Here is a 45,165-nt window from a genome sequence, read left to right as displayed (position 1 = left end):
CATTTCCAAATTATCAAATTATTACACCTGCAACTTAAACCGATTTCGACTCCGCTCAATCTCCCACAACTCAATGGCTGATTTCCCTACCGATAGGCATGAGCTGTGGAAGCTATATTTCGATTAACCCAATTAACACATTTCCAAATCTCCAAATTATCTCTTTAGCTCATTTCCAAATCACCTCCCCAGTCCTTCTTTTAACCTTGGAATTTTAAACCTCTCCAATTCTGGAGCAGTATGTTCTTCCTCTAAAATCTGGGCAGCTCTTTTTAGGATTTCCGGATGTTGATCTGCCACATTAATAGTTTCCCCGCTATCTGTTTTGAGGTTATACAGTTCTAGTGTGGGTTCTTTTTTAGGAGTTTTCAAACTGGTACGCACCAGTTTAAAATCGCCCATCCTTATAGCCAGTTGTCCGCCATACTCAGGAAATTCCCAATACAAAAATTCGTGTTGCTCCTGATTAGTGTCGGACAACAAGCTGGGTAGAAAACTAATACCGTCTGTATTTTCGGGTTTATCATAGCCTGCGATATCGGCCAGGGTAGCCATCACGTCATATTGTACTGAAATATGATCTGTGGTGCTGCCAGGCTTTATATGCTTTGGCCATGTAGCAATCATAGGCACACGTATCCCACCCTCGTAAACGTATCCTTTCCCCCTACCACGTTCGCTTTTAAAGGGCTTCGCACTTTGAAACCATGGGGAATCTGCCCCTCCATTAAAAGTAGGACCATTATCTGAAGTAAAAACAATTAAGGTATTGTCATAAATTCCCTCTTCCTTCAGCTGTGCAACCAACTTCCCGATATTTTCATCCAAATAGGAAACCATTGCTGCATACCCGGCACGGGGATTGCGATGGGGGAAATAGTCCTTCTCCCCTAGGTAGGGTTCCTCGTCGCCAAATTTGTCTGCATAGTAGGACACCCACTTCTCTGGAGCTTGGATTGGAGCATGCGGAATAGGTGTTGCCCAATACACAAAAAAGGGATTTTCTTTATGCTCGGCCACAAAATTGCTCAGCTCCCCAAAAATCAGGTCGGGCGCATAATCGTTCAGGCTGTAGTTCTTATAACTAGTAGGATCATTACTATCTGCCCCTTTGGGCAATTTAGTATGGGGTGCAATAGTATCGTTATTTAAATGCACCCTATTTTCGTTCTTGTATAAATGTAAGGGATAATAGGTGTGGGCCTGTCTTTGACAATTATACCCATAAAAATAATCGAATCCCATTTTGGTGGGAATGGAATTGGTATGCGGTGCTCCCAGTCCCCATTTTCCAAAAACAGCAGTTTTATAGCCTACTTCTTTTAGTTTATCCGCTATAGTAATGGTGCTATCGGGCAAGGGACGCTGCCCTTCCAAAGTAGAGTCTTTCGCCATGGCCTTGTAATTCCACACCTCTCCCCTAGCACCCCATTCGTCATTCCCCCTTATATAGGCATTTCCAGAATGGGTACCAGTGAGCAGCATATATCTTGCTGGCGCACAAACTGGGGCGCTGGTATAGTGCTGGGTAAACAACATCCCCTCTTCTGCCAGGGCATCTATATGGGGGGTTTCTATTTTTTCCTGTCCATAGGCACCAATTTCCGAATACCCAAGATCGTCCGCCAAAATATAAATGATGTTCGGCTTGGAGGTGGTGGCGGCCAACTCCTTTTTGGTACTCTCCTTACAGGAAAATAGAAAAAGAGAAATTAAAAGTAATAAAAATGGCTTGCGCATTGTTTTTAGGTTTTCATTATGATGGAAGGTTACTTATCAGTAGGCAGTAGCAGTAGGCTCAAAAATTAATTAGTATTAAGTACAAAGTAATGAGTAGTTAGATTTTGTGATTGGCAACTTTATACTGGAGTCCTGTTATTGGAGCTGTATAAATTATTTAAAAATACTTTGATCTTTCATCAGGTGAATGATTAATAAGAAATTGGTATAGCCAAAGCATGAATCTTCCCTAGTTGACGCATTTCCAAATTATCAAATTATTACACCTGCAACTTAAACCGATTTCGACTCCGCTCAATCTCCCACAACTCAATGGCTGATTTCCCTACCGATAGGCATGAGCTGTGGAAGCTATATTTCGATTAACCCAATTAACTCATTTCCAAATTAACTCATTGGCACATTGGTACATTTACAAATTGACTCCATTTCCAAATTATCAAATTATTACACCTGCAACTTAAACCGATTTCGACTCCGCTCAATCTCCCACAACTCAATGGCTGATTTCCCTACCGATAGGTATGAGCTGTGGAAGCTATATTTCGATTAACCCAATTGACACATTTCCAAATCTCCAAATTAACTCATTGGTACATTGGTACATTTACAAATTGACTCCATTTCCACATTGCTCACCCTCCCTATCACGGTTTCTCTAAGGAAGAGAAGTCTATATTTGGAGGAGTTCCATTGGGAGTTCTCTCATGGAAGGTATCTACCGTGGTCATTTCATCAAAGAAGCCACAGTTTTTCATATAGAATGTGTTTCCCACGGCACCTCCAGCATAATCATCACGAGATCCTTTTCTCGCAGTTGCATCGGCGGTAAATTTGGCTTCGGTAAGTTCGTGCCACTCCCCATTGGTATCCAGTATCCATTGATTACCGTAATGTGCCATTCTGGAGACGGCTCCCATTTCTGTCCTGAAATTCTCCAAAAAGGAATGTGGTCTTTTTAGATAAGTATTGGTATGGGGCCTTCTAAAACTGGCTATTAAACTCCAATTTGCCGATTCAGTATCATAAAAGTAAGCCGTATAATCGGTAGAGTTGTTGTTAGTGGGTTCTCCCTTCAATAAAAATCGGTAGGTATTACCAGCTTTCCAGTTGAACACCTTATAACTTTGTCCGCCCGAACCTTCATTCCCAAATTCACCTGTAGTGACCCCATCGCCTTTTCCTAAAAGGATTATTTTATACTCGTCTGGAATTTCATTTGGGTCTTGGGTCTCGTAGGGACTCCAAACGGAAAATAGCACCCTTCGCTCTGTTGGAGAATTAACCTGCATCCCAAAATATCCTTCCCCAAAGCCATTGGCCATATAAAAAGTGCCGATGACATCTTCCCCCTCTGGTACGGTAATCTCATTATAAAACCAATTTATATCCCTCCCTTCAGGAGCGGTATAGGACAAGTGCACCGATGGCCCCCTACGTCCCCAGTAAAAATCTTCCTTCACATAGGTGAACGCTCCCTCTGTGGCCGATCCTCCAACCAGCACTTCCTCGATTTCCGCAAAGACCTCCCCTGTTTTTTCAATCCCTTGAATCTCTACAAAATGATACCCAGACTTTTTTATATTGAAGTTACCTACCGCCACAGTTTCCCATTCGCCATTAGATACTTCAATGGTTTTAGTTTCATCCCCCACGCTTACACGCAGTGTAGATTTTCCGTCTAGTACCCTTAATTTTAAACCAAGTTTCAGCTCTCCGGCAACCCCAGTTTTAAAATAAGTCCTTATAATGTCGTCCGGCTTGGTCCAATTCTCTATTCCGGCATTGGAAATAAGCTCGTGACTCTGCTGTAGGTTGTTTACAACCCAGCTATTACCACCTGGTTCAATAGCAATTGGCAATTCTAAAGAGCCTGTTTCTTCTTGATTCCTCTCCTTTTTGGGCAAGGAGTTACAGGAAGCACCTAACACCAACAGGGCGCCAAGGGCGATTAATGAGCCAAGCTTGTTAGTTTTCACCCATGAATTGGCTGCCCACCTTTCTAAGCAGAAGGATAATTTCTTATTCATAAATACTATTGATTTTTTTATTGAAGATTGGTAATTTGAAATTACTGTATGCTGGCAATAATGCCAAGTACAGCCTCAAAACTAGCTAAATCAGCACCAAAATCATAAAGAAATCTATATAAAAAATCCTTCCTCTTAATGTAAGCCTACTTGATTGTTAGTTGCATAGGGTCCATCTGATCCGTCTTACCCCTATACTTGGCCGGGCTAACCCCATACTCCTTTTTAAAGATTTTAGAGAAGTATTTGGGGTCGTTAAACCCAACTAGAAATGCGGTTTCCGAAACCGGGTAATTACAGTCTGCCAAGAGCACAGCTGCCTTTTTCAGTCGCATGGTCCGTACAAAATCCACTATCTTTTTTCCGGTTAAACTTTGAAATTTTCGGTAGATGGAAGAGTAGCTCATATTCAGTTTGTCTGAAAGCTCTTCTAACTTAAACTCTGGGTTACTTATTTCTTCTTCTATAAGCGAAACCAGTTTTTCCAAAAAGATTTCATCCTGGGATTTATGAGAACCTACCGTAGGGGTACTTATGAGGTCGTTCTTATACTTTAATACCAAATGATCATTCTTGGTAATTATGTTATTCACTTTTAATATCAATTCATTAATCTTAAAAGGTTTCCCAATAAACTCTATGGCACCCGCTCGCAAGCCCAACAATTTATTCTGATGGGTCTTTTTGGCCGTTAACATAATAATCGGGATATGGGCGGTTGCCTCATTTTGCTGTAAATGGGTGCTCATTTCTATTCCGTCCATTTTTGGCATCATTACATCCGTAATAATAAGATCGGGCTGATGGTCTAAAGCCATTGTATAGCCTTCCTCCCCATTGTCTGCCAAAAGCACCTTATAATACTTCATAAACATATCGCGCAAGGAAATTTGAAGTTCAAAATTATCCTCCACAATCAATAAAGTTTTATTTAAGGATTGGGACGGCGCCTCTGGCTTGGTAAGCTCAAAATCTAGATTTTCCGTAGCATAGGAATGTGCTAATACACCTTCCCTATCGTTAGTGGATGCTGCAAGCACCTCCCCCTTTAAAACAGGTATGGAGACACTAAAACAGGCTCCTTTACCAACCTCCGAGCTTACGTCTATGGTTCCATTATGCACATGAACAAGTTCTTTGGTCAATGCCAAACCAATTCCGGTACCCATGCTCTGTTTCCCCGCATCTGCTTGATAGAAAAGTTTAAATATATTTTCCAGTTCGTTCCTTGGAATTCCCGGTCCAGAATCCGAAACACGTATGGTAATGTTTTCCTCATTCTCATCTAGTATTACCTCCATTGTCACCGTACCTTCCTTCGGGGTAAATTTAAAGGCATTAGACATAAGGTTAAAAATTACATGCTCCAATTTATCTCTGTCATACCACATAACCAGCTCCTCCTTAGGGTAACTACAGCTAAAGTTAATTCCCTTATATTTAGCTTGCTCGTTAAAGGCACTGGCTATTTCCTTTAAGTTGCCAATGATATTGAGCTGGGAGGGTCGCAAAACCAATTTCTCCAATTCCTTATCCCGTAATGAGGTTAGCTCAAAAACAATCCTGGACAATCTTTTTGCATTGTTGGATATGATTTGTAAACGCTGCTGCAGTAATTCATTACCGCTTTTTACCGCACGTGCCATCATATCTTCTAACGGAATTAATATCAAAGTTAAAGGCGTCTGGATCTCATGGGACATTTTAGCGAAAAAATTCATTTTTAAAGCGTACAATTCCTTTTCATGGTCACGTTGTAACGCTTCCGCTTGCAATCTATTTCGAAGTTTTATCCATAAATAAATCCCATATAGTAATCCTATAAAGAGCAAAGCATAAAATAAATGTGCCCATCCACTGTTCCAAAAGGGTTCTGAAATACGTATGTTAACCGACTTTTGATCTACGTCCCAGTTTCCTGTCTTGGTACCTGCCCGCACCTCAAAAACGTAATTCCCCGGCGGAATGTTGGTATAGGTTGCCAAGCGTTCTTTTCCAGCAATTATCCAAGAATCATTAAAGCCCTTTAATCGATACGCATAATTGTAATTAGGGTAAAGTATATTATCCATGGCTAAGAACCGAAACGAAAATGATGACTGATTATAGTTGAGCGTCAATTCTTCTATATTCTCCAGTCCCTCTTTTAGCTGTTCCGGAACTACAGAAATAGCGGGTTGGTTTAATATCTCTAACCCTTCTATCACCAAATTGGCTGAGAATGACTCTTTCTGTAACATTCCTGGTTTAAAATAGTTGACCCCATTCAGGCCTCCAAAATAGAAATTTCCGTCTCTGCCTTTATGGGCACTGCGTTGCATAAAGAAATTATCTTGTAGGCCATCCCGTTCCTGATATACCGTGGTTGTGGAATCTTTACTGTTATAGTGCCAAATGCCGGTAGTAGACCCCAACCATATATTATCTTCATCTTCCTGCAGTACCGATCTAAAAACAGGGTCATTGGGTGCATTATTCATCATTTCATCAGAATCTCCCTTCAATTCTACTCTTTTGAATTCTTTTTCCTCAATGCTAAATTTAAACAACCGGCCATCAAAGGACACTACCCAAATGGTATTCTCGCCCACACAGGACATTGCCAGAATATCATTCTTTTTATTGGTCAGTTCCTTATCGTCCAGATTAGTGAACCTACTAAAGTTAGATCTAGAAAAATCCATCTGGTTCTCGTTAAATCTAAACAATCCACCGCCATTTAGGGCTACCCAAATAGTTCCACTGCTATCCTCTACTATACTTTGGGATATACTACCTAATAATCCATGAGAGTAATTCTGAAATTTGGCCAGGAGGGTTTTATCATCCAGAAATACAAACAAGCCCTGATCCGTGGTCACCCACATTCTTTTTTGGGAATCGCGAAATATAAATCTAACATCCTGCACACTATGGCCATTAGTGTCTACCAAGTCCTTTTTATGGAACCTTTTTTGCCTTTTATCGTAGATATGAAGTCCGTTTTGATAGGTTCCCACCCAAATATTGGCATCCTTATCTTCATTGATAGAATGGATATAAAAACCTTTCTCGTCTAGGGCGTTCTTAAAAAATTGTTTCTTAATACCTTCGGAATCTATTTTGGACAGGCCTTCACCGTCTGTCCCTACCCAGAGCGATCCGTTACTAGCTCTAAAGGAAGATAATATTCGCGTAGGTTTTAATATTTCCGTTCCAGGATGGTAATATAGCTGGCTCCCAGATTTTCTAAGAATATTGATATTTCCATAATTGGTGAGCACCCACAAATTATTTCTAAGGTCTTCATTTATATGTATTACGGTATTGGTACTCAGGGAAAACTTGTTGCGATCGTTGTGTTTGTAGGTATTCACCTCACCCGATAGCGGATCTACCCTATATAAACCATTGCCGTCCGTGCCCAGCCATACATAGCCATCCACATCACAATAAAGGGCAGAGAACAATTCCGTGATTGTACCATTGGGTCGGTTCCTAAATAGCGAATTCTGAACGTAGGCCTTCTTATCAAAATCGTACACCAAGATACCCAAACTAATATAGGAAGACCCTATCCACAACCTATTTTGCTTATCTAACAGTAGTAAGGTATTGTCTGACAAAGAGGTATTATAAGGAAACTCCAATGTTTCCCGTGTTTTAGTTTCCATGTCATATACATAAATGGGCCCCCTATAGGTACTTAATATTAACTGCCGGGATTTTCTCACTGCCATAGAGCTTATACCATAACGGCCGTGTCCTGTAGTTGGAACACTCGTTATACTGTCCATGGTCCCTTGTCTATGATCATAGGCATATATGGTACCAGTCTTAGTGGCCATCCACATCCGTTCCTGGTCCGGATACACCACTTCAATGGAATACTTCTTTCCAAAACCCTGGTAATATTGATCTAAGGATAAAAAAGTACCGTTCTTTTGCAGAAAGGAGAGTTCCCCTTTTAGGGATAAGGCCCAAACAGTCCCCTGTTGGTCCTTAAACACCTCCTTTACCTCATCGGAGGATGCAGCACTTTTAAAAATGAGTTCCTTAGGGATAAATTCAAAATTATAGCCATCGTATTTGGAAACCCCCGAGGCATGGGCCAACCAAACATAGCCACGCTCGTCCTGAACAGAATGGGTGACCTTAACACTTTGGTTGTCTATATTAAAAGGAAGGCTAACAAAATTGGATGGGCTTTGTGCGAAAACAAAGGCAGAATACCAATATAGTATCACAGCACTAACACACCATTTCAGTTTTACGACTTCCAATTTCCTATGATTCATAAACATTTCTTAAATACAGGGATAGCTACCTCGCATAATATTCCTAAATAATTAGTTCATAGTAGGAGATAAATTCATCAAAAAGGGGGAATTATTCATCAAAACCTCAATCTTTCCTAAAATTTACCCTCAGAACGCTAAAATAAGACACTTTACTATTTAACACAATCTTAATATTTGTAGAACACAAAATAAATGACCCAATCAAACCATAATATAAACCTTAAAAGAGATTTCATAAATAAAACGACTCGCACCTATACTGGAACCGCCACCCTACCCACTAATTGGATAATCACAGTGGGAAGGTAAATCCAATAAGCGTAAGATAGGAATTATAAAAGTGGACTTTAGAAATACCCCATAATTCCTCATCTCATTAAAAATAGTTTAGAGTTAAGTTTTGTTAGTTTTTGAATGCCCATTTCATGAGAGTGGAATGGGCTTATTACCAAAACGGATTGCTCTAAAAAAAATACTAAACCTACAACACCAAACCCAATTAACCATGACATGAAGAACACACCTAAAACAAGTATGAACCAAATCAAAATTGACCAATTATTAAATTAAACCAATTTTCATGAAAAAAAGAGCATTAATCTATGAAGAGAGCCCATTGCTGGTTCCTACCAAAAGAAGGCGGAGGAACAATCTGGTACTTTTCTCCTTACTCTCGGCCTTTTTATTATTACCCTGCACTTATGCACACAGTACGGTTACCGCTAACGCAACCGACCCCACCATAAGCCAACAGACAAGAACCATTAAAGGAACCATTAGGGATGAGAACGGGGAAATTTTATTCGGAGTAAACGTGGTGGTCCTTGGGACAACCCGTGGAGTACAATCCAATTTTGATGGAGAGTATTCTATCCGAGCCAATGAAGGGGATATTTTGGAGTTCTCATATTTGGGGATGCAAACCAAAAGAGTTACCGTAGGCGACAAGGATACCATTGATGTGGTTCTGGCAGAGGATGCGGAATCGCTGGATGAAGTGGTGCTTGTAAGCTTTGGTAAACAAAAGAAAGCCAGTGTAATTTCGTCCGTCTCTACCGTGAAGCCTGCAGATTTAAAAATCCCTTCTAGTAACTTAACCACCGCTTTAGCAGGTAATGTTGCGGGAATGATTGCGTATCAAAGAACTGGTGAGCCTGGTGCAGACAATGCCCAATTCTTTATTAGGGGGGTAACTTCCTTCGGATACGGAAACAGTCCGTTAATTCTAATTGACGGGGTAGAATTAACTACCCAGGATTTAGCGCGACTTCAGCCAGATGATATTGCGTCTTTCTCCATTATGAAGGATGCCACTGCCACTTCCTTATACGGTGCACGTGGGGCAAACGGAGTTATCTATGTTACCACCAAAGAAGGTGTGGAAGGGCCTGCAAGGATTAGTGCAAGAATAGAGACTTCTATGTCCCAAGCCACTCAGAATATAGACTTCGCAGATCCCATTACCTATATGAGAATGCACAACGAAGCTATTAAAACTAGAGACCCCTTAGGAATCTCCAGATATACCCAAGAAAAAATAGACAAGACCATTGCAGGTGTTGATCCTATTTTATATCCAACAACGGATTGGCAAAAAGAATTGTTTAAGGATTATACCATCAACAAGCGTTTTAATTTTAGTATTAACGGGGGTGGTAAAGTAGCTCAATACTATGTTTCCTTGGCAGCCAGCCAAGACAATGGTATTTTAAATGTTCCTAAGGTGAGCAACTTTAACAGTAATATAGATTACAAGCAATTTCAATTGCGCTCCAATACCAATATTGCGCTGTCCGAAACTACTAAATTAAAGATGAGCTTTATTGGAAACTATGATGACTACGTGGGACCATTAGAGTCGGGTCAGGCAATTTACAGAAAAGTTATGCAGAGTAATCCTGTACTCTTTAGACCTTATTACGAGAAGGATGAAACCAATTCCTATATTAATCACATCCTCTTTGGGAATTATGACAATGGAAACTACCTAAACCCTTATGCCGATATGGTTAAAGGATATAGAGAGTCTGGTTCTTCCAAGATTATCTCCCAAATAGAATTGGAGCAAGATCTGGCTGCCATTACAGATGGACTTATGGCCAAGGTAGTGGTAAATGCCAACAGGGAGTCTGGTAATGGAATTAACAGGTCTTACAACCCTTTCTTCTATGAGCCAAGAATAAACCCCATTACCAATAATATGATTTTAACTCCGCTAAACGAGGAAACAGGTACTGAGTATTTAAGTTATCAGGAAACCGGTAAATTTGTGACCTCATCCTCTTATTTGGAGTCTTCCCTAACCTACAATAAAAACATTAACGATTTATACGATGTCTCCGGGATGTTGGTATTTACTATGAACAATAGAAGAATATCCAATGCCGGAAATTTACAAGAATCCCTACCCTACAGAAATATGGGGCTGGCGGGACGTTTTACACTTTCTAGCCGCGACAAATATTTTGGGGAGTTTACCTTCGGATATAATGGATCGGAACGTTTCCATAAAAAGGAACGTTGGGGTTACTTCCCATCCTTGGCAGCGGGTTGGATTGTATCTAACGAGGAGTTTTTTGAGAATTATAAGGACGCCATTTCCCTATTAAAGTTTAAAGTTACCTATGGTCTGGTAGGAAACGACCAAATTGGAAGTGCTGCGGATCGATTCTTTTACTTATCTCAAGTAAATTTAAATGACAACCGTTATGGATTTACAACTGGAACTGATTTTGACAATTTCACCCCAGGGGTTTCCATACAGCGATATGCCAATGATAATATCACTTGGGAAACAGCAGCTAAGCTTAACCTAGGATTGGAGTTAGGGCTATTTGACAAATTAACCCTAGAAGCCGATTATTTTTCTGAGCATAGAACCAATATTCTGGCAAACCGTATAGTTACGGCCAGTATGGGATTAGAAAGCAGTGTAAGAGCTAATATTGGTGAAGCTAAGAGTCGTGGTATTGATGGATCCTTGGTGTATAACAACAGTTTCTCTAACGGACTATGGATACAGGGAAGGGCGAACTTCACCTATTCTACCAACGAAATCACCAAGATAGAGGAGCCAGATTATTCGGATACGCCATGGCTATCCCGTGTAGGCAAACCTATTAACCAACAATGGGGTTATGTAGCAGAGCGATTGTTTGTAGATCAGGAGGAAGTAAACAACTCTCCAGTACAGACCTTTGGTGAGTATGCCGGTGGAGACATCAAGTATAAGGACATCAACGGGGATGGTAGAATTTCCGGATTAGACCGTGTGCCGATCGGAAATCCCACAACTCCAGAAATTGTTTACGGTTTTGGAGTATCTGCAGGATATAAGGGCTTTGACATTTCTGCCTTCTTCCAAGGTTTGGCCAATGAGTCTTTTTGGATTAATCCATGGAACACCGCACCTTTTGTGGACGTTTGGCCAGGTGGAGACGCAAACAACCAGTTGTTGCAGGTATGGGCAGACAGCTATTGGTCTGAGAACAACAGGGACATCTATGCCAAATGGCCTAGATTATCTACTTCCAACATAGGGAATAATACCCAAACGAGTACTTGGTTTATGCAAGACGGTTCTTTCCTAAGATTAAAATCACTGGAAATAGGCTACACCCTTCCGGATAAATTGCTAAACAAAATGAAAATGAATCAAGTTAGAATTTATATGACTGGGAACAACTTACTATCCATAAGTCAATTTAAACTTTGGGATCCGGAAATGGGTGGCAATGGCTTAGGATATCCCGTTCAAAGAGTTATTAATGCAGGTATTCAGATATCTTTATAAAACAACAATCATGAAAAATAATAAGTATTTATTAATTTTCTTTTTCATAACACTCTTAACATCGTGTGAAAAGGAATATTTGAACATCGTCCCAGACAACTTGGCCACCATAGACCTTGCTTTTTCCAATCGGTACAATGCGGAAAAGTATTTGGCCACCTGCTATAGTTATTTACCTAGTGCACCAGGGATAAATCAAAATCCCGCATTAAACGCAGGAGACGAAATATGGTATCCAGATACACAAAGAAATTCTAATGGCCCTGCTATAGCCCAAGGCTTCCAAAACATTAGCAACCCACGTTTTGATTATTGGGTAGGCCGTAATGGTGGAAAATCCTTGTATATCGGGATTAGGAACTGTAATATATTTTTGGAAAATGTAGCGAGTGTACCTGGTGTAGATCAGTACATTAAAGATAGGTGGGCCGCAGAGGTAACGTTTTTAAAGGCCTATTACCATTTCTATTTACTACGTATGTACGGACCCATTGTAATAAATGATGAGGCTATATCCGTCTCTGCCTCTACCGAGGATACTAGGGTTACCCGTAACACCTTGGAGGAATCTTTTGAATACGTAATTTCCACCATGGACAAAGCTATTGCTGGCCTTCCTGAGACCCTTCAATTTGAGGATGAGGAAATAGGCCGAATCACCAAGCCTATTGCTGCCGCCATAAAGACGAGGGTTTTAATGGAGTATGCTAGCCCCCTATTCAACGGTAATCCTGTGTATAGCAGTTTTAAGAATGCAGAAGGCAAACCAATGTTCCCTACAAGCTACGACGCTTCTAAATGGCAAAGAGCGGCAGATGCTGCCAAAGAAGCCATAGATTTGGCCGAAAGTGTTGGAATTTCACTATTTACAAAAGAGGACTATAATGATCCCTTAGAGCAAAATGATACTACTTTACTAAAGGCAGCTTTAAGAAGCAGGGTTACGGAAAGATGGAACAAGGAATTAATTTGGGGGTCTACCGAAAGTACTTGGGGACTTCAGTTCCAATCTATGCCTAGATTATATCCGTATACGACCAACCCGGTAGCCTCTAACCATGCCCCTACCCTACGAATCGCGGAAATGTATTATACCGAAAATGGGGTGCCTATAGATGAGGATATCAACTATGACTATACCAATAGATATAGAACTAAACAAGCCACTAACAAGGATCGTTATTATATAGAGCCCGGTCAAAAAACGGCTATCTTAAACTTTAATAGAGAAACGCGTTTCTATTCGGACCTTTCTTTTGATAGAGGAGTTTGGTTTGGCAACGGAAGGGAATCGGATACCGATCCTTGGTATATCCACGCAAGAAGAGGGGAGTTTGCCTCTATCTTCGAGATTAACAACCATTCTGTTACCGGATATTGGCCCAAAAAATTGGTCAATTTGAAAACAACCGTAAGGAACGGTACCAGCTTCAGTGAGTACCGATATGCTTTTCCAATAATTAGATTAGCTGACCTTTACTTGTATTATGCGGAAGCCTTGAATGAGGTGAAATCTGCCCCGGACAATGAAGTGTACCGCTATATAGACCTAGTAAGGGAAAGAGCTGGCTTGGACGGTGTGGTAAGCAGTTGGGCACAACATTCCAAAGACCCTGGAAAACCTTTAACCAAGGAAGGAATGAGGGATATTATCCGTCAGGAAAGATTAATTGAGTTGTCCTTTGAAGGAAATAGGTATTGGGACCTGAGAAGATGGAAATTGCTGGAAGACTATATGAATAAGCCTATTAAAGGGTGGAGTGTATTGGTAAACCCTCTTGATGACTATTATACCGTACGGGTGCTACACAACCCAACTTTTAATCAAAAAGATTATTTGTGGCCCATTAGGGAGGAAGAATTGATCAACAACCCCAACCTACAACAAAATCCAGGTTGGTAATCCTTAAATTATGGAATTCAATCAAATTCACCTAGAAACTGAACCAGTAGTTAGCTATAAAGTCCCGATACAAATCGGGACTGCTAACCACCAAAAACTTTAAAATATAAACAAATGAAAAAAATAGTTAGCCTCCTATTTATCGGCCTTTTAATAATGGCTGGTTGTGAAGAAGATTACGAGCACTTGCCAACTACCAAAGACACAGTTGCGCCTAATAAAATAGAAAATTTACAATACGAACCCATTAATGGCGGATTCAACATCACTTACGATCTACCTGCGGACAAAGATGTACTGTATGTTAAAGCCACCTATACAAATTCTAAGGGGGAAACCTCAGAAGTTAGGGCATCTGCCTATAAAAATAAACTTAAAATTGAAGGGTTTGGGGACACCTCGGAAAGAACCGTTAAACTATATGTGGTAGACCGTTCGGAAAACATATCGGAGCCTGTAGTCTTTACTGCATCACCGTTAGAATCACCTGTGAATGTTATTAAAGAGTCTATGAGCATTACGGCCGATTTTGGAGGTGCTAGATTTGAGTGGGTCAATGAACTGCAAACACCTATTTCTATATTGTTGTTTGCCGAAAGCAAAGAGGGAGAATGGAAAGAAGTACAAACTGTTTATACCACTCAATCGGAATCTAGTGCAGCAATAAGGGGATTCGAATCTGTCCCTACTAAGTTTGCTGCTCTTATCAGGGACCGTTACGAAAATACCACGGACACCATTTACCCAGCTAGTCCGGATAAAACCATCATCCCCCTATTTGAGGAGCGTTTGGACAAAACCAAATTTAAGAAGGTAGTGCTTTCCGATGATACTAATTGGGATGCTTGGGAAGGTGATTACTACAACTTCTTTGATGATAAACTGGAAACTATTGTGCATACCCAGGGAGATCATCCAAATCCACAAATCTATACGGTAGATTTAGGGGTTACAGTAAAATTAAGCAGGTTTATACTTCACCAAAGATTTACTCCACAGCTCCACTTTGGCTTTACCCATGGAAACCCGAAGAAATATACGCTTTATGGTGCAAAAGAATTACCTGAAGACAAAGGAAGCTTCGAGGGGTGGATAAAATTAAGGGAATGCGAATCTATTAAACCCTCTGGCTTGCCTATAGGGCAGAATACGGATGAGGATATAGCCCACTTGGATAAAGGGGACGAATATACTTTTGAACTAGATGTACCAGAGATTAGATATTTCAGACTAGCGGTAGATGAAACATGGGATGGCGCAGGATACATCAACGCATCACAGATAACCTTCTGGGGTAATGTCGTTAACGATTAACCAATAGATGGTGAAAGGAGCCAAAAGCAACTATCATTTCGCACTGAAACCATTTGGTGTGAAATGATAGGCCTGGCGACATCCACCCGCCTGAAGGACGTAGTCTGGCAGGTGTAAACAAAAAAATCAACAAAAAATAAAAACCGATGAAAACAATACATCATACATTTAAATTGTTTCTCCTTTTGGTTACTGGGGTTTTCATGTCTTGTCAAGATATGAACGAGGTACATGAAGAATACATCAAGGATGGGGAAATTATCTATACTAACAAAGTAGACTCCTTGTCTACCTATTCAGGGAAAAACCGAGTAAAGATCAAGGGGTATATTACAGGAGCCTTCAACGTTAATGAGATTGTAGTTTCTTGGAATGAGGGAGAAAATCAACAAGTGTTCCCCTATGAAAAATCGGCCCAAGATACCGACTCAATATCCCTTATAGTTACCGAGTTGGAAGAGAATAGCTATGAGTTTAAAGTGACTAGTAAAGATTCTGACGGTAACACCTCCGTTCCCTCTATTGCTTTTGGGACCGCTTATGGAGAAAGGTACCGATCCAATTTAGAACCAAGGTCCATAAATCATGTTGAGGTGGATCAAACCGATATGAAGGTGGTGTTAGCTATCGGAGCCGAGCTTCAAAGGGATACAGAAATTAAGTTTACAACAACCTCTAACGAAGAAGTGGTTGTATCGGTCCCAAAAGAAGAAACCGAAGTGGTTTTAGAGAATATCTCCTTGGACCATTCCGTTCACTACCGTACCTATTACGTTCCTAGTGCAACCAGGAATGGGGAGGAAACCTCAATTGACCAATTTGAATCGGATTGGGAAGAATTAACTATTCCTGCTATTGGTGAAATACTTAACAACCTTCAATTTACCCCTGTTTTGGGAGGCGTTGCAATGAACTGGAGCAACCCTGAAGGTGGCGTCTTGGTATTCACGGTAGAGTATACTGTAGATGGAGTGGTGAAAACTCAAACGGTTACATCCTCCGAGGTAGATGGGGAAGCCATTATTTCTGGAATGGATGAAGGCGAACAGACCATACATATTACTTTGGCCGACGCCTATGGTAACTCCTTTGGCCCTATGGATTACACCGTAACTCCGCAACCAGCACAATTATTAGACAAATCTGCTTGGACGGTGATTGATTTTTCAAGCGAAGAACCAAACGAAGGGGCGCCCAATGGAGTAGCATCCGCTACTATAGATGGTAATGTTAACAGCTTCTGGCATACGCAGTGGGCAGGTGGCAGTCCTGGATATCCACATTACGTTACTATAGATATGGGAGCAGAAAAAACGATCGCGAGTTTTGAGACTTTCCGTAGACAAGGTGATAGCCGGGGACAGACCAAACATCAGTTCCTAGTGAGTTTGGATGGTGAAACTTGGACAGATTTAGGGACTTTTAATATGGACCCAACTACCAATGAGGGACAGGTATATGCCATACCGTCTACCCCAACCGCTAGATATTTTAAATATGTAGCCGTAGAAGGGCCTAATTTCTATGCCTTCTTAGGAGAAATAAACGTATATGGTTTAGAGTAGCCATAACTATCAAATATAATCAGCATAAGAAAAGGGAGGGAATAATTCCCTCCTTTTTTCTTTTAGCAAGGCCTTTAATCACCTATAAAAGAAGCTAACTTCTTACGTATTTTCACCTAATAGGCAACACCTAAACACTTAGTTAACAACCAATTACAAAACTGAAACTGGCTTTCCCTATGGAGTAACATTTAAAAATTAATTTACTATGAAAAACATCTATTTATTATTACTTCTTGTTTGTTTCTCGGCATCCCTAACGGCACAAAGCCATGAAGCTCACGTTCCCATATCCAATACCATCGTGGGAATCTGGGAGCAGACCGGAGCAACCAACCCCAATACAGGGAAACTTACAGAAGTAAAGACCGGAAATTATAAAGTAATTAACGCAAATGGCACCTATTACACCTTTATTATCTGGGGTAATGAAATTTCATCAGCCAATACATCCATTGCACAATATGGCACCTATGAAATCACCTCTAAAAACCTTTTGGAGGAGCAAATAATAGCACATACCATACACCCCAATTTAAATGGTAAAAACAGTACGGTTAAGTTTGAATTAGTTGATAGCAAAACCTTACTGATTTCCTGGACCCCAAATGGAATAGACTGGTTTGATGAAAAATGGACACGCATGCCTTTAGGTAATTAAATAAGGCTTAACAGATAACCCAAATACCAACTACACCCACTGAATCATGAAAAAAGATGTTTTATTTTTTTTAAAAAAGTGTATCCCAATCCTAGCTTTTCTTGCTGGTATCGGGAATAGTAAAGCACAATTGCCCATCACCCCCTATGATGAATTGCCTGGGATTATTATTACCTACAAACCCAACTATCAGGAGTCCTTTCCTGATTGGGCCAAAAAACTCTATCAATATCCGGTAAATTATAAAGAGATAGAAGCCGGATATAAAGCCTATAAAGAGACCGATCCTGGGAAAACACCTATAGAAAGATATTACAAAATATGGAGACGGGTGGTTACCAACTATGTGCTTTCGGACGGAACCATAGCTTTACCAGGAAAAAAAGAAGCCTCTTTAGTAAAAAAAGGCCCTTCCACTAGTCTGAAAGGAAGTGATACTTCCAATTCCAATTGGAGTTTTTTGGGTCCCAGGAACACCTACTGGCTAAACGAGGCCAATAATCCTGAAATCCCTGGTGTAGCTCCATGGCAAGTAAATGTATATTCTGTTGCCGTGGCCAAATCTAACCACAATGTCATCTATACAGGAACCGAAACTGGGTATATTAATAAATCCACTGACAAAGGACAGAACTGGACCCTTATGGCGCCAGATTACTTATTCCTATCAGGAATCACCAGTATCGCAGTACATCCCACCAACCACCATATAGTATATGCCGCTGCCTCTAGGCAGGTTCATAAATCATTGGACGGGGGAGAATCCTGGACTCCTATCCTTAGTTCGGAATTATGGGTAAACCATATTGTTATAGATGAGGAAAATCCGAGCAAAATTTTCATTTCTTCCGATAAAGGAATTCACCTTAGTATGGATGCAGGTCTTACATGGCAACAAAAGGTTTCCAATACCGCCTACGATCTTCAAATAATGCCAGGGAATCCCAATAACATCTTTGCGTTGACTAAAAATAAGTTGGGAAATTTTGAAATGTACGCTTCTAACAATGGAGGAATAAGCTTTAGCAAAATGGAAAGTTTCCCAGCATCGCTTCCGGATCATTCTGGGGGATTGTTGGCCATGTCTGCTGCCAATACCAACATTTTGTATACCACCATGCTTAGCACGGATTCCCCATTACTCTATAAAGGAACTTTAAACGCAGGCACATGGACGTGGACGGAGATCATTGAGTGTGACACCCCCGCTTTTCCCTATAACAATGGTCAGGGATATTACGATCTTGTGCTAGAAATATCACCTAACAACGAAAATGTTTTTATGGTGGGTACCACTACTTTATTTAAAACCAATGACGGTGGAAACTCTTTTGATGCCATTGGCGGCTACTTTGGTCGATTTAGCATCCATCCGGATATCCAGGATATCTATTGGATGCCAGATGATACCGTATATGTTGCCACAGATGGCGGATTGAGCTTTTCCAAGGATGCCTTTGAGACGGATTTCCAACCTTTGATCAATGGCATGGTAGGATCGGACATGTGGGGTTTTGACCAAGGATGGAATGAGGATATTGTGGTAGGAGGACGCTACCACAACGGAAATACGGCAATGGCCGATTTCTACGGGCATAAGGCCCTAAGAATGGGAGGCGCCGAATCTCCCACAGGATGGGTCTTACAAGGAAAAAGCAGGCATGTAGCTTTTAACGACTTAGGCCAAGGATGGATATTGCCAAAAACTGCCGAAGGAGCTCCAGAAGGTAGATTCCACTTTAACAAATATCCCAATATGTTAGAATATGGTGGCAATAGAGGAAGCTTGGTTCATCATCCAAATTACCACGAAATACTCTATATGGGGGAAGGCAATACCCTTTGGATGAGCAATGATATGGGGGTTAACTTCTCTGCCCTAAAGACCTTTACAGATTTAGTGATGGAGGTAGAAGTGAGTTTTATTAACCCAAAGGTGATGTATGTAGATGTTAGAGGTAGTGGGCTATATAAGAGTGAGGACGGCGGACTTACTTGGGTTAGGAAACCAACGCTTACCAGTGCAGAATTTGGAGGAAGCGGGATGAACGGAAGAATTAGCATGGTGGTATCCCCGTATGACGAAAATACCCTCTACGCTACTTATGCCAATGGAACCTGGACCTCCAACAAAGGGAAGGTTTTTAAATCTACCGATGGAGGCGATAACTGGGAGGATATCTCGGGGAGCGTCAATGCCAATACCAAAGTCTTGGTAATACAACCTAGTTCTACCGGAGAAGAACTTGTTTATTTGGTGACCACCAGAGGAGGGGGAGCTCCCTCAAAAATTTACTATAGAACTCCTTCCATGACAGATTGGGCATTATTCTCTAATAATTTTCCGGCCAACTTTAGTGTAAATACAGCCTTGCCTTTTTACAGAGATGCAAAAATTAGAGTGGCTGGCGGAGCTGGTGTATGGGAGAGTTTCCTGCAAGACCAGAATTTTGAACCCGTGCTTAACCCATGGGTAGAAAAGGGACTAAGCAATTGTATGCTAGACACCCTCAATTTTGACGATCATTCCATGCTAAAGCACGAAGGGGCCTCCTGGCAATGGGAAATTACCCCCCAACCTAGTTATATTAGTGACCCCAATATCCGAAATCCTAAAGTAGTATTGGGAGCCCCAGGTACGTACGACGTAACCATGACGGTTACCCAAAATGGCAAGGTATACTCCAAGACCATTAAGGAAATGGTAACTACCACTACTTGCCCGTCCATTACAGACTGTAGTAATCCTGCTTTCCTTCCTAAGGATGAATGGAAACTGTTATTTGTGAACAGCGAGGAAACCAATCAAGGCGGACATGCTACGAACGCTTTTGATGGCGATCCCAATACCATATGGCACTCCCGTTGGAGCACTGGTACAGACCCTTATCCTCATGAATTGCAAATAGATTTAGGCAACTTCTACAGTCTAAGCAAGTTTACCTATCAACCACGTATCCATGGCACTAATGGACGCATCAAGGAATATCAGCTTTATATCAGTTTGGATAACACCAACTGGGGAGAACCTGTTCATACTGGAGAATGGCCCAACACCTCCAGTCCGCAGCACATAAATTTTGATGAGCCTATAAAGGGTCGTTATTTTAGAATAGTAGCCCTCTCCGAGGTTAACAATCAGGTTTTTGCCTCCATAGGGGAATTGGATTTTATAGGCTGCCTAGCAGACAATTGTCCGGGAATAGACAATCCAGATCAGGCAGATTTTGACGGAGATGGAATTGGCGATGCCTGTGATGACGATGATGATAATGATGGCGTACTAGATGTAGACGACCATTGCCCGGAAACCCCTCCTGGTGCGGTGGTTGATGCTAATGGCTGTACTAAATTTTCGCTTCCCGCCAATAATTTTACAGTAGAAGTATTTTCGGAGACCTGTAGAAGTAGCGATAACGGGAAGGTGGTAATAGGTACTAAAACCACCCTGCAATATCGAGCAAGCCTTGTGGGTACTGACTATAACAACACCTATAACTTTTCGGATACCCTTGAAATTACGGACCTAAAATCGGGTACCTACCAACTATGCTTTACGGTAGACGGAGAACCCGATTTTAAACGTTGTTACGATATCGCAATCAGTGAGCCACAGGATATTGCCGTTATGTCGTACTACGATGCAAGTACTAAATCTTTATCGCTTAAAATGTACAATGGATCCAATTACAAGGTTTCGATCAATGACAAAGTATGGGAAACCTCGGAAAGCGAGCTAACACTCCCATTAGAAGACGGGATAAATAAAATTGGCGTCACCACGGAGAAGGATTGCCAGGGGGTATTTGAGAAAGAGATTATACTAGAGAATCAAATTCTAGTATACCCCAACCCTGTGGAGGATTATTTATACCTAAACCTTGGCGAAGACAACTCTAACTTAGTGTTGCTAGAGATATTTGATCAAAGTGGAAAGCTAATTTTATCCAGAAGCCTTGTAGTGAATTACAAAACCGCACAGCTTAACGTAGGGTTCATTTACAGTGGCATCTATGCGGTTCGTTTAACCACCCAAGAGGGAAAGCACAACTTTAAAATAATTAAAAAATGAAACGTTTTATATTAGCTGTATGTATCATGTTTTCCGCCCTTTCCTGTAGTAAGGGCGGAGACACCCCAAAGGAAGAAGAAAATGTAGCCCCTACAGCGGCTAGCCTTGTTTTTCCGTTAAACAATTCCGAATGTATAGAGGGGGTTGTGAAAAGTAAGACTAAAAGCACCGTCAACTTTAAATGGGAAGCTTCCCTACATACGGACACTTATGAGCTGAAATTGAAAAACCTATCTACCGGGAGTAGTATGGGGTACAACACTTCTAAAAATGAACTCCCCATAGAGCTTGAACGAGGGGTAGCGTATTCCTGGTTTATAATCTCTAAAAACAGCGTCTCTGGCGAAATAACTGAAAGCGACACATGGAAATTTTACAATGCCAGTGAGTCAGCATCGTCCTATGCTCCTTTTCCGGCCGAGGTGGTAGCTCCAGAAATTAATGTTGAACTCCCCTATTCCGAAAGCGGGATTACCTTAGAATGGTCTGCCAGCGATGTTGACAATGATATTAGCGCTTTTGATATCTATTTTGGAGTTAGTAAAACACCTGAATTGTACAAGGAAAATATCACTCTTAGTAAACTAGAAAATGTAGCAGTACAAAAGGAAACCACGTATTACTGGAAAGTTACAACCGTAGATTCTCAAGGAAACACCTCTACCTCCAATCTTTTTCAATTTAAGGTGAAATAGCCGTATCCTACGTGAAGGTTTCCAAACTACTCTTTCCGCTTAACCTGCCTGGGAAGTAACTAAGACCTTAGCGTACTATTGAAAAATGTTTTGAAATGGCTTTAGCAATCATACCGAAATTAAAAGGTAGGCTAAAGCCATTTTTATTAGAAGTTGTCTTCACTGGATTAATCAAGTCATTCCATAAAAAACCCTAGCTCTCTTTATGCTTAAGAGTACTAGGGTTTTATAATTAGAAATCGATCAGCGACTAGATCACCACCGTTTTTCCAGGCATAGGAATGTTATACGTCCCATCTGCATTTGGCTGCACCGGCGCTGGGGAATCCCAGGTTAGGTGATCTGGAACCAAAACGATGTTTGACTTCATTGCCTCCTCCAATTTAATGATTTTACCAGAATACGTGGCCATACGTCCTATAATGGCACTCATTGTACTCTTAGCACCATTTTCCGCATCGCTAATTACTCCTTTGTTCCTAATGGATTTAAAAAGCTTCACATGTTCTACTTCGTAAGGGTTAGGGTCGTTTTTACCTCTATGGGTAAAAATTTCGCCACCATTATAGTCTTTAACAAAGGTATTATCACCATAGGTCTCAATAGTCCCTTTGGTACCCTGGAATACCTCGGCTACCCTACTCATTGTTTCCGGATGGTGCCTACACTGACTGGCAATTACAGCTCCACTAGGATAGGTATATTCTACAAAGTGATGGTCATAGATTTCTCCATGGTCTTTTCCAGTACGTACCTGTCTACCTCCCATACCTTGGGCAGAGATAGGGTATTCCCCAATAAACCAGTTGGCTACATCAATATTGTGAATGTGCTGCTCCAAAATATGGTCTCCACACAACCAGTTAAAATAATACCAGTTACGCATTTGGTATTCCAATTCGGATTGTCCGGGCTGTCTTTCCCGTACCCATACACCACCACTGTTCCAATATACTTGTCCGGAAACAATTTTTCCGATCTTATTTTCCTTTATCTGCTGTAGTGCGGCCAAATAGTTGTCCTGGTAATGTCTTTGTAACCCAACAACAACATTTAACTTCTTCTCCTTAGCAACCTTAGCCGCAGCCAACACCTTGCGTACTCCGGGGACATCCGTAGCTACCGGTTTTTCCATAAATACGTGTTTCCCTGCATTTACAGCAAACTCAAAATGCTGAGGCCTAAATCCTGGAGGGGTGGCCAAGATTACCACATCGGCCAAAGCCATCGCTTTTTCCGCTCCATCAAAGCCCACAAACTGATTTCCTTCTGGAACATTGATCCTTTTACTACCGTCAAACGCCCTTTTTATGTTTATTAAACTTCCCTGTAACCTATCCTCAAAGGCATCGGCCATGGCTACCAGTTCCGTATTTGGGTCAGCATTTAACGCCTGAATAGCCGCACCGGTACCACGCCCACCACAACCTACCAAGGCTATCTTCAACATTTTGTCATTGGCAACATTTACCATGGCATTCATTTGCATCGTCGGTAAAACCATCGCTCCGGTAACCAAAGCACTGGTCTTACAAAAATCCCTTCTGCTATTTTTATTGGCAGAAGGCTGTTTGGATGTATCCTCTATTTTCATTTAATATGGTTTATTGGTTTAATTACAAAATACTCCTCCTTTGGCTTCCTATTAGCGCGAAGGCAAACAACAAGGGGTTAAGGTACGCAATTAATGGAAACCGTACAATTTACATTTTAATTTTCATCGAATATAATAGCATATTTCTGCTATGGCATACCCTATTTTAAAACCCCACTCCAATACTTTTTATGTAGCACCAAGGATTTTTAAAAAAACGTCAGCCACCTCGTATAATATCGTTTCTCAATTGTTTAGCAAATGTTATCTTTAACTCCAATTAATAAGAAAGAACAATTCTTTCTTTATGGGAACTACCCACCTAAACTAGAGGACACATACATGGATATAAAAAAAATGACCAAGGAGGAAAAGCGTTTAGAGGAGAACCAGGCTGGTACTAAGGACTGGCACAAATGGGGACCTTATTTAAGTGAGCGCCAATGGGGGACTGTCCGGGAAGACTATAGCCCGGGTGGCGACGCTTGGAATTATTTCTCCCACGATATGTCTCGCAGTAGAACCTATCGCTGGGGCGAGGATGGTATAGCGGGCATCTCGGATCGTTATTGTAATATTTGCTTTGGAATAGCCCTTTGGAATGGAAAGGATACCATTCTTAAGGAACGCCTTTTTGGACTTACCGGCCCACAGGGAAACCATGGGGAGGATGTAAAGGAGTTATACTACTATTTGGAGAATACCCCTTCCCACTCCTATATGAAACACTTGTATAAGTATCCTCAAAACCAGTTCCCCTATAAAGACTTGGTAGATGAAAATGGCAGACGGGGAAAGCAAGATCTGGAATATGAGCTATTGGATACCGGCATCTTTGATAATAATGAATATTTTGATGTATTTACGGAGTATGCCAAGGCAGATGAGCAGGATCTATTAATTAAAATTACCGTATCCAACAGAAGTGAAAAAGCCGCTCCCCTCTATTTACTACCCACTTTGTGGATACGTAATTTTTGGAGTTTTGTTGGCATGCCTCAAAAACCCAGCATTAAAAAGGAAGTGAAAAATGGTGTCCCCTATGTGTCCATTGATCATATTTATGTGGGGCAATACAATATGTATTTTGAAGAACCTTCCCAACTGCTCTTTACCGAAAATGAGACCAATATGGAGAGGGTCTATCTTCAACCCAATGACCACCCCTACAAAAAGGATTTTTTCCACGAGGCGGTAATAAAGGGTGATTTTACGAAAGCAAAGAAAAAACAAGAGGGCACCAAATTTGCGCCGCTCTATAAATTACAGTTAAAGGCGGGTGAAACCAAGACGATAAAATTAAGACTCACCAATGGTAGCTTAGACACTCCATTTGACGATAGTTTTGATACTATTTTTACTGAAAGGACCAAGGAGTCCCAAGCGTTTTTAGAGACCACCTTCCCAGATTCGGATAAAGAATCCTTGGAAATACAGAAGCAGGCCATTGCCGGATTATTATGGACCAAACAGTACTATAATTACGAAGTAGAGAAATGGTTGCAGGGCGATTTCAAGGAATTTCCCCCTTCGCAAAATCGTTGGTTTGGGAGAAATAATCAGTGGCAAACACTGCGTATCCACGATATCCTTTCCATGCCAGATAAATGGGAATACCCTTGGTTTGCAGCTTGGGATACGGCTTTCCATTGTGTCTCCCTTGCACTGGTAGATGCCCATTTTGCCAAGGAACAATTACTTTTATTTACCAAGGAATGGTATATGTCTCCCAGCGGGCAAATTCCGGCATACGAATGGAATTTCAGTGATGTGAATCCGCCTGTACAAGCATGGGCCTCCTTACAGGTTTTTCAACTGGAAAAAAAGAAAACGGGAAAGGGCGACCTTCTATTTTTAAAACGGATGTTCAACAAACTGGCCCTCAACTTCACTTGGTGGGTAAACCGGGTAGACAGTCAGGAAAAGAATGTTTTTGAAGGCGGATTTTTAGGTTTGGATAATATTGGGGTCTTCGATCGCAGCAACGGCGTGCCCGGAGGTGGGGTCTTGGAACAGGTAGACGGCACCTCTTGGATGGCGCTCTATTGCCTTAACATGTTAGAGATGGCCCTAGAGATTTCTTTGGAAGATCAATCTTTTGAAGACATGGCCATGAAATACTTTGGACATTTTGTCTTTATTGCTGAAGCGTTAAATAGCCTGAAAGAAGGAGGTAATGGATCTTGGGACCAGAGTGACGGCTTTTTCTATGACAAGCTTATCTTGCCCAATGGAAAATCGTTCCAGATAAAAGTACGTTCCATATCGGGGCTGTTGTCCCTGGCTGCGGTTCTGAACATAAAAAAAGAGTATTTGGAGAAACTTCCACGTTTCCGAAGGAGCATGGAGTGGTTTAGGAAACACCGGATTGAGACGGCCAAATACCGCGTGATGGAAGAATATACCGAAGGGGAAGATGTACTTCTCTCCCTGGTGCCTAAAGCGCGACTTAACATTCTGATGAACAGCATGCTGAGCGAGAAAGAGTTTTTATCCCCACACGGCATACGATCCCTTTCTAAAGTACATGAGAAACCCTATTCCATCAATATAGAGGGTGTAGATTACAGCATCAATTACGAACCCGCAGAATCCTCTACACGATTATTTGGGGGCAACTCTAACTGGAGGGGTCCTATTTGGATGCCCATGAATTACTTGTTCTTGGACTCTTTACGGGAATATCACAGTTACTTTGGGGACAAGCTAATGTTTAACTTCCCGTCAGAAGGAGGTGAAAAAATGAACCTAAAGAATATAAGTGATCAAATAGGAGAGCGACTTACTCAATTATTTAAACAGGATGCCGAAGGCAATAGACCTATCCATAAATTACATCAAGAGAAGTACAAAGACCCTTATTTTAAGGAGTTGGTGCTGTTTTACGAGTATTTTGATGGGAATAATGGACGTGGAGCAGGCGCTTCCCACCAAACGGGATGGACGGCTTTAGTAGCTAATTTATTGGACGATATCAGCTAAAAACAACCATTAAACTCCGCTTGGAAGTACTTTTTCAAGTGGAGTTTTTTTCTATATGTTATCAGCCTAAAAGTGCTTGTGGCAGACAAAAAACTGTATATCCACATCAATAAAAAGTCCGGCAGCGAGTTTTGGAGGGAGTTGGAAGTTTATAAATTATTTGGATGTTGATCCATCTAATATCCTTGTTTACTATGGGATTTGACCCCTACGTATTCTGAATCTCCATGTTATTTAAACTCTATGCCAAAAAAGGAAGACGGTTGGGCTGTTCCATGAAACACTGTTTTATACCTCATAGCGATGGAGAAAAATTACTCCACAAACCTTAAACCTTGAACTTTAAACCTTCAACTCTAGTCTACCTCGGCCAAGGCTTCATTTATAAGGTTCATCACACTTTCTGAGGGATTTGCGTTATGCGTAATAGCCAATCGTTCTTGCTCCCGTTGGATAAGGTTCTTAAATCGGTTTCCGCTAATATTGCCCTCCTTAAACTCTATTAACGCCATAAACCACTTAAAGTAGGGAAAGGAAACATAGGTTTTAAGAACACCACTTTCCTTTTCCAATAAATTATATCGATTTAAAGTCTTTTTCGCTTGCTTATAGTCCCCTAAATGGAGGAGGGTTTCCAAATAGGTTCTGAAGAATCGGTTCCAATTATGCTCCAAAATATCTTTCTCATTGAGCTCTAATTGGTTCTCCGCATATCGCTTGGCGTTTTTATACTCCCCATTATCGTTATAACATTTCATCAAAGAGGAGATAAAAAGCGATTTATTGTACTTATTAGACATTTGTCTGGCAAATGGCAGCGCTTCTTTAAGTAAACGTAAAGCCTGTTGGGGTCTACCCAACTTCAAAAGGTTAAAACAATAATTATTGAGGTACATAATATAATCGTGCCCCTGCTCACTAATGGAAAGCTGGCCGTAATACAAGGCTAAATCGTATTTATGGAGTCGCATTAGGATGAGTTGCCGGTTACCATAGAAATTAAGCAACAGCTTTCGGGAATAATACCTGCCATTTACCAGCTCTTCCTCCAGCTCATCATAGCAGGCTATGGTTTCCTCCAAAAGTTCTTTCTCCAGAAGGGCCAAGTAAGAAAATAGAATTAAGGCTTGGTACCTATTATATCCGTCCAGGTCATCGGAACGAAACAACCGCTTTAGCCAAGGTGCCCATTTTAGCGCATTTTCCGTGAGTTTAGTACGGTGGTAGTCGGCAACAATATCTGAAGTTGCCTGTGTCATCCTATTGCTTATATCCTTGCAACGGATATAATCGTCATGGTAATTATGTACAAACCTATTGATTAATTCGTAATCGTTGAGCCTGACACGGACCAGTAAAAAATTCAGGTAATTTTTTACCACCTCATAAAACCGGATAAAGTGAAAATGATGGGGGTCGTAGTTTTTTATATGTTTGAGAAGTTCCGTTTCCTCCTCCGAGGAGATGGTATCCGTTCTTATCTGATTGTCAAAATAATTTAAGCGCTTATAGTAATTATCGGTACAATATTCCCCTAGTCGCAATTGCATCCAGTTCATTAGGTGCGAATATTTTCGCTTGTCTATTTCAACATTATAGGACTTTGGTTTATCACAATGGAGCACATTGTGTTTAACCACCTTAAAGATTCGGCTACGATCACTATCCTGAAACCTCTCAGAGCGCTCCAAGAGAAGCACTTCATGGGGCAGCAAGGCATCAACATATTCCGAAAATTTCTTTAACCTCATGGTTCTAGTACCTTATACTTAGCATATTAACTTTCCAATTAGTGAGGCATTCTTGCCCTCCCGGCAGGCTAACCAAACTACTGTTACCTTACCTCCCTATAGGCTTTACATACCTACAGTACCAACCCTCCATCTACACTTAGGGTAGTGCCATTTATAAAACTGGCCTCTTCCGAGGAAAGAAATACATAGGCATTGGCAATGTCCTCTGGTTTTCCCAATCGGCCCAGGGGAGTTTTGGATTCCAGATCTACGATAACTTTTTCCGGTATGGTCTCTACCATATCAGTTGCAATAAATCCGGGGGCAACTGCATTAACATTAATACCCTTTCTTCCCAATTCCCGTGCCCATACCTTGGTAAGCCCTATCACCCCTGCTTTAGTTGCTACATAATTACTTTGCCCAAAATTACCATACAGCCCTACAATGGAAGACGCGTTTACAATTTTACCGCTTCCCTGTTCCACCATATGGTTAGAAATTACCTGGGTACAGTTAAACACTCCTGTAAGGTTTACATCCAATACGGACTGCCATTGCTCTTGGGTCATTTTTTTTAAAGTGGCATCCCTGGTTATTCCGGCATTATTTATAAGGATATCAATAGTTCCATACTCCTCTATAACCTGCGAAACGGCCTTTTCTACCTCGGTAATTTTCACGGTATCTACTTTAAAGAATTTTAGCGCTTTGCCCTTGTTCTCCTCCATGAGCCTATTACCTGCTTCGGTATTGATATCCCAGCAAATCACTTGGGCGCCTTCCTCTAAAAATCTTTTTACGGTAACTTTTCCAATACCGTTTGCACCTCCAGTAACAATGGCTACTTTACCTTTTAATCTATTCATCTTTTGAAGTTTTACCTCAAATCTATCGTTTATTTGTCCATTAAAAATAAACAAAAACAAATATCAGCTATGGACTTTTTAATTAATTTGTCACATATTTACCTATAATCCATTATTATATTGCGTATTAGCTTCGTTAATCAACACATGGACTATTGTCCCAATAGAGCAGAATAAGATGATACCCCCTACATTAACACCTCTATATAGAGCAATGAATTATTAGCAGTAATAGTATTCAATCAAACTAAAACACCCTCTAAAACCCTTAAAAAAAGGATGTTACAATCAATAACCCCTATAATATGTTCAATTTTAAGCTATTCATTTCACAATAATCCCTAAAGAATCTTATGCTCCAGTTGGCAAAAGTCCATACCATAATTTTGACAAATGGATATAGCTTCTCATTTCTTTGTTTCTATATTGGTCAAAACAATGTGTAAATCTATTATAAGGTTTGTTCCGAATTTAAAATTTAAAGTGCAAAAATATTAGCCATTCCACAATATGAATGATAACTACCCTCTTTTTACCTTATTATCCCTCACGCTCTTCATGGGCGTATTATTCTATTTGGTAATAAAGTCCAGAATTAAAAATGAAAGCATAGAGACCTATGCCTTGGGAAGCAAGAGTTTCTCGTCCTTTTCGGTAGCCCTCTCCTTAGCGGCCTCATTAACCAGCGCGGCCACCTTTATTATCAATCCAGGTTTTATTGCGCTCTATGGTTTCAGTGCTTATTTAACCTTTGGAGTTGTAATGCCCCTGTCCATATTTGTGGCGCTTATCATATTAATGAAGCGCTTCCGTCAATACGGCATCAATGTAAAATCGCTCACCATTGCAGACTGGGTAGGAAAAAGATACGGCTCTACCTTTTTAAAGATCCTATTTGGGTTTTTAAGCACTCTTTTAATTACCTTCATTGTACTTATTTGTGTGGGTATCACCAAGGTTTTGTCCAAGGCCCTAGATGCAGATGAATTAACTATCCTTATTATCCTGGTGGTAGTGGTATTCTCCTATATGATTGCAGGGGGAGCCAATTCCATGGTCTACACCAACTCCCTTCAGGCTGTAATGATGATTGCGGTAGCCGTTATATTATTGGGATCCGGGGCAGAGTATCTATATAATACTGGCGGAGAAGGGATTATTGCGCGACTTGCAAAGATAGACCCCAATTTAACAAAGACCTTTAATACAGAAAGTCCACTTTTTCGCGACTTCTTTGAAGTAGTCATTTGTAACGCCATTGTTGGGATCGCTATTGTTTGTCAACCACACATCCTTACCAAATCGCTCCTCATTAAAAAAGACGCCCAGGTAAACAGGTTTTTGGCGTACTCTATCCTTATTTTAATTGTCTTCTTTTCCGTAGTAATCACCGGCTTCTATGCCCGTCTTAGCTTTCCAGACCTTCTATACAACAATGAGTTATTAAAAATGGACGGAATTATCCCGGCCTATGTGGTAGATAGGTTTCCAATCTATATAGGCATCCTAGTCATTTTAGGCCTCATAGCCGCTGGTCTTTCTACCTTGGAAGGACTTATACAGGCAATACCTACCACCTTAACCAACGATCTTATACTGCCCATTTTAGGAAGACATAAAAAGGGCATACCCGCCATCCAGATCAATTGGATAGTCACCTTTATTGTGGCTATTGCGGCGATTGTGCTATCGTACCAACAATTAGTGAGTCCTAGTCTCAGTGTGGGTATTTTTGCACAGAACGGGGTTTATGCCTTCTTCTCAGCTGCTTTTGTCCCCGTATTCTTTGGCATTTTCACCAAAACCAATAACCCGTATGTACCCATAGTAGCCTCCCTAGTTGCAGTAGTTACCCATTTTGGGATTTATTATTTGGAGCTCACCCCATATATGGAGGGCGCCACAGTAAAGAATCCTGCCATTGCATCGGCCATTGCCCTAATAGTCTCTACTGCGGTGGGTACCTTAATCTATGTTGTTAAACCAATGAAAGTTAGCGCCTATGCCACCTAAGCCTATTTCTTTATGCATATTACTTATTTCCCTAACCACACTTATGGGACAGCCACTAGAAAGATCTCAGATTTTCCTACCCAAGAGCAAGGTAAACCTTAGCTATGTACAGGCCGGACAAGGGGAACATACCCTTGTTTTGGTTCACGGATTGGGCAGTAATTCCAAGGCATTCACTAAAAACATAGGGGAGCTTTCCAAAAAAACACGGGTAATAGCCATAGACCTTCCCGGCTTTGGGGATACGGAACCTGGGGAATTTGTTCCTGGAATGGATAATTATGCCCATACCATAGCAGAATTCGTATCCCTTAAAGGATTAGACAAGATAAGCCTAGTAGGACATAGCATGGGCGGACAGATCGCCATGCACCTAGCTGCCACCCATCAACCGGAATGGCTACGGCAATTGGTACTGTTGGCTCCTGCTGGGGTGGAACAGTTTACAGCAGCAGAAAAAGAATGGTTCCATGCCGTAGTGAATGAAGCCTTTTACCTCAACTTAACGGATGAGCAGATAGAACAGAATTTCGACCTCAATTTTTATGGGAATAAGCTCCCCAAAGATGCCCAGTTTATGCTACAGGATCGTTTAGAAATAAAAGAGGACTTAGAACAATACAAACAATATGTTGCTACCGTGGTAAAAAGTATCCACGCTATGTTGAAGGAGCCTGTATATCATCAAATTGAAAACATAAAGGTTCCTGTGAAGGTGGTATTTGGTAAGGAAGACAAACTGATTCCTAATAAAATACTACACCCCCAACTAACTACGGAAGGTCTTGTAGAATCTCTAACAATGGATTATCCCACTATAGACCACGTTCTTTTGGAGCAGGCAGGGCATTTTGTGCAATGGGACCAAAGCGAGGCAGTGAATAGCATCATCCTAAAAGACATTAATTAATATGATTTGCCAGTAATAATTGAGTATTAGAAAAACCATTTAAACTAATTAACCACTAAATACTAAACCCATGAAACAACTAACTTTAGCAATACTTTATTTTGCGGGGCTGTTCGCAATGAACGCTCAGCAGGTAACGGTTACCGGAAAGGTGACCGACCAAGAAGGGACTGGCCTATCCGGGGCCACTATTTACGCCGTGGAGATTGGTGTAGGCACCACGGCCGATATAGATGGCAATTACCAATTTACCGTTCCTGCAGGCCGACTCTTAATTGAGGCATCCTATGTAGGATTTTCAGCAGTCTCCCAACAAGTAGAGGTTACCGAGGGCACTGTACTAAACTTTACACTGGCTGAAGGGAACGCCCTAGACGAAGTAGTAATTTACTCGGGCTCCAAGAAGGCCGAAAAACTAACGAGCTCTACTGCCACCATTATTACCATAAGTGCTAGAGAAATAAATGAATACGCCGGGAATCCTGCCGAGTTATTGGCTAGGAAAAAAGGAATCGATTATTTTAGGGCGGGTATTGCTGCCCCAGCATTTAATATCCGGGGGTTTAATTCTAACTTCAATTCCAAAAACCTACAGGTAGTAGACAATAGGTTTTCTACCCTCATCGCAACCGGACTCCCCATGGGCCCCTTAACCACCACCATTAAGGAAGATACCGAGCAGGTAGAATTAATATTGGGACCCAATGCTACACTTTACGGCCCCAACGCCCATAACGGCTTAATCAACACCATTACCAAAGACCCCCGTAAGCACCAAGGTATTACTATAGCAGGGAATCTAGGAGTCACTGGAGATGGGGATGCCTACTATTCCGGGAGGGCACGGTTTGCAAAAAAATTCAACGATAAATGGGCCTTTAAAGCCACTGGAGAATATACCAAAGCCACCGAATTCCACTATGCAGATTCGGTTTATATAGACCGAAAGGCAGCCGACGGAAGTCCTGGAACAGACGGGGTGAAGGAAGCCTACCCAGAGTTTCAACTAGATCCTAAAGTAGAATTCTTTAAGACCGAAGCCAGCGCCTATTTTACCCCTACCGCAGGGACGGATTTTATTGCCACCTATGGACATAGCAACAGCACCTACCTATCCCCTACCAACGTAGGAAGAAACCAGATAAAAGATTGGCGAATCAGTTTTTACCAGTTGCGATTTAACACCAAAAACTTCTTTGCTCAGACCTATTTTACTACCAGTAAAACCGATGACACCTACTCTATAGACGACCGCACCAAACAATACTACAGAGGGATAGATGCTGGTATGTCCCCAGAAGATGCAGCGGGCGATTTCTCCTATGCCAGTGGGGCTTTGTTTAAGGACGATTCTAAAAGATGGAATGCGGAAATGCAGTACAGCAATACCCTCTTTGAGAATTTGGATCTAATTACCGGCCTTCAATATCAAAAAGATATGGCCAATAGTAAAGGCACCTATTTGTTGGACCAAACAGATGATGATACTATAGATGTTTCCCAATTGGGAGGTTACCTACACTTAAATTACGATTTTGGAAACGGGTTTAAGACACTTGCCGCAGCCAGAGTAGACCATCACGATATTTACGGCACCAACTTTATCCCTAAATTGGGGATGGTAAAGGAACTGGAAAGAGGGAGCTTTAGGTTCACCTACGGCCAAGGAATTGCCTCCCCAACCATCCTAAATATGTACGGCGACCTGTTCTCCGGTCTTATACTAGGTAATGCGGAAGGCTTTACTTTAACAGACGGAACCAAGATTGCCCCACAAGATGTAGAAAAGGTGAGCACCTATGAAATTGGATACCGGGGCAGCCTTGCCGATAAATTATATACGGATGTAAATGCGTATTATAACATTAACAAAGACTTCCTAAGCCCTGTAACCGTAGTTGGAGTAACCACGCACCGTGGGGATACCCCTATAGAGGAGGTGCAGTCCGGATATGCTTTTTACAACGGATTGGTGGCTACCTATATCAACTTTGGGGAAGTTAACACCTACGGGGCAGATCTTAGCCTTACCTATGTCTTTAACCCGCAATGGAATATGACCGCTAATTACTCCTACTTTGATTATTCCTATGATGAAAACAATATGGAAAATGACTTCAATAAGGACGGTGAAGTGAATTTCATGGATTTTCTGGTAAACGCTCCCAAAAATAAAGGAGGCCTTGGGATTAATTACAACGGCTCCCGCTTTTTTGGTTCTGTATTTGGAAGAACCGTACAGAAGTATAATTACTTCTCTAGCTTCCAGATTGCATCGGAAACCATTCCAGGAATGTCCTATAGGGGTGTCCCAATTGTAGAAAATGCTCCTAGTGGTGATTCATACAACTACGGACCTTTGGGCGGATTTGTAACCATGGACCTCAATATTGGCTACAGGGTGAGCGATAAGGTTACCATTTCCATGGCAGCCACCAACCTCTTTAACCAGGAATTACGCGAATTCACCGCTGCAGCTCCAACCAAAGGATTGTACGTTCTAGAGACTAAAATTCATTTGGATTAAAAGCACTAAACAACCTAATAACACAAGATCTGACCCCAGAAGTGGTCGCAAATTTGAAAAACTGACTGCCGTAAGACCAGTATACTGGCCTCTACCTACCGCAGGTAGCGGCAGTTTAAGTTTACCCGCAAAAAAAATATAAATAGCTGCATATATAATGAGCATGACCGAAATCTGGTCGCCAGCCCGAAAGATTCATTCTGGCGGGCAAATAATTGTGAAGATATGCGAATCGCACCCGCCAGAACGACCTAGTCGGGCTGGTATGTCCGCTAAAAAACAATATATATCTACATATGAAAAATGCTAAGATAATCTCCTCAGGGATGTACGTCCCTGAGCTTACCCTTCCTAACGCATATTTTAACGAACTTTTAGGCGAGGATGTGGATACCTGGCTACGGGAGAATGTAAATATTTACGAACGCCATTGGTGCCACGAGAATGAATCTACCGCAGATTTGTGCCTGAACGCCTCCAAAGAAGCCTTGCAAAATGCTAATTTAAAGGCAACTGAAATTGATTTGATCATTGTGGCTACAGACACCCCGGAATACATCTCCCCGTCCACTGCCGCAGTATTACAGCACCGGTTGGGGGCCTCCAATGCCGGAACTTTTGATTTGAATTCTGCCTGTGCCGGATTTGTTACAGCTACGGAAACCGCCACCCACTACATTCGCAGCGGATCAGTTTCTAAGGTGCTGGTAGTGGGCGCCTATGCCATGAGTAAATACTTGGATACTACCGATAAAAAAACAGTTACCCTATTTGCCGATGGTGCCGGAGCGGTAGTACTCACCGCCACCGAGGAGCCCAACAAGGGCCATCAGGCAGGAAAACTAATCTCTCAAGGACAGTATGCCGATTGGATGGGGATTTATGCCGGGGCCACCAAAAAACCCTTGAGCAAGGAGGTCTTAGAACAAAAAGACCATAAATTGAAATTTATTAAAAAATTCCCGCCCGAATTAAATCCTACAATGTGGAGCGGACTGGCCCGCGAAATGGCTAAAAATATGGAAATTGACCTTCAGGAGGTAGACCAGTTTTTTATTACGCAAATCAATATCAATGCCATCTGGGAAACGCTTCGTATCTTGGAAGTGGACAAAGACAAGGCTCATACCGTGATGAAACATTATGGATATACCGGATCGGCCTGTATTCCCATGGCCTTCCATGAAGCTTGGGAACAACAAAAAATAAAGGAGGGCGACACCCTATTCTTTATTGGATCTGGAGGCGGACTGGCGTTTGCCGCAAATGCATTTATACTATGATTAATACCTTTGATTGGTTTAAGAAATGGGCAGGCTACACCCCGGAGAAAATTGCTGTAAAGGACGCAGACTCTGGGCAAAGCCTATCCTATACTGACCTCAATACAGCAGGGAATGCCCTTGCCTATTACTGGCAAAAAGAAGTTGAGCTACAAATTGGAGACCGAGTGGCGATTATTGCAGAAAACCACTTGGCTCAGGTAATCCTTTTTGCCGCAGCGCAAAAAAGCGGAATTGTCTTAGTGCCGATTAATTTTAGATTGGCACCCAAAGAGATAAGTACGCTCCTAAGCGACGCCCAGTGTAAATTGGCGTATATGGATGGCAGCATAGCTGAAGAACGTCTAGAGTACCAAACCATTTACAAAAACCTCAACTCGGTCTACGCTTTTATTGGAAAAGAGACTGCCCCCTTAATCCAGCCTGAAATTAGTGAGGAATCGCCAGTATTTATCCTCTACACCAGTGGAACTACCGGTCTGCCCAAGGGCACTGTATACACCCATAAAATGCTTTTTTGGAACAGCATTAATACTACCCAAAGTCTGTTGATCAACAACAACACCACTACCCTTAATTGTATGCCTCTCTTCCATACCGGGGGGTGGAATGTATTATTAACCCCTGTACTACATAGGGGCGGGACGGTACTAATGTTTAAAAAGTTTGAACCTCTGAACGTCCTCAATTGCATTATAACGGAACAGCTAGATTTGTTTATGGCGGTCCCCACCATGTTAAAAATGATGGTGGAGCTGGAGGGTTTTGAAAAGGCAGATATCAGTTGTTTAAATTATATTATCGTAGGAGGTGAAAGCATGCCCTTGCCCCTCATTGAAACTTTTCATGCAAAGCATGTTCCCATCCGCCAAGGCTACGGACTAACGGAAGCCGGCCCCAATTTAACCTCCTTGCATCAGAACGAAGCAGCAAGGAAGCAAGGTTCCATTGGCAAGCCTAATTTTTATGTGGAAATTCGCATCGTGAACGAAGAAGGTTTGGATGTAGCTCCCAATACGCCTGGAGAAATTCTGATTGGCGGCCCCATGGTAATGCCCAAATACTGGCAGAACAAGGAGGCCACCGATAACGCAAAACTAGGCCGATGGCTGCGTACCGGGGACATAGGTAGAATGGATGGGGAGGGGTTTATCTATATCATGGATCGCAAAAAAAACATGTATATCAGTGGGGCAGAAAACGTATATCCCGCAGAGGTAGAACGGGCATTGTTGCAACACCCGGCCGTAAAGGAAGCGGTGGTAATAGCAGCACCTCATCCCAAATGGGGAGAATGTGGTATCGCCTTTATTGTGAGCAATGAAAATATTTCCGATGGGGATTTAGAAGACCATTGCAAGGAGCAACTGGCAAAGTTTAAAATCCCATCCCAATTTCACTTTGTAGCTAGCATCCCTAAAAACGATACGGGAAAAATTGACCGCAAAGCGATACGACTGCAATATCTAAACAAAGTATCTTAGGTTAGCATCCAGTACTAATGACTGCCAAGTGGCAGGAAAATAAAAAGACCTGCTAGGGATAACTGTCCTAGCAGGTCTTTTTTTGAATTACAATTAGTCATGATCCCTTCCTACCCCAGTTCCCATTCCAAATCGAAACTAATGGTAATAGCATCATGGACTACTATTAAGCCCAGGGCTTTTTTGGGTGCCTTAAGCTTAAAATCACTTAAACCTAATGTAAGGTCCCCCGTAATACGACCCGGTTCTTCCTGAGCTTTCATCACTGGAATCTTATAGGTATTGGTGTTACCGGCAATGGTAATATCTACCGTAGCCATTAACTGTTTGTCATCTTTTAAATCCCCTTCCAATGTCCTTAGTTTTAAAAGAAGCTCTGGGTACTCCTTGGATTTTAAAAGCGCATGAAAATCTCTATTAATCCCATTACTTCCACAGTCGAACCCCAAATTATTAAGGACTAAAGTAGCCTCCTTAAAAATGTATTTGGAACCCATCTTTTCATAATGAACCGGGATTGGCTTCTGTAATCCGTTGGTATCAAAATTACAGTTGAAGGTGTTGATATTGGTAGTCCCCGAAATCATTAACCTGCTCTCTGGGGCAATGGTAACCGTAGTGGGGTTGTTTATAGAGTCCTTTACATTAAACGCAAGTAGCAAAAATAAAGTAGCAATTCCCAGTACCTTTTTCATAAGCTGTATTTTATGAATTTTCCAGTGAATTTAAAGTTTTCCTAGGCGCAACCTATTCATTGCGCCCAGGCAAAACCTGTTATATTAGAACCTTTTAATTAATTCTTTACAATTAAAAACTGATAACCGCTTCTACCATCAATCCCTTAAACTCGCCATCGTTAAAGATACTAGTTGTTGGGAAATCGCTATACTGATGGTTTACATACTCTAACTTAGCAAGAATATTTTTGGTCATAAACCATCCTGCACCCAACTGGAACCGAGAGATATCGATCTCATCCCCGCTTATTTCCTCGGCATTTACCACATTGTATCTACCTCCCAAGTATAGGTTTTCATCCTTGCCAAATCGGTAGATTAATTCACCTGCATACTGCGTGGCAGTCCTGTTGGTTAACTCGGTATTCGCTTTTCCACTGGTATGCTCAAAGGTTCCAAAAAACTCCAATCCTTTATATTTTACAAATGGATTGATCATAAACGCAGTTACTTTATTTCTCATATTGGGGTTATACCTTCCAGATCTAAAGTTACGGGTGGTAGTAGCCTCATTATCCTCTATAACATAGTAATATCTAGATCCGGCACGGTCTGCGGTGTACAAATAAGAGTTTTGAACATATCCCGTGGTATAAACAGACCCCGTGATTCGATACCTTAAATCGTCATTCGCCTGTTTGTCGTATCCTAGTTTTGCCAAGAAAGAGGCTCCTCCGGTAGACCCGTCTACTTTGTTAACAGCCTGATTTAGCTTACCGTTAGTCATCCCCAACATACTAATAAAGCCATTTTTCTGGAAATACACTTCCCCTCCTACCTCAGTGGTAAAAGCATCCATAATAAGGTTCCCTACAAAAGGGTTGTACATGGCCTGGGCGTTGTCGGTTCTTCTAAAGTGGGCATCCCCATAGTTGTTTTCCATGTGTCCCACCTTAATGGTCACATACTTCATTACATCTTCCATAAATCCTTCACGGACAAAATCCAATTTGTCTATCTGGAAGTATCCTCCCTTTACATAAGGCTCTGGATGGTGTCTTGAGGACAAATAAGTTCTTAAATGCATTCTTATTCCATCGAACAAGGCTACGTCCAAATCCAGGTTAGCGGTCGCTAGGTTAAAGTTGTATCCAATATCCTTAAGGGCTACAGCGCCAGAATTACTGTGATCTATTGCTTGATACTGCAGGGTAGACGATCCCCCAATTCTTACTTTTACTCCATCAAACGTGGAGACAGTATCCTTTGGCGCTTCAAACACATTAATTCCATTTTTATCGGGTTGCCTATAATTATCAAGATTACGGCTTTGCGCGTTTAAACCAACTCCGGTTACTACTAGAACTGCACAAACTGCTTGTTTAAAAAATGATTTCATACTTCTATATTTAATTGATATTTATTCTATTTACTTAAAACGGTATTAAATTCTATGGTGATTTCATCCCCAGTGGTAATGGTACCAAACATTGCTTTTGGGGGATCAATTTTAAAATCGGTCATCTTAATATTCTTTGATCCTTTTAGGATTGCCTTGTTAGCATCCAACACTACCTTTAGATCTAAAGGAATCTCCTTCTTCACTCCGGCTATAGTGAGGTCACCCAGTACTGCTACATTGAATCCTCCATTGCCGTCAGATTTTACTTCCTTTATCTTAGTTAACTGAAACCGAATTTTCTTATTCGAATTACTCTTTAATGCTTTGAAAGCGTTCTTATCCATGGCCGACTTGCCACTTTTTAGACTTTCGGTTACTATTTCGATACTTAGCTGCTCCAATTCCCCCAACTCGGCCTTGTTGAAAATTAACACTCCTGATTGGTCTTGGGCTACCATCTCCCAATCGTGTAAACTAGAGGTTCCTTGTATCACTAAGGACGATTCGGCATTCACAAGCTCATATTTCTGGGCACTTACGCTACTGTTAGTCAGTAAGAACATAAATAAGATCCCAGTTAGCATCCTGCTGAAATTAAATTCTCTCATAATGGTTTGTTTTAATATTATGCTGCAAATCTCTAGCTATTGCTCCCTATAAAGAATGACATTTATCATCCTTCTTGGTAGAAGTTCTATCCCTTCCCTTTATTTATCTTCTTGTTTGGTAATAAGTGACAGCTTTCATCACCCTAAGCACCTGTCCCACAATTCTTTTATGTAAACTGTAGGAATTATGGATGGGTTTTAGAATTATTTTGACTTTTATTTGGTAAGTGAAAAAAAGTTGAAATTCACTTAATATTTAGCAATTCTAGATAGGGATGTTCAGCACTTAGGCATTCTGGGGGGAGGTAATGGTACTATTTAAAATGAATAAGCTCCTTCCCTTGGTTAAGGGAAGGAGCTTATTGATTATTTTACCAGACATTTTATTCCAACACTGATCTTATTTCGGTTAATTCGGGTTCTGAAAACACTATATTGTTAAGTGCTTCCAAATTGTTGAGGAGTTGTTCTTGTGTACTAACCCCTACTAGGACACTAGAAATGCGTTGATCTTTCAATAACCAAGCAATGGCCATTTGAGCCAAACTCTGCCCGCGTTTTTTTGCAATGGCATTCAATTGGCTTACTTTGGATAGCATTTCAGGGGTGATTTGCTCTTCTTTAAGATAACGCCCATCTTTTTTAGCGCGACTCCCCTCTGGAATACCGTCTAAGTATTTATTGGTAAGGATCCCCTGCTCTAAGGGCGAGAAAGCAATGGCGCCCATTCCTTGTTTATCCAATTCTTGTAGCAGTCCATCCTCTACCCACCTATCCATCATATTATACCTCGGTTGGTGAATTAACAAAGGAGTACCTAGATCCTTCATTATTTTTGCCGCTTTGGCGGTCAATTCCGCGGGGTATTGGGAAATTCCCGCATAGAGCGCTTTCCCACTTTGCACCAAATGGTGGAGGGCTCCCATGGTTTCTTCCAAAGGAGTCTCTGGATCTGGCCTGTGATGGTAAAAAATATCCACATACTCCAGCTCCATCCGTTTAAGACTTTGATTACAGGAAGCCACCAGGTATTTACGAGATCCATAATTACCATAGGGGCCGGGCCACATATCCCAGCCTGCTTTACTAGAAATTAGAAGCTCGTCCCGGTAAGGTTGAAAATCTTCTTTAAAAATTCGGCCAAAGTTTTCTTCAGCCGCACCGTATGGCGGACCGTAGTTATTAGCCAAATCAAAATGGGTAATCCCGTTGTCAAAAGCACAGCGCAATAACCCCCTTCCCGTTTCCAGATCATTGGTATGGCCAAAATTGTGCCACAGGCCTAGGGAAATCACGGGCAAAAGAAGACCGCTATTACCACATCTGCGGTACTGCATATCATTATAACGTGCATCGTTGGCTTTATATGGCCTTGGGCCAAAAGAATCGTTTACCTTCATGTTGGTTGTTTTCTTTAGTACGTAGTTAATATAAATAAGGTGCCTCACAGCACCCAAAGAGAAGTCTAAGATAAAAAAACTTTTATGGAGAGAGCGTTCACCCCAATCTAATGGCCTCCCTTCCCATTTCACCGATGATGGATACAATTATTTCGTTATCTGTGAAGGCTACCTGCTTAAATCGTCAATAAAGCCACCTACCGCTTATCACTAATTAGTTTTAAATCTTCCAAAAGATGCTGGTAACTTACCCTACTGTAGCGACCACCATTTTAGGTAGAGGATCGAGCAAAGAGTATGCCCGACAAACAAAAGATCAATGCAAAAAAACCGCTTATCAGAAATACACCCAATACACTTGGGGTCCATGAAATTATAGGTGGTGGCCAAACTATAAGGGCAATTACAGTTACCAACAATTGTACTAGTGCCAGTACGTACATGGTAATTGCCATTCCCTTGGACCTGAATCGGGAAATGTATGTCCCTACCAAACCTATAATAAAAATAGCCGCGAAAAGTCTATTTACCTCCTGGTTTTCACTGCCAATTATCCCCACAGCAGCATTTACCCAAAATAATAGGAAAGCCCCTAACAGCCCTATAATCAATGCTATTCTATACCGTATAGAGGTAGCGTTTGTCGCGATTAGTTCATAGGCCGTTCCAATACCGAGTAATGCAGCCCCCATTAACAAGAAATCCGAAGCCCTCCACTTTACCTCATCGGTAAATTGCATGGCGATAAGGGGTATCAACAGCACCAATGCAGTGAAGGCTAACCATCCCAACATACGTTTTACAGTCTTTGTCATCGTGTTTGATTTTTATAATTTATACAGCCGAGTTTAATCTTTCCTCCCCCCTATAGGTTATTAAATTCATATAAAAAAAGGTCAACAATCCAAGGAATCATGCTTCCCACAGTCCCTTAAAAATATACTTGTATGAACCAAATTAGAGGATGTTACAGCTTCTGACATTCCCATTCCAGAACCAGCGTTTTAAATGTACTAGTTTTAAGGCCCACTCTTTTCCAATTTCAGAAATCTTACAGCGTTCTCATAAAATATCTTACGCTTATCCTCTTCCGTCAAAAACTCATAACTCTGTAACTTCTCAATACTTTTTTCAATGGCATGCGGCCACACCATCTGATCCGAACCAAACATAACCCGATCTAATAATCCATACTGCTTCGCCTTTTTTAAAAAGCTTTCTGCATAATCCATGGGCTGCTCGTGCACCCACAAAATTACTCCTAGATCGGCATAAAGCTGAGAATATTGTAGCATCATGCGCAAGGCATTTTCATAAAAAACCTCTCCGGCATGCATCATATAAATTCTAAGTTTAGGGTATTGGGCCAAGACATTTTCTAGGGTCAATGGGTCCCCCAACCGAAGTCTAAAGTCTGGACAACACCTATACGTTACATCCATAGGACCTCCACCGGTATGCACGGCAACGGGAATATCATACCGCTCGCAAATAGCGAGATAGGGCTCAAATTGTGGGTCGGATAGCGTAAGTCCTGCGTAATTAGCCCCTATTTCACCAAATACCTTGAGTTTTCCCGTTTCAATCAGTTTTTTGAACTCAATAGTATCCTTCGGGGCTTTGTTCGTAAAATAACCAGGTATCCTAACCCCTTCATCATCCAGCTTATTTTCACCTCCAATAGTACTTACCACGGCTTTTACCACATTGTGCTTTCTTAAGGCTGCAGCTACTTCCTTGCGAAAATCCGCTAAGGTAGGTGGTGACATCACCCCATCCGCTGCAGGAGCTACAAAATATGTTTTTTCGGTATAATCGTGCAAGTGCACATCAATAATTGGCAGCTTTTCTTCTTGGCCCCAGAATAGGGTTGGCATATAAACCAAAAACACCCATAATTTATCCATATCCAAATATTTATTTATGGGGGAGCAACCGTATACGTACGGTCCTACTAGACTATATACTAAGATACTAAAAAAACAGTGAAACCTTAAAAGCTAGCATCCATTCATCCCAATTCTCCTATAATAAATTAGTTAATTCCCAGCCGTAGCGATTGGGAGTAGCAGCCATCTTGGAATTGAGTCCCTCGTTTTCATTTTTGGTTCTTTTGGGTAAATTTCCGGCCCCAAGTCAACATCACTTTGGCCCCAATAGCTACCGCGATCACAAAACCATTGAATAGGATATCCAGGGGATCAAATACTCGGTATGGTAGGAACAACTGGAAGGTTTCATCCAAAACTCCAACCGAGAAAACCATCAGCATGGCCCATAGGGCAGGACTTCCTTTATAACTCCCGTTATTTTTCCTTTCTATAAGTGCATCCTGGACTAAGATGGCCAATATACTGTACTCAAATAAATGACTTCTTTCCGGGAGTCCCAATCTAAGAAACAACATCACATACACCGCCAGTACCCCAAACCAAAGTACCCATTCCATCCGTCCCGGTTTTCTCTTGATGGCATTGATTAGAATTGCCGTACCGGCCAAAACCATTCCCAGCACAAAAACCAGTGCCTGTACATCTTGACTTCCAAAAAATTTAACCAGAGGTTCTCCCATAAAAAGGGTGGCAACAATTGCGGCAAATACCACAAGGGTCCAACCCCAAAGATGCTTCTCCTTTGAAGATGTAAAACAGGACATATTATATGTTTTATGGCATTATAACCATACTTAATCCCCTAGGTTTAATAAGCTGGCATTTTCTGAGGACCTTTTTGTTAGTTTAGAATGTAATGGCGTATTAATCCACTTTCTTAAATTCTGTTCCCGTCCAAACTTCATGATGAACCACACAAAATGCACATAACTCAATTAGGCTGCTATCTGAATCAATAGCCCCTACATTTTTGATGATCATCTTACTATCATTTTTATACTCGGCACCAAGCGCCGCATGGAAACCTTCAAAAATCTCTCCCGTTTTTCGGTCTACCACCACAGCACGCTGGCAGGTGGCGCCACATCCCCAGACGACCAAGGTATAATGACCTGCGAAATTTATTCCCTTTTTGCAGGCTTCCTGTATCCTAGATTTAAAACTTTCCGATTCGGGGTAGGAAGAAAAATTGGGCGCCGCTAATTTCCCTTGGTAAATACCTGCTGGAAAATCCTTGAAGTTGGTTTGTGGTTGATACTTTCTAAATATTTTCCAACTCCCCTTATCCATCCCCTTTCCAATAATGATATCCGATTGATAGGTACCCAAGACTTCATAGGCCGGAAAACTGTCCAATTTATTCTCATGAATAACCTTTACCGTAGCCTGTTTATTTCCAAGTACTAAATAATTATTGCTATTGAGTAGTGTATCTTGCCTGTTGCCTTCGTGCAGCCCTCCCAATCTGAATGCATCCTTGTTAAGGCACACACCCCTTGCCTCCTCTTTAGACGGAAAAGACAGTAGTATCAAAAAGCTTATAGTTGCCAGTATTAGGTTCATTATAAATGTAGTTTAGCGCCCATACTATCTTTCGTGCGTTGGACCTTAGTTAAGGTATCTCCAAGTGGCTTTTAGAAAGCGTTTGGATTTTGCTGGTTGGGATATACCCTAAACACCTCTACTCCGAATATTCCATGGTACTTTCACTATAAATATAGTCAAATTATAAGATTAC

At 41.4% G+C, this 45,165-nt stretch carries 27 protein-coding genes; 13 read left to right on the top strand and 14 right to left on the bottom strand.

Annotated elements, in window-relative coordinates:
- Nucleotides 1-180: 180 nt before the first annotated feature.
- The 3 genes from F1E73_RS10475 to F1E73_RS10465 all read right to left on the bottom strand — a co-directional run bounded on the left by F1E73_RS10475 (nt 181) and on the right by F1E73_RS10465 (nt 8,047).
- A complete protein-coding gene (locus F1E73_RS10475; RefSeq protein WP_150451871.1) occupies nt 181-1,740 on the bottom strand; it encodes an arylsulfatase in 1,560 nt (519 codons plus the stop codon).
- A gap of 647 nt (nt 1,741-2,387) precedes the next feature.
- Nucleotides 2,388-3,770, bottom strand: a complete 1,383-nt coding sequence (locus F1E73_RS10470) for a DUF3472 domain-containing protein (protein WP_150451870.1) — start codon at nt 3,768-3,770, stop codon at nt 2,388-2,390.
- Nucleotides 3,771-3,916: 146 nt separating this feature from the next.
- A complete protein-coding gene (locus F1E73_RS10465; protein ID WP_191089005.1) occupies nt 3,917-8,047 on the bottom strand; it encodes an ATP-binding protein in 4,131 nt (1,376 codons plus the stop codon).
- Between the two features lie 583 nt (nt 8,048-8,630).
- Between F1E73_RS10465 and F1E73_RS10460 the strand changes: the two genes are divergently transcribed.
- From F1E73_RS10460 to F1E73_RS10430, 7 genes are all read left to right on the top strand, one after another.
- Nucleotides 8,631-11,843: a SusC/RagA family TonB-linked outer membrane protein gene (locus tag F1E73_RS10460; protein WP_086478509.1), complete on the top strand. Its 3,213-nt coding sequence runs from the start codon at nt 8,631-8,633 to the stop codon at nt 11,841-11,843.
- 10 nt (nt 11,844-11,853) lie between these two features.
- A complete protein-coding gene (locus F1E73_RS10455) occupies nt 11,854-13,746 on the top strand; it encodes a RagB/SusD family nutrient uptake outer membrane protein (protein ID WP_150451868.1) in 1,893 nt (630 codons plus the stop codon).
- 114 nt (nt 13,747-13,860) lie between these two features.
- Nucleotides 13,861-15,060 carry a DUF5000 domain-containing lipoprotein gene (locus F1E73_RS10450; RefSeq protein WP_150451867.1) on the top strand — a complete coding sequence of 400 codons (1,200 nt, stop codon included), beginning with the start codon at nt 13,861-13,863 and terminating at the stop codon, nt 15,058-15,060.
- 146 nt (nt 15,061-15,206) lie between these two features.
- On the top strand, nt 15,207-16,625 hold the full coding sequence (locus tag F1E73_RS10445) for a DUF4998 domain-containing protein (protein WP_150451866.1): 1,419 nt from the start codon (nt 15,207-15,209) through the stop codon (nt 16,623-16,625).
- A gap of 208 nt (nt 16,626-16,833) precedes the next feature.
- Complete coding sequence (locus F1E73_RS10440) at nt 16,834-17,286, top strand: DUF4488 domain-containing protein (RefSeq protein ID WP_150451865.1); 453 nt, start codon at nt 16,834-16,836, stop codon at nt 17,284-17,286.
- Nucleotides 17,287-17,332: 46 nt separating this feature from the next.
- Nucleotides 17,333-21,358, top strand: coding sequence for a discoidin domain-containing protein (locus tag F1E73_RS10435; RefSeq protein WP_150451864.1), 4,026 nt, complete (start codon nt 17,333-17,335; stop codon nt 21,356-21,358).
- Nucleotides 21,355-22,053 (top strand): hypothetical protein, encoded by a 699-nt coding sequence (locus F1E73_RS10430; protein ID WP_150451863.1) that lies wholly within the window; start codon nt 21,355-21,357, stop codon nt 22,051-22,053. Before F1E73_RS10435 ends, F1E73_RS10430 begins: the two co-directional genes overlap by 4 nt.
- 250 nt (nt 22,054-22,303) lie before the next feature.
- Here F1E73_RS10430 and F1E73_RS10425 read toward each other — a convergent pair whose 3' ends face one another.
- Nucleotides 22,304-23,647, bottom strand: coding sequence for a Gfo/Idh/MocA family protein (locus tag F1E73_RS10425; protein ID WP_150451862.1), 1,344 nt, complete (start codon nt 23,645-23,647; stop codon nt 22,304-22,306).
- A gap of 342 nt (nt 23,648-23,989) precedes the next feature.
- On the opposite strand from F1E73_RS10425, the gene F1E73_RS10420 reads away from it, so the two are divergent.
- Entirely contained in the window at nt 23,990-26,629 is a 2,640-nt protein-coding gene (locus F1E73_RS10420; RefSeq protein WP_150451861.1) for an MGH1-like glycoside hydrolase domain-containing protein, read from the top strand.
- A gap of 356 nt (nt 26,630-26,985) precedes the next feature.
- Here F1E73_RS10420 and F1E73_RS10415 read toward each other — a convergent pair whose 3' ends face one another.
- Both F1E73_RS10415 and F1E73_RS10410 read right to left on the bottom strand, forming a co-directional pair.
- Complete coding sequence (locus tag F1E73_RS10415) at nt 26,986-28,380, bottom strand: tetratricopeptide repeat protein (RefSeq protein ID WP_150451860.1); 1,395 nt, start codon at nt 28,378-28,380, stop codon at nt 26,986-26,988.
- Nucleotides 28,381-28,493: 113 nt separating this feature from the next.
- The gene (locus tag F1E73_RS10410) at nt 28,494-29,231 is read right to left on the bottom strand and encodes a beta-ketoacyl-ACP reductase (RefSeq protein ID WP_150451859.1); all 738 of its coding nucleotides are present in this window, start codon (nt 29,229-29,231) and stop codon (nt 28,494-28,496) included.
- A 510-nt stretch (nt 29,232-29,741) separates the two neighbouring features.
- On the opposite strand from F1E73_RS10410, the gene F1E73_RS10405 reads away from it, so the two are divergent.
- From F1E73_RS10405 to menE, 5 genes are all read left to right on the top strand, one after another.
- Nucleotides 29,742-31,244, top strand: coding sequence for a sodium:solute symporter family transporter (locus tag F1E73_RS10405; RefSeq protein WP_150451858.1), 1,503 nt, complete (start codon nt 29,742-29,744; stop codon nt 31,242-31,244).
- Between the two features lie 43 nt (nt 31,245-31,287).
- Entirely contained in the window at nt 31,288-32,154 is an 867-nt protein-coding gene (locus tag F1E73_RS10400) for an alpha/beta fold hydrolase (protein WP_191089004.1), read from the top strand.
- Between the two features lie 70 nt (nt 32,155-32,224).
- Entirely contained in the window at nt 32,225-34,681 is a 2,457-nt protein-coding gene (locus tag F1E73_RS10395) for a TonB-dependent receptor (RefSeq protein WP_086478443.1), read from the top strand.
- A 296-nt stretch (nt 34,682-34,977) separates the two neighbouring features.
- Nucleotides 34,978-35,964, top strand: coding sequence for a 3-oxoacyl-ACP synthase III family protein (locus F1E73_RS10390; protein WP_150451856.1), 987 nt, complete (start codon nt 34,978-34,980; stop codon nt 35,962-35,964).
- Nucleotides 35,961-37,448 (top strand): o-succinylbenzoate--CoA ligase, encoded by a 1,488-nt coding sequence (gene menE, locus F1E73_RS10385; RefSeq protein ID WP_150451855.1) that lies wholly within the window; start codon nt 35,961-35,963, stop codon nt 37,446-37,448. The genes F1E73_RS10390 and menE overlap by 4 nt, the downstream gene beginning before the upstream one ends.
- A gap of 110 nt (nt 37,449-37,558) precedes the next feature.
- Here menE and F1E73_RS10380 read toward each other — a convergent pair whose 3' ends face one another.
- The 8 genes from F1E73_RS10380 to F1E73_RS10345 form a co-directional block, all read right to left on the bottom strand.
- A complete protein-coding gene (locus F1E73_RS10380; RefSeq protein ID WP_150451854.1) occupies nt 37,559-38,143 on the bottom strand; it encodes a YceI family protein in 585 nt (194 codons plus the stop codon).
- 112 nt (nt 38,144-38,255) lie between these two features.
- Entirely contained in the window at nt 38,256-39,524 is a 1,269-nt protein-coding gene (locus tag F1E73_RS10375) for a hypothetical protein (protein WP_086478447.1), read from the bottom strand.
- A 26-nt stretch (nt 39,525-39,550) separates the two neighbouring features.
- A complete protein-coding gene (locus F1E73_RS10370; RefSeq protein ID WP_086478448.1) occupies nt 39,551-40,135 on the bottom strand; it encodes a YceI family protein in 585 nt (194 codons plus the stop codon).
- A gap of 383 nt (nt 40,136-40,518) precedes the next feature.
- Complete coding sequence (gene mgrA, locus F1E73_RS10365; protein WP_150451853.1) at nt 40,519-41,535, bottom strand: L-glyceraldehyde 3-phosphate reductase; 1,017 nt, start codon at nt 41,533-41,535, stop codon at nt 40,519-40,521.
- 272 nt (nt 41,536-41,807) lie between these two features.
- Nucleotides 41,808-42,350, bottom strand: a complete 543-nt coding sequence (locus tag F1E73_RS10360; RefSeq protein WP_086478449.1) for a hypothetical protein — start codon at nt 42,348-42,350, stop codon at nt 41,808-41,810.
- Between the two features lie 204 nt (nt 42,351-42,554).
- The gene (locus F1E73_RS10355) at nt 42,555-43,442 is read right to left on the bottom strand and encodes an amidohydrolase family protein (RefSeq protein ID WP_086478450.1); all 888 of its coding nucleotides are present in this window, start codon (nt 43,440-43,442) and stop codon (nt 42,555-42,557) included.
- Between the two features lie 191 nt (nt 43,443-43,633).
- Entirely contained in the window at nt 43,634-44,191 is a 558-nt protein-coding gene (locus F1E73_RS10350) for a VanZ family protein (RefSeq protein ID WP_150451852.1), read from the bottom strand.
- 100 nt (nt 44,192-44,291) lie between these two features.
- Nucleotides 44,292-44,990 (bottom strand): hypothetical protein, encoded by a 699-nt coding sequence (locus F1E73_RS10345; RefSeq protein WP_086478452.1) that lies wholly within the window; start codon nt 44,988-44,990, stop codon nt 44,292-44,294.
- Nucleotides 44,991-45,165 lie beyond the last annotated feature (175 nt).

It is taken from the genome of Arenibacter lacus (assembly GCF_008711145.1).
In the GTDB taxonomy this organism is placed as follows: domain Bacteria; phylum Bacteroidota; class Bacteroidia; order Flavobacteriales; family Flavobacteriaceae; genus Arenibacter; species Arenibacter amylolyticus.
Note: the sequence above shows the minus strand (reverse complement) of the source record. Positions and strands in the feature narration are given on the sequence as shown.

Excerpts from the sequence above, each read along its gene's own strand:
- F1E73_RS10475 (WP_150451871.1), bottom strand. The coding sequence starts at position 1,740 with ATGCGCAAGCCATTTTTATTACTTTTAATTTCTCTTTTTCTATTTTCC.
- F1E73_RS10470 (WP_150451870.1), bottom strand. The coding sequence starts at position 3,770 with ATGAATAAGAAATTATCCTTCTGCTTAGAAAGGTGGGCAGCCAATTCA.
- F1E73_RS10465 (WP_191089005.1), bottom strand. The coding sequence starts at position 8,047 with ATGAATCATAGGAAATTGGAAGTCGTAAAACTGAAATGGTGTGTTAGT.
- F1E73_RS10460 (WP_086478509.1), top strand. The coding sequence starts at position 8,631 with ATGAAAAAAAGAGCATTAATCTATGAAGAGAGCCCATTGCTGGTTCCT.
- F1E73_RS10455 (WP_150451868.1), top strand. The coding sequence starts at position 11,854 with ATGAAAAATAATAAGTATTTATTAATTTTCTTTTTCATAACACTCTTA.
- F1E73_RS10450 (WP_150451867.1), top strand. The coding sequence starts at position 13,861 with ATGAAAAAAATAGTTAGCCTCCTATTTATCGGCCTTTTAATAATGGCT.
- F1E73_RS10445 (WP_150451866.1), top strand. The coding sequence starts at position 15,207 with ATGAAAACAATACATCATACATTTAAATTGTTTCTCCTTTTGGTTACT.
- F1E73_RS10440 (WP_150451865.1), top strand. The coding sequence starts at position 16,834 with ATGAAAAACATCTATTTATTATTACTTCTTGTTTGTTTCTCGGCATCC.
- F1E73_RS10435 (WP_150451864.1), top strand. The coding sequence starts at position 17,333 with ATGAAAAAAGATGTTTTATTTTTTTTAAAAAAGTGTATCCCAATCCTA.
- F1E73_RS10430 (WP_150451863.1), top strand. The coding sequence starts at position 21,355 with ATGAAACGTTTTATATTAGCTGTATGTATCATGTTTTCCGCCCTTTCC.
- F1E73_RS10425 (WP_150451862.1), bottom strand. The coding sequence starts at position 23,647 with ATGAAAATAGAGGATACATCCAAACAGCCTTCTGCCAATAAAAATAGC.
- F1E73_RS10420 (WP_150451861.1), top strand. The coding sequence starts at position 23,990 with ATGGATATAAAAAAAATGACCAAGGAGGAAAAGCGTTTAGAGGAGAAC.
- F1E73_RS10415 (WP_150451860.1), bottom strand. The coding sequence starts at position 28,380 with ATGAGGTTAAAGAAATTTTCGGAATATGTTGATGCCTTGCTGCCCCAT.
- F1E73_RS10410 (WP_150451859.1), bottom strand. The coding sequence starts at position 29,231 with ATGAATAGATTAAAAGGTAAAGTAGCCATTGTTACTGGAGGTGCAAAC.
- F1E73_RS10405 (WP_150451858.1), top strand. The coding sequence starts at position 29,742 with ATGAATGATAACTACCCTCTTTTTACCTTATTATCCCTCACGCTCTTC.
- F1E73_RS10400 (WP_191089004.1), top strand. The coding sequence starts at position 31,288 with ATGGGACAGCCACTAGAAAGATCTCAGATTTTCCTACCCAAGAGCAAG.
- F1E73_RS10395 (WP_086478443.1), top strand. The coding sequence starts at position 32,225 with ATGAAACAACTAACTTTAGCAATACTTTATTTTGCGGGGCTGTTCGCA.
- F1E73_RS10390 (WP_150451856.1), top strand. The coding sequence starts at position 34,978 with ATGAAAAATGCTAAGATAATCTCCTCAGGGATGTACGTCCCTGAGCTT.
- menE (WP_150451855.1), top strand. The coding sequence starts at position 35,961 with ATGATTAATACCTTTGATTGGTTTAAGAAATGGGCAGGCTACACCCCG.
- F1E73_RS10380 (WP_150451854.1), bottom strand. The coding sequence starts at position 38,143 with ATGAAAAAGGTACTGGGAATTGCTACTTTATTTTTGCTACTTGCGTTT.
- F1E73_RS10375 (WP_086478447.1), bottom strand. The coding sequence starts at position 39,524 with ATGAAATCATTTTTTAAACAAGCAGTTTGTGCAGTTCTAGTAGTAACC.
- F1E73_RS10370 (WP_086478448.1), bottom strand. The coding sequence starts at position 40,135 with ATGAGAGAATTTAATTTCAGCAGGATGCTAACTGGGATCTTATTTATG.
- mgrA (WP_150451853.1), bottom strand. The coding sequence starts at position 41,535 with ATGAAGGTAAACGATTCTTTTGGCCCAAGGCCATATAAAGCCAACGAT.
- F1E73_RS10360 (WP_086478449.1), bottom strand. The coding sequence starts at position 42,350 with ATGACAAAGACTGTAAAACGTATGTTGGGATGGTTAGCCTTCACTGCA.
- F1E73_RS10355 (WP_086478450.1), bottom strand. The coding sequence starts at position 43,442 with ATGGATAAATTATGGGTGTTTTTGGTTTATATGCCAACCCTATTCTGG.
- F1E73_RS10350 (WP_150451852.1), bottom strand. The coding sequence starts at position 44,191 with ATGTCCTGTTTTACATCTTCAAAGGAGAAGCATCTTTGGGGTTGGACC.
- F1E73_RS10345 (WP_086478452.1), bottom strand. The coding sequence starts at position 44,990 with ATGAACCTAATACTGGCAACTATAAGCTTTTTGATACTACTGTCTTTT.